At 69.4% G+C, this 56,919-nt stretch carries 51 protein-coding genes, 1 pseudogene and 3 riboswitches (1 of these 55 only partly in view); of the genes and pseudogenes, 17 read left to right on the top strand and 35 right to left on the bottom strand.

The window, feature by feature from the left end; translation table 11 throughout:
• The 17 genes and pseudogenes from BT264_RS23000 to BT264_RS22930 all read right to left on the bottom strand — a co-directional run.
• Nucleotides 1–805 carry the 5' end (the start) of a response regulator gene (locus BT264_RS23000; RefSeq protein ID WP_072441067.1) on the bottom strand. It extends 2,888 nt beyond the left edge of the window, so the window shows 805 of its 3,693 coding nt (coding positions 1–805); it begins with the start codon at nt 803–805; its stop codon lies beyond the left edge, outside the window.
• Nucleotides 806–850: 45 nt separating this feature from the next.
• Complete coding sequence (locus BT264_RS22995; RefSeq protein ID WP_256260696.1) at nt 851–1,927, bottom strand: ABC transporter substrate-binding protein; 1,077 nt, start codon at nt 1,925–1,927, stop codon at nt 851–853.
• Nucleotides 1,928–2,386: 459 nt separating this feature from the next.
• Nucleotides 2,387–2,572 (bottom strand): hypothetical protein, encoded by a 186-nt coding sequence (locus BT264_RS39625; protein ID WP_218173355.1) that lies wholly within the window; start codon nt 2,570–2,572, stop codon nt 2,387–2,389.
• An 81-nt stretch (nt 2,573–2,653) separates the two neighbouring features.
• Nucleotides 2,654–3,091: a hypothetical protein gene (locus BT264_RS22990; protein ID WP_034184197.1), complete on the bottom strand. Its 438-nt coding sequence runs from the start codon at nt 3,089–3,091 to the stop codon at nt 2,654–2,656.
• 150 nt (nt 3,092–3,241) lie between these two features.
• Nucleotides 3,242–4,165, bottom strand: a complete 924-nt coding sequence (locus BT264_RS22985) for an ABC transporter permease (protein WP_072441063.1) — start codon at nt 4,163–4,165, stop codon at nt 3,242–3,244.
• Nucleotides 4,165–5,034 carry an ABC transporter permease gene (locus BT264_RS22980; protein WP_072441054.1) on the bottom strand — a complete coding sequence of 290 codons (870 nt, stop codon included), beginning with the start codon at nt 5,032–5,034 and terminating at the stop codon, nt 4,165–4,167. Before BT264_RS22980 ends, BT264_RS22985 begins: the two co-directional genes overlap by 1 nt.
• 37 nt (nt 5,035–5,071) lie before the next feature.
• Nucleotides 5,072–6,151, bottom strand: coding sequence for an ABC transporter ATP-binding protein (locus BT264_RS22975; RefSeq protein ID WP_072441052.1), 1,080 nt, complete (start codon nt 6,149–6,151; stop codon nt 5,072–5,074).
• Between the two features lie 49 nt (nt 6,152–6,200).
• The gene (locus tag BT264_RS22970) at nt 6,201–7,376 is read right to left on the bottom strand and encodes an ABC transporter substrate-binding protein (protein ID WP_072441050.1); all 1,176 of its coding nucleotides are present in this window, start codon (nt 7,374–7,376) and stop codon (nt 6,201–6,203) included.
• A 374-nt stretch (nt 7,377–7,750) separates the two neighbouring features.
• Nucleotides 7,751–7,933: a hypothetical protein gene (locus BT264_RS40100; protein WP_256260700.1), complete on the bottom strand. Its 183-nt coding sequence runs from the start codon at nt 7,931–7,933 to the stop codon at nt 7,751–7,753.
• Nucleotides 7,934–7,979: 46 nt separating this feature from the next.
• Nucleotides 7,980–8,141 (bottom strand): annotated as a pseudogene (locus tag BT264_RS40095) (type II toxin-antitoxin system death-on-curing family toxin); the annotation flags it as partial.
• Between the two features lies 1 nt (nt 8,142).
• Entirely contained in the window at nt 8,143–8,316 is a 174-nt protein-coding gene (locus BT264_RS39300) for a hypothetical protein (RefSeq protein ID WP_167347848.1), read from the bottom strand.
• A gap of 133 nt (nt 8,317–8,449) precedes the next feature.
• A complete protein-coding gene (locus BT264_RS22955; RefSeq protein ID WP_072441046.1) occupies nt 8,450–9,043 on the bottom strand; it encodes an RBBP9/YdeN family alpha/beta hydrolase in 594 nt (197 codons plus the stop codon).
• Between the two features lie 17 nt (nt 9,044–9,060).
• On the bottom strand, nt 9,061–10,389 hold the full coding sequence (locus tag BT264_RS22950) for an MFS transporter (protein ID WP_072441044.1): 1,329 nt from the start codon (nt 10,387–10,389) through the stop codon (nt 9,061–9,063).
• Between the two features lie 156 nt (nt 10,390–10,545).
• Complete coding sequence (locus BT264_RS22945) at nt 10,546–11,601, bottom strand: beta-keto acid cleavage family enzyme (RefSeq protein ID WP_072441042.1); 1,056 nt, start codon at nt 11,599–11,601, stop codon at nt 10,546–10,548.
• Between the two features lie 128 nt (nt 11,602–11,729).
• The gene (locus BT264_RS22940; RefSeq protein ID WP_072441040.1) at nt 11,730–12,578 is read right to left on the bottom strand and encodes a TauD/TfdA dioxygenase family protein; all 849 of its coding nucleotides are present in this window, start codon (nt 12,576–12,578) and stop codon (nt 11,730–11,732) included.
• A gap of 10 nt (nt 12,579–12,588) precedes the next feature.
• The gene (locus BT264_RS22935) at nt 12,589–13,569 is read right to left on the bottom strand and encodes a quinone oxidoreductase family protein (protein ID WP_072441038.1); all 981 of its coding nucleotides are present in this window, start codon (nt 13,567–13,569) and stop codon (nt 12,589–12,591) included.
• A gap of 18 nt (nt 13,570–13,587) precedes the next feature.
• On the bottom strand, nt 13,588–14,505 hold the full coding sequence (locus BT264_RS22930) for a universal stress protein (protein ID WP_072441037.1): 918 nt from the start codon (nt 14,503–14,505) through the stop codon (nt 13,588–13,590).
• A 250-nt stretch (nt 14,506–14,755) separates the two neighbouring features.
• Between BT264_RS22930 and BT264_RS22925 the strand changes: the two genes are divergently transcribed.
• The 3 genes from BT264_RS22925 to BT264_RS22915 all read left to right on the top strand — a co-directional run bounded on the left by BT264_RS22925 (nt 14,756) and on the right by BT264_RS22915 (nt 19,831).
• On the top strand, nt 14,756–17,449 hold the full coding sequence (locus BT264_RS22925) for a winged helix-turn-helix domain-containing protein (protein WP_072441035.1): 2,694 nt from the start codon (nt 14,756–14,758) through the stop codon (nt 17,447–17,449).
• Nucleotides 17,450–17,803: 354 nt separating this feature from the next.
• On the top strand, nt 17,804–18,928 hold the full coding sequence (locus tag BT264_RS22920; RefSeq protein ID WP_072441033.1) for a porin: 1,125 nt from the start codon (nt 17,804–17,806) through the stop codon (nt 18,926–18,928).
• A 198-nt stretch (nt 18,929–19,126) separates the two neighbouring features.
• The gene (locus BT264_RS22915; protein WP_072441031.1) at nt 19,127–19,831 is read left to right on the top strand and encodes a glutathione S-transferase N-terminal domain-containing protein; all 705 of its coding nucleotides are present in this window, start codon (nt 19,127–19,129) and stop codon (nt 19,829–19,831) included.
• A gap of 121 nt (nt 19,832–19,952) precedes the next feature.
• Here BT264_RS22915 and BT264_RS22910 read toward each other — a convergent pair whose 3' ends face one another.
• A complete protein-coding gene (locus BT264_RS22910) occupies nt 19,953–20,477 on the bottom strand; it encodes a MarR family winged helix-turn-helix transcriptional regulator (protein WP_072441029.1) in 525 nt (174 codons plus the stop codon).
• 129 nt (nt 20,478–20,606) lie between these two features.
• Between BT264_RS22910 and BT264_RS22905 the strand changes: the two genes are divergently transcribed.
• Nucleotides 20,607–21,785 (top strand): MFS transporter, encoded by a 1,179-nt coding sequence (locus BT264_RS22905; protein WP_072441375.1) that lies wholly within the window; start codon nt 20,607–20,609, stop codon nt 21,783–21,785.
• Between the two features lie 286 nt (nt 21,786–22,071).
• Here the strand turns inward: BT264_RS22905 and cobM are convergent, their stop codons facing one another.
• The 4 genes from cobM to BT264_RS22885 are packed head-to-tail and all read right to left on the bottom strand — an operon-like array spanning nt 22,072 to nt 25,895.
• A complete protein-coding gene (cobM, locus tag BT264_RS22900) occupies nt 22,072–22,800 on the bottom strand; it encodes a precorrin-4 C(11)-methyltransferase (RefSeq protein ID WP_072441027.1) in 729 nt (242 codons plus the stop codon).
• Nucleotides 22,801–22,843: 43 nt separating this feature from the next.
• A complete protein-coding gene (locus BT264_RS22895; protein WP_072441025.1) occupies nt 22,844–23,575 on the bottom strand; it encodes a cobalt-precorrin-6A reductase in 732 nt (243 codons plus the stop codon).
• A complete protein-coding gene (locus BT264_RS22890; RefSeq protein ID WP_072441023.1) occupies nt 23,572–24,660 on the bottom strand; it encodes a cobalt-precorrin-5B (C(1))-methyltransferase in 1,089 nt (362 codons plus the stop codon). The genes BT264_RS22895 and BT264_RS22890 overlap by 4 nt, the downstream gene beginning before the upstream one ends.
• Nucleotides 24,660–25,895, bottom strand: coding sequence for a bifunctional cobalt-precorrin-7 (C(5))-methyltransferase/cobalt-precorrin-6B (C(15))-methyltransferase (locus tag BT264_RS22885; RefSeq protein WP_072441372.1), 1,236 nt, complete (start codon nt 25,893–25,895; stop codon nt 24,660–24,662). Before BT264_RS22885 ends, BT264_RS22890 begins: the two co-directional genes overlap by 1 nt.
• A gap of 202 nt (nt 25,896–26,097) precedes the next feature.
• Nucleotides 26,098–26,289: riboswitch (cobalamin riboswitch) on the top strand.
• A gap of 107 nt (nt 26,290–26,396) precedes the next feature.
• Here BT264_RS22885 and cobG point away from each other — a divergent pair.
• The 5 genes from cobG (at nt 26,397) to BT264_RS22860 (ending at nt 32,703) form a co-directional block, all read left to right on the top strand.
• On the top strand, nt 26,397–27,776 hold the full coding sequence (gene cobG, locus BT264_RS22880; RefSeq protein ID WP_256260699.1) for a precorrin-3B synthase: 1,380 nt from the start codon (nt 26,397–26,399) through the stop codon (nt 27,774–27,776).
• Nucleotides 27,769–28,395 carry a precorrin-8X methylmutase gene (locus BT264_RS22875; protein WP_072441020.1) on the top strand — a complete coding sequence of 209 codons (627 nt, stop codon included), beginning with the start codon at nt 27,769–27,771 and terminating at the stop codon, nt 28,393–28,395. The genes cobG and BT264_RS22875 overlap by 8 nt, the downstream gene beginning before the upstream one ends.
• Nucleotides 28,392–29,126: a precorrin-2 C(20)-methyltransferase gene (locus BT264_RS22870; RefSeq protein ID WP_072441018.1), complete on the top strand. Its 735-nt coding sequence runs from the start codon at nt 28,392–28,394 to the stop codon at nt 29,124–29,126. Before BT264_RS22875 ends, BT264_RS22870 begins: the two co-directional genes overlap by 4 nt.
• The gene (gene cobJ, locus BT264_RS22865) at nt 29,123–30,832 is read left to right on the top strand and encodes a precorrin-3B C(17)-methyltransferase (protein WP_072441016.1); all 1,710 of its coding nucleotides are present in this window, start codon (nt 29,123–29,125) and stop codon (nt 30,830–30,832) included. The genes BT264_RS22870 and cobJ overlap by 4 nt, the downstream gene beginning before the upstream one ends.
• 515 nt (nt 30,833–31,347) lie before the next feature.
• Complete coding sequence (locus tag BT264_RS22860) at nt 31,348–32,703, top strand: chitinase (RefSeq protein WP_072441014.1); 1,356 nt, start codon at nt 31,348–31,350, stop codon at nt 32,701–32,703.
• Between the two features lie 177 nt (nt 32,704–32,880).
• On the opposite strand, the gene BT264_RS22855 is transcribed toward BT264_RS22860, so the two are convergent.
• The 4 genes from BT264_RS22855 to BT264_RS22840 form a co-directional block, all read right to left on the bottom strand.
• A complete protein-coding gene (locus BT264_RS22855) occupies nt 32,881–33,624 on the bottom strand; it encodes an IclR family transcriptional regulator (RefSeq protein WP_072441012.1) in 744 nt (247 codons plus the stop codon).
• Nucleotides 33,625–33,677: 53 nt separating this feature from the next.
• Nucleotides 33,678–34,844, bottom strand: coding sequence for an acyl-CoA dehydrogenase family protein (locus BT264_RS22850; RefSeq protein WP_072441010.1), 1,167 nt, complete (start codon nt 34,842–34,844; stop codon nt 33,678–33,680).
• Nucleotides 34,845–34,956: 112 nt separating this feature from the next.
• A complete protein-coding gene (locus BT264_RS22845; RefSeq protein ID WP_072441008.1) occupies nt 34,957–36,258 on the bottom strand; it encodes a CitMHS family transporter in 1,302 nt (433 codons plus the stop codon).
• Between the two features lie 126 nt (nt 36,259–36,384).
• Nucleotides 36,385–37,548 carry a CaiB/BaiF CoA transferase family protein gene (locus BT264_RS22840; RefSeq protein ID WP_072441005.1) on the bottom strand — a complete coding sequence of 388 codons (1,164 nt, stop codon included), beginning with the start codon at nt 37,546–37,548 and terminating at the stop codon, nt 36,385–36,387.
• 276 nt (nt 37,549–37,824) lie between these two features.
• Between BT264_RS22840 and BT264_RS22835 the strand changes: the two genes are divergently transcribed.
• Both BT264_RS22835 and BT264_RS22830 read left to right on the top strand, forming a co-directional pair.
• Nucleotides 37,825–38,082 (top strand): hypothetical protein, encoded by a 258-nt coding sequence (locus BT264_RS22835; RefSeq protein WP_072441004.1) that lies wholly within the window; start codon nt 37,825–37,827, stop codon nt 38,080–38,082.
• A 149-nt stretch (nt 38,083–38,231) separates the two neighbouring features.
• A complete protein-coding gene (locus BT264_RS22830) occupies nt 38,232–38,654 on the top strand; it encodes an NUDIX hydrolase (protein WP_072441002.1) in 423 nt (140 codons plus the stop codon).
• 21 nt (nt 38,655–38,675) lie between these two features.
• On the opposite strand, the gene BT264_RS22825 is transcribed toward BT264_RS22830, so the two are convergent.
• The 8 genes from BT264_RS22825 to BT264_RS22790 form a co-directional block, all read right to left on the bottom strand.
• Nucleotides 38,676–39,002, bottom strand: a complete 327-nt coding sequence (locus BT264_RS22825; RefSeq protein ID WP_072440990.1) for a low molecular weight protein tyrosine phosphatase family protein — start codon at nt 39,000–39,002, stop codon at nt 38,676–38,678.
• Nucleotides 39,003–39,034: 32 nt separating this feature from the next.
• Nucleotides 39,035–39,607 carry a DUF1993 domain-containing protein gene (locus BT264_RS22820; RefSeq protein ID WP_072440988.1) on the bottom strand — a complete coding sequence of 191 codons (573 nt, stop codon included), beginning with the start codon at nt 39,605–39,607 and terminating at the stop codon, nt 39,035–39,037.
• 173 nt (nt 39,608–39,780) lie between these two features.
• On the bottom strand, nt 39,781–40,233 hold the full coding sequence (locus tag BT264_RS22815; RefSeq protein WP_072440986.1) for a YaiI/YqxD family protein: 453 nt from the start codon (nt 40,231–40,233) through the stop codon (nt 39,781–39,783).
• Between the two features lie 91 nt (nt 40,234–40,324).
• Nucleotides 40,325–40,933, bottom strand: a complete 609-nt coding sequence (locus tag BT264_RS22810; RefSeq protein WP_072440984.1) for a vWA domain-containing protein — start codon at nt 40,931–40,933, stop codon at nt 40,325–40,327.
• Nucleotides 40,934–41,001: 68 nt separating this feature from the next.
• Nucleotides 41,002–42,087: a magnesium chelatase ATPase subunit I gene (locus BT264_RS22805; RefSeq protein WP_072440982.1), complete on the bottom strand. Its 1,086-nt coding sequence runs from the start codon at nt 42,085–42,087 to the stop codon at nt 41,002–41,004.
• A complete protein-coding gene (gene cobN, locus BT264_RS22800; RefSeq protein ID WP_072440981.1) occupies nt 42,084–45,893 on the bottom strand; it encodes a cobaltochelatase subunit CobN in 3,810 nt (1,269 codons plus the stop codon). The genes BT264_RS22805 and cobN overlap by 4 nt, the downstream gene beginning before the upstream one ends.
• A gap of 6 nt (nt 45,894–45,899) precedes the next feature.
• Nucleotides 45,900–46,988, bottom strand: a complete 1,089-nt coding sequence (cobW, locus tag BT264_RS22795) for a cobalamin biosynthesis protein CobW (RefSeq protein ID WP_072440979.1) — start codon at nt 46,986–46,988, stop codon at nt 45,900–45,902.
• A 25-nt stretch (nt 46,989–47,013) separates the two neighbouring features.
• Nucleotides 47,014–48,072, bottom strand: coding sequence for a HoxN/HupN/NixA family nickel/cobalt transporter (locus tag BT264_RS22790; RefSeq protein ID WP_072440977.1), 1,059 nt, complete (start codon nt 48,070–48,072; stop codon nt 47,014–47,016).
• Between the two features lie 187 nt (nt 48,073–48,259).
• Nucleotides 48,260–48,524, bottom strand: a riboswitch (cobalamin riboswitch).
• 1,190 nt (nt 48,525–49,714) lie between these two features.
• On the opposite strand from BT264_RS22790, the gene BT264_RS22780 reads away from it, so the two are divergent.
• The 5 genes from BT264_RS22780 to BT264_RS22760 all read left to right on the top strand — a co-directional run bounded on the left by BT264_RS22780 (nt 49,715) and on the right by BT264_RS22760 (nt 55,112).
• Complete coding sequence (locus BT264_RS22780; protein ID WP_072440973.1) at nt 49,715–51,553, top strand: DUF3857 domain-containing transglutaminase family protein; 1,839 nt, start codon at nt 49,715–49,717, stop codon at nt 51,551–51,553.
• Between the two features lie 85 nt (nt 51,554–51,638).
• Nucleotides 51,639–51,875: riboswitch (cobalamin riboswitch) on the top strand.
• Between the two features lie 109 nt (nt 51,876–51,984).
• Nucleotides 51,985–52,794, top strand: coding sequence for a uroporphyrinogen-III C-methyltransferase (gene cobA, locus BT264_RS22775; protein WP_177318397.1), 810 nt, complete (start codon nt 51,985–51,987; stop codon nt 52,792–52,794).
• A complete protein-coding gene (locus BT264_RS22770) occupies nt 52,791–53,168 on the top strand; it encodes a cobalamin biosynthesis protein (protein ID WP_083534165.1) in 378 nt (125 codons plus the stop codon). Before cobA ends, BT264_RS22770 begins: the two co-directional genes overlap by 4 nt.
• 34 nt (nt 53,169–53,202) lie before the next feature.
• On the top strand, nt 53,203–53,805 hold the full coding sequence (gene cobO / locus BT264_RS22765; RefSeq protein WP_034184156.1) for a cob(I)yrinic acid a,c-diamide adenosyltransferase: 603 nt from the start codon (nt 53,203–53,205) through the stop codon (nt 53,803–53,805).
• Nucleotides 53,806–53,807: 2 nt separating this feature from the next.
• Complete coding sequence (locus BT264_RS22760; protein WP_072440963.1) at nt 53,808–55,112, top strand: cobyrinic acid a,c-diamide synthase CobB; 1,305 nt, start codon at nt 53,808–53,810, stop codon at nt 55,110–55,112.
• Nucleotides 55,113–55,148: 36 nt separating this feature from the next.
• Here the strand turns inward: BT264_RS22760 and bamE are convergent, their stop codons facing one another.
• Nucleotides 55,149–55,688, bottom strand: a complete 540-nt coding sequence (gene bamE, locus BT264_RS22755; protein WP_072441363.1) for an outer membrane protein assembly factor BamE domain-containing protein — start codon at nt 55,686–55,688, stop codon at nt 55,149–55,151.
• 211 nt (nt 55,689–55,899) lie between these two features.
• Here bamE and BT264_RS22750 point away from each other — a divergent pair.
• Nucleotides 55,900–56,919 (top strand): integrase catalytic domain-containing protein (locus tag BT264_RS22750; RefSeq protein ID WP_143155759.1); only part of this gene is annotated, 1,020 nt, incomplete at its 3' end.

The raw sequence follows: 56,919 nt of genomic DNA, 5'->3' as shown, positions 1-56,919 counted from the left end.
TGCCGCGCAGCGCGACAAGGCTGTCGTTGCCGTCGAGGATGTCGGCCGCCACGCGCCCGAGCGCATTCGCGACGTCCTGCGTCGTGGCGGCCTCGAGGCTCGGCGCCGCGATCGCCAGCGCATTGCGCGCACCGCCGATGGCCGCCTGCATGCGATCCCGCAGCGGAGCGAGCCGGTATCGGCTCGGCGCGGCGTCGACATGATCGGCAACGCTGACGATGTCCTTGACGTTCATGCGAACCTGGTCGAGCGCGTGAATCGTCCGGTTGTACGCTGTGTTGGCCGCCAGCGCGTCGCTCACTGCCGCGTTGGCCTGGCTGTCCAGCCGTTCGGTTTCGGCGCGGATCGTGCCCATCAATGCGTCGCCCCGTGCCTGGATGCGCTCGATCAGACGGGTTTCGGCGCCCAGCCGCGCCTCGTCCCGCAGACGCTGGCCGACGCCTTCGCTCATCGACCGCAGCATCGTGCGCAGGTCGGTGGACGGCGCGTCGACGCCGTGCCCGTCGATCGCGCGCACGGCGGCCATGAGAGCGGCAGTCCGCTGCAATTGCGTTTCGATCTCCGCCGTGGCCTGCTCCTGCTCGGACGCGTCCTGCGCCCGCTCGAGCCGGCCGAAATCCACCGCGAGCTCCGCGTACGCGCGCTGGAGTTCGTTGCTGCGCACCTGCAGCGGCAACGACTCGGTCGTCAGCGTGCGCACGCCGGACGCAATGCCGCGCACCGCGATCAGGCTGGTCGCGGAAATCGCCAGCGCGCCCAGCAGCATCAGGCTGGTGCCGGTGACAAGCTTGGCCTTGATGTCCATGCAGCCTCCGGGATCGGGACGGCCCGCGCGCGGCCATCCGGCTGGTTATCTGGCCGGCGCGTCCACGGGAGCGATGCGGCCGTGCGCGATTTTCGAGAGGAACACCGCATTCAGCGCCTGGTGATTGTCCGCGCCCAGATCGGCGACCAGACCGCCCAGGTCGAGATGCCGGATCGATTCGAGCGCCTGCTTCAGCGTCGCCCGGCTCGGCGACGGGCCGGCGCGTTCGAGGCCGATCAGCATGATCTTCGCGTCGATGCAGCCCTCGATGTGCACCACGCCCGCGTGTTCTCCCGGAAAGCGCCGCTCGATCAGCCGTACGCAGTCGCGGATCACGTCCCGGTCGTTCTGGGGAAGCGGCACGACCTGCGAGATCAGCGTGCCGTCCCCTTCGTCGCCGACCAGGCGCAGCAGGTCGTCGGTGCCGACGAACGATACCGATGCGAGCCGGGCCTTCAGGCCTTCGCGACGTGCCGCGCGGATGAACGCGGCAATCGGCGTATAGGGGCCGGCCATGACCACGACGTCAGGCTGGCTGTCCAGCAGCGACGCGAGGCCCGTGTCGACCGCGGTGGTTCCGCGACGGAACGTGCCGGTCGCGACGACCTCCAGGCCATGGCGCTGCAGCGCCAGCCGCGTGCCCGCCAGCACCGCGAGCCCGAAGCCGTCGTCCTGATAGAACACCGCGAACCGTTTCGCGCCGTCGTGCGCGATGAAATGGTCGACCAGCGCGCGGGTCTCGTCTTCATAGCTGGCGCGGATGTTGAATACCTCCGGCACGACCGGCTTGCGCAGCGCCATCGCGCCGGTGAACGGGCCGACGAGCGGAATGCCGGCCTCCCGGATGATCGGCAGCACCGCCGTGGTCGTCGGCGTGCCGACATAGCCGAACAGCGCGAACACGTTGCCCCGTTCGATCATCTCCAGCGTGCTGTCGACGGTCCTGTCGGGCTCGTAGCGATCGTCGCCGACCACGAGGTCGATCTTCCTGCCATGCACGCCGCCGCGCGCGTTCACGTCGTCGAACACGGCTTGCGCGCCCGCCAGCAGCCCGCGCCCGAGGCCTGCCGAATTGCCCGATTGCGCGTTGACCATCCCAAGGCGGATCGTGCCGTCGGTCACGCCGGGCTCTGCCGCAAGGCAGGCGCCGGGGCCTGTCATCGCGGCAACGCAGGCCATCAGCGTCACTGTCCGGTGCAACGTCGCGCTTCGAGCGTGCTGGCGGACCGCGAGGCCGTGTTCAGGCCCGACGGAAGGCGCCGTCCATCCCGGGCTGCGCCGGCCAAGGGATCGAACGATCGGCGCGAACGGCAGGCGGCCGGCACGAGCAAGCGCGCGCAATACATGCGGAAACCGGGTACCCGAACACATTCGTGCGACACACACGCCATTGCCCATGCTGGGTTCCCCTTCCGCACCCGGTTTCTTGATTCTTGATATCTGGTCATGCCCGCCGCATGCCGAACTACCGACGCGGCATGATGCGATTAGTCATATATATAGGTTGCATCAAATGCGACTGCAAGCCGGAGGCGATTAAACGCGGATTATCGACGGCATTGCACTTCCCGCACGGGAACGTCATCGCGCGAAGGCTGCATTTTGTTTTGCTTTCGGAATTTCGATTCGATTTTTAATGCGCCATTCTTTTGCTTGAATTCGCTCATTCGAATCGCGATGAATGCGCGCCGTGGTGGCGCGATCCGGTCCCGATTCTAAAACGGAACCGGCCGCCGATCTGCAACGCGGCGGGAAGCTCGCCTGCACGGCCCGAATGCCGTGATCTCTCGATGGAAAACTGGAGTTCGCGGCGCGCCGGAACAGACGGCGAACGACGTCGCGGCTGCGTCACTTCGGCGCCGACGCGCCGCTCGCCGCGTCGCCATGCCACGCCTTGCCGATCTGGTCGATCAGCGATTTCGCGGTGCCGGTCGCGAGCGCCGCGTCGACGCCCGAGGTCTGCCACGAGCCGTCGGCGGCCTTCACGAAGGTCAGGTTCGCGCGCGACGGCGAGTAATCGGCATTGCGCCACGTGACGACGACGTCGCACGAGTACGTGCGATCGCCGAGCTTCTTGCAGTCGCCGTCGGGCTTCGCCGACACGACATCGGCCGACACCGGCAGCGGCTGGCCGAACAGCGCGTTCAGGCCGCCGTGGTTTTCCGCTTCGAGCGCGCGGCGCACCGCGGCGTCGACGTCGTTCGATCCGGGGCCGTCGTGGAGCAGGTTGCAGGCGGCCAGCAGCGTCGAGGCACAGCCGAGTGTCAGCAGCGTTTGAAACTTCATGGATATCCGTTGTCGAGTAAACGTCGGGTGGCGCGCGGGAACACGTTCGCCGGACCGGTATGCCGCGTAGTCTGCAACGTCCTCGTGTCGTTCGCGGTATCCATTTGTAACCAATTGCACGGACGCGATCGCTCGCTGCCGCGCCCGCGCCTACTGCCGCTCCTGCTTCACGCGGCTGACGAGCTGCGTCGGGCTCACGAACTGCAGCGCGATCACGACCCACACGAGCGTGATGACCATGTAGATCATCGCCATCGCGTCGATCGACTGCGGCGCGCGCACGCCGGTCGAGAACACCGCGTAATACAGCGCGACGACCAGCGTCTGCGTGCTCGGGCCCGCGGTGAAGAACGTCAGCTCGAACATCCCGATCGTGCGCACCAGCACGAGCAGCCCCGCCGCAAGCATGCCCGGCACGAGCAGCGGCAGCAGCACGTAGCGGAAATAGCGCCACGTGTTCGCGCCGAAGATGCGCGCGGCGGCTTCGAGATTCGGGTCGATCTGTTCGATGAACGGCGTCATCACGAGGATCACGAACGGCAGCGCCGGCACGAGGTTCGCGAGGATCACGCCCGGCAGCGTGCCCGCGAGCCCGACCTTGTACATCACGGTCGCCATCGGAATCCCGTACGTGACGGGCGGCACCATCAGCGGCAGCAGGAACACCAGCAGCGCGAAGCGCTTGCCGCGAAACCGCACGCGCGCGAGCGCATAGGCGGCCGGCACGCCGAGCGCGATCGACAGCAGCACGACCGCGCCGACGACCTCGACCGTCACCCACAGCACGCTCGCGAGCTGGAAGTCCTCCCACGCCTTCGCATACCAGCGCAGCGTGAAGCCCTGCGGCAGCGGCGTGCCGAACCAGCGCGTCGCGACCGAGTTCACCGCGACGGTCGCGATCAGCAGCATCACGTTCAGCAGGAAGAACGCCATCAGCCCCCAGACGAGCGCCTTCCAGGCACGGCCGGCGAGGTTGCTTCTCATCTTTTGCGGCTGCCTCGCATCGACGGGCCGTGCATCGGGCGAACCCTGCTTCGGCGGCCAGGCCGGCGCGGCATGATTGTCGGTCGCCATCAGCCCTTGCCCCCCGCCACCGGCCCCGTGTAGAAGAAGCGGCGCGCGCCGAGCATCGATGCGACCACCAGCAACTGCACGAAGCCCATCACGATCGCGATCGCCGACGCGAGCGAATAGTCGTAGCTCTCGAACGCGGCCTCGGCCGCCGCGATCGAGATCACGCGCGTCGGCCCGGCCGGCGCGCCGAGCAGCACGGCCGACGGGAACACCGAGAACGCCTGCACGAACGACAGGCACGCGGCCATCGTGAGCCCCGGCACGAGCAGCGGCAGGTAGATCTGCCGGAACTGCTGCCACGGGTTCGCGCCGAGCGTCGCCGCCGCGCGCGCGAGCGTCGGGTCGATGCCGCTGATGTACGACAGCATCAGCAGGAATGCGAACGGAAAGCCCGACACGATCAGCGACAGCAGCACGCCCCAGTAGTTATGCGTGAGGCGTACTTCGTCGGTGTACAGGTGCAGCCCCTGCAGCGCTTGCGGAAACCAGCCGTTCGGCCCGAAGTACGTGAGCATCCCGTCGGCGACGAGCACCGTGCCGAGCGTGACGGGAATCACGAGCAGCGTCGTGACGAACTTCTGGTACGGCGAATGGCGGCGCAGCGCGAACGCGACGGGCACCGACACGCCGACGTTGAGCAGCGTGGCCGGCACCGCGAGCTTCAGCGTGACGAGCACGGTCGGCCACATCGCGGTATCGGTGAAGAACTGCACGTAGTTCGCGAGCGCGCCGCCGCCGTTCGTCGGCTGGAACGACAGCACGAGGCCGTACGCGAACGGATAGATGAACAGCGCGACGATGAACCCAAGCGCGGGCGTGACGAGCCAGGCCTTCGCGTCGCGCGGCGTGCCGGCCGCAAGCGTGCTCATGCAGCCTCCCGGCGGGACAGCGCCGCGGCCGGGCGGCTCATGCCGCGTCTCCCGCATAGACGAGCGTGCGCGACGGCGCGACGCGCAGCCGCAACCGTTCGCCTTCCGCGAATTCGCCGGCCACGCGCGCCCAGATCGAACCGAACGGCGCGATCGCGCGGATCAGCGAATCGCGGCCGCCGTACTCGACCGTTTCGACCGTCGCGTCGAACGCGTTGTCGCCGGCGTCGTCCGCCCGCTCGATGTCGTCGGGGCGTAGCGCGACCACGACGTCCTTCGCGTCGAAGCCGGCCATCGGCACGCCCGCGAGACGCACGCCGCCGGCCGCGACGTTCACGCAGTCGCCGGCCATCCCTTCGAGCGTGAACGGCAGCACGTTGCGATAGCCCATGAAGCGCGCGACATGCAGGTTGTGCGGGCGCGTGTAGACGTCCTTCGGCGACGCGACCTGCTGCACGACGCCCTCCTTCATCACGACGATGCGGTCGGCCATCGACAGCGCCTCGTCCTGGTCGTGCGTCACGTAGATCGTCGCGCGTTCGAGCTGCGTGTGGATACGGCGGATCTCCGCGCGCATCTCGATGCGCAGCTTCGTGTCGAGGTTCGACAGCGGCTCGTCCATCAGCACGAGCGGCGGCTCGATGACGATCGCGCGTGCGATCGCGACGCGCTGCTGCTGCCCGCCCGACAACTGCCCGGGCAGCTTGCCTTCATGGCCGACGAGCTGCACGAGTTCGAGCGCCTGCTGCGCGCGCCGCCGCGTTTCCTGCTTCGCCATGCCGCGCATCTTGAGGCCGAAGCCGACGTTGTCGAGCACCGACATGTGCGGAAACAGCGCGTAGTTCTGGAACACCATCCCGAAGCCGCGGCGCTCGGGCGGCAGCACGTCGATGCGCGTGTCGTCGAGCCAGATGCCGCCGCTCGTGAGCGGCTGCAGCCCCGCGATGCAGTTCAGCGCCGTCGACTTACCGCAGCCCGACGGGCCGAGCAGCGCGATGAACTCGCCGCGCCGGATCTCGAGGTCGAGCCCGTCCAGCGCGGCGACCTGCGCGCCCTCCGCATTGGTGAAGCTGCGGGACACGCCGTCGAGCCGCAGCCGTTCGAAACTGTGCTTCATTGCGCGAACTCCATGCACACGGGCGCCGCGGCGCCCGCCGGTTCAAGCGTCATTTCGATTTCTGCGAACCGATCTCGCGATCCCACTTCTGGAACGCGGCGACCATCGCCTGCGCGCTGAGCGGCTGTACGTGCGGACGATCGGCGAGCAGCTTCGCGTATTCGGGTCGGCCGAACTTGCGGATCACCTCCTGGCTGTGCGCGGGTGCCATCTCGAGCGTCACGCCCTTCACCGCCGGGCCCGGATAGAAGTAGCCGTCGTCGTAGGTCATCGCCTGCTGCGCCGGTTCGAGCAGGAAGTTCATCAGCTTGAACAGCACGTCGAGCTTTTCCTTCGGCACGCCCTTCGGGATCACCATGTAGTGCGCGTCGTTGACCCACGTCATGTTGTCGAACGCCTGGACCCTGAACTCGGCCGGCACGATGCCGAGCGCGCGCGGGTTGAGATCCCAGCCGGTGACGGTCACGGTCATGTCGCGCGTGCCTTCGCCGAGCTCCTTCATCACGGCCGACGTGCCGCCCGGGTAGTACGGGACGCAGTCGTTCAATGCCTTCAGGAACGCCCAGGTCTTGTCCCAGCCGTTGATCGGGTCCTGCGGATTCTTGTCGCCGAGCACGTACGGCAGCCCCATCAGGAACGTGCGGCCGGGGCCCGAGTTCGCCGGGCGCGCGTAGATCAGCTTGTTCGGGTGCGCCTTGCACCACGCGAGCAGCTGGTCGGGCGTCTTCGGCGGGTTGCTCACCTTCGCCGGGTTGTATTCGAGCAGCGGGCCGGCCGGCATGTAGGTGACGGCGAGGCCGAAGCCCTGCGCGAGATCCTGCATCTTGCGCGGGCCGGGCGCGTATTTGTCGAGCACGCCGGGGAACGCGGCCGCATCGTCGGGCAGCAGTTTCTGCCACAGGTTCTGTTCGATGCCGGCGGCCAGCGCGTCGGTGCCCGTCAGCACGAGGTCGATGTCGGAGCGCCCGGCCGCCTGCATCGCCTTGATCTTGCCCGGCAACTGCGGCGCCGGCGCGTTCGTGAACGTGACGTTCGATACGAGGTTCGGGTTCTTTTCCCTGAAGGCTTCGATGGCCTTCTGCGTGAGCTGTAGGTTGCCCGCGACGTCGACGATGTTCAGCGACACGGGCGCGGCAACGGCCGTCGCGGCCCCTGCCACCGTCAGCGTGAAGCCCAGCGCGACGGCAATCCGGCGGGCACGGCGCGCGATCGTGGTTGTGTTCATGTCTCCTCGCTTCGGTCGGTGGATGGGACCTTTCTTTCGGGAAATCATGACGGCGTTATACGATGTCGGTCAACAAAAAACCATGACGCGCGGGGCGGGACTTTCCCTGACAAAAACCCTTCTGCTATGTTGCAATTCAACAGGCCGAACAGATGCCAGGTGTGCTGCCGCAGTTTGAATGCAGCGTGTTAGGACATCGTATGTCGGCGTGAGGGGGCGGAATCAGGCCGGTGCGTCGGAACGCCCGGTCGGCGCGTTTCGTGGGAGGAATGCAACGTCGACCGGATATCCGGAAGAGGTATCGAGCCCGTGCAGGTTATCGGCGCGCGGTCATCAAGACAAGGCCGCAGAGAATGGCTGCGTGAGGCAGGGTTTCAACGGGACAGGGACAATTCCCAGACCGCACTGAAATACTCGGCCAGTTCCTCGCTCGTGACGCTGCCGTCGGCGACATCGACCATGAGGTCTTCGAGATCGGCAAGGCGAGGAATCGAGATACCTTGCCGCTCCATATACGTCAATGCGCAAGTGAGGCCGGTACGCTTGTTTGTTTGCATCATTAAACACATGGCCGCGCGCGATTGCGATGGCATAGGTCGCGGCAATACCGAACACGTCATCAAGGCCCGCGTAATGAACATGATTTTCGACGCGATGGAGAGCGGCCTCGACGCCGCCTCGGCCGGCATGAGCGAAACCGCTGAGGCCGCCGAGGTCCCGGATGATCTCGTCGTGAATGGTGATGACGTAATCGAGATCCAGCAAATCAGCGGTCCTTCAGCGCGATCAGAACGTCCCGGTGTTCGGTAATGACTTTTCGTGCTGCACGCAGCACGTCGCCTTTCTCGGTTTCGGTCGAAACCTTGACCTCCGTCGTGGGGCGAATGATCGTGCGAGGTTTCAGCTCGACTCCGTACAGCGTTTTCCTTTTGGGAGCCATGACAGATTTCCGATAAAAAATAATAGTAATCAGCCACTTATCCCGCATTGGCATGCGGCGGCGACACTTCGGCCAATCGTAGCACCCAACGAACCGCCTCAGAACGTCCGCGCAGGAAAACAATGCAGGCGTGTCAATCGATCAAATCGGCGCGGCTTTCGCCGAGCGCAACCACCTCGCCGATCAGCCGTTCCGCGTCATGCCACTCCCCATAGCCGGACGCCGGGTTCAAGTGCCCGACGTCGCCGAGATCGACGAGCTTGCTACCCCACCCGGCCGCCAGCGCCTCGACGCGTTCGAAGCGCGCGAGCGGATCGTTGCGGCTCGCGGCGACGAGGCTCGGGAACGGCAGCCGTGCGGTCGGCACGGGCGTCCAGCCGTGCGCATCGATCGCTTCGGGGGTTGGATAGCCGTCGGGCATCGGCGTATCGAGATCGGCCGGTGCAGCGAGCAGCGCGCCGTGGATCGCGCGCGTGGCCTGCCGCGCCCAGTGCACGGCGATCATCACGCCCGCGCTGTGCGCGACGAGGATCACGGGGCCGTCGATCTCGGCCAGCGCCGCGTCGAGCGCCCCGACGCGCGCGGCGCGGCTCAGTTTGTCGGCTTCCAGCGGCGCGACGGAGCGTGCGTTCGGCAGGCGCCGTTCGAGGTGCGTCTGCCAGTGGTCTTCGACGTGATCGCGCAAGCCGGGCACGATCAGGATGGTGGGCGTGGTCGCCAGGGTCATGCAGCCTCCGGGAGGGTTCAGGAAAGGTGTGTCGCGCGCCGTTCGCGTTCGACGCGCGCGAGATCGGCCGTGTAGCTCGCGCGTCCGATCGCGAACAGCACGGCGGCCGCGAGCGGCACGACGGGAATCCATTGCAGTGCGCCGACGAGCCCGGCGCGATCGGCGACCCACCCCGTCAGCAGCGGGCCCGGCGCCATGCCGAGCAGGTTGTTGGCGAGCGTGAGCGTCGCGAACGCCGATGCGTGGATCGCGGCCGGCGTCAGGTTCGCGACCATCGCGCCCGATGCGCCGGACGCGCCCGCGCCGACCAGCATGCCCGCGCAGATCAGCGCGAGCTGCAGCGGCCCGGGCGGCAGCCGGAACGCGACCGCGAGGCAGATGCCCGTCAGCACGCAATACGTGATCGCGGTCAGCCATTTGCGCGAACCGTCGGCGCGGCCGACGCGGTCGGTGACGATGCCGCAGCCGACCATCCCGACGCCCGCGAGCAGCACGAAGCCGGCCGCGAGCACGGCGGCACGGTCGGGCGCCATCGCGTAGTAGCGGTTCAGGTAGCTCGGCAGCCATGCGAACAGCGCGCCCGGCACGAACAGGTGCAGCCCGCTGCCGAGATACGCGCAGATCACCGAGCGCGACGCGAACAACCCGGACACCAGCGCACGCACGCTGCCGCGCAGGTCGCGCGGCGCATCGGCATCGCGCCGGCACGGCTCGACGCGGCAGGCAGCAAGCCTCCGTTCGGTCACCGCGCAGCGATACGCGGCGAGCAGCACGATGCCGAGCGCGGCCATCACGCCGAACGACCAGCGCCAGCCGAGATGCGCGCCGACCAGCCCGCCGAGCGCCATCCCGAACACGGAGCCGAACGCGCCGCCGGCCATGAACGCGCCGGTCAGCGTCGCGCGCAGGCGGGCCGGAAAGATGCTGAGGATCAGCGCAACGCCGACGCTGCCGTACGCGGCTTCGCCGAGCCCGACGAGGCCGCGCGCCACGAGCATTTCGGCGTAGTTGGTCGACAGCGCGCAGCCGAGCGTCGCGATGCTCCACAACGCGGCCATCAGCACGATGCTGCGCACGCGGCCGAAGCGATCGGCGAGCACCGACAGCGGAAACGTCAGCAGGCCGACCAGCAGCGCGACGACGCCGGACAGCGAACCGAGCTGCGTGTCCGACAGGTTCCACGCATGCTTGAGCAGCGGAAACACCGCGTTGAGCACCTGCCGCGACATGTAGTCCGACAGCAGCAGGCCGACGGTCAGCCCGAACACGAGCCACGCGTACGCAGGCGCGCGCCGCTCGGTGGCCGTCAGACTCTGCAGCGACGGCTCGACATGATGAATCAACATGCGTGTCTCCTCCGGCACCGGCGCGATAACGCGCCGGCGCGGCTTGCGCGGCCCCGCTCCGTTCGGCGGAGCTTGCCTCGCGCGCTGCGCGAGGGTGGGTGCCGCACCACATCGATCGGCGGGCGGCGCTCGCGGGCCGCCCGGATGCGCCGCGCGTCAGGCCGCGCGCAGCGGCACGCTCACCTGGCCCGGCCGGCGGTTCGGCGCCATCCCGAGCTGCGCGAGCGTTTCGTCGATACCGTCGTACTGCACGCCGATCCGGTAGATCGCCTTCGCTTCCTTGCCGGTCGCGATGTCGCGGCCGAGTTCGCGCGCGATGCGCGCGCACTGCTCGACCTGCTGCACCGACGTCATCCGGTTGCCCTTCTGGTCGATGATCGTGTCCTCGATCCCGCAGCGCGGATGCAGGCCCAGCGCCATCGCGATCGTGTTGATCGGCAGCACGTTCTTCATCAGCGATTCGAGCGTGATGCACGCACCGTCCGGGCAGCGCCGCACGAATTCCATGAAGTTGTACGGATTCGGGCCGTCGAAGCCGCCGCCGATGCCGACCCACGTGACGTTCAGCGGACCGCGATAGACGCCGCGGCGGATGATCCGTTCGAGCGTTTCTAGCGCGTGCATGCCGGTGAGCTGGAAATGCGGCTGGATGCCGGCCGCCTGCAGGCGCCGCAGGTGTTCGTCGACCCAGCCGGGGCCGGCCGGCACGGTCATCTCGCGGTACGCGTCCCAGTACGCGGTTTCGTTCAGCGACGTGCCGGCGATGTCGTTGCGGTTCATCAGCTCGGTGATGTTCATCTGCACGGTGTTGATCGCGACCGTCACCTGGTCGGGCTTCGGGCTCAGCTCGGCGAGCATGTGCCGCGTGTCGTCGGACAGCCATTTCGCTTCCGCGCCGTCGCCTTCCGGCGCGAACGAGATCGAGCCGCCCACCTGCAGGATCATGTCGGGCACGGCTTCGCGCAGCCGGCCGAGCAGTTCGTTGAACTTCGACAGCCGCTTGCTGCCCTTGCCGTCGAGCTCGCGCACATGCAGGTGCAGCACCGTCGCGCCCGCGTTGTAGCAGTCGACGGCCTTCTGCACGTGCTCGTCCATCGTCACCGGAATGTCTTCCGGAAAATCGGCGGGCATCCATTCGGGGCCGTACGGCGCGACCGTGATGACTACCTTGTCCTGGTTTTCCGGGTGCAGCGAATCGTCGAGAAATTGCATGTCGTCCTCCAGTGGAAATCGTTGTATTCGGGTTGTGTCCGAGCGTACGGGCGTGCGTATCCCGCCGCGTCGGGCGGCGGGCCCGGCGCGTTGCATGGGGTTGCGAATCGGTTAAGGTGCGGGCGCGCTCAGAACGGTACGTCGCCGACGATGCCCGCGCGCTCCATCCTGCGAACGCACGGCGGGTAGTCCATCACCGCGTAATGCTGGGTGCTGCGGTTGTCCCAGATCGCGACGCTGTTTTTCTTCCAGCGCCAGCGCACCTGGTATTCGGGGATAGTGGCCTGGCTGATCAGGTATTGCAGCAACTGGCCTGCGCCTGGGTTCGCGTCCTGCCCGAAACGCACGCGCTCCGGCGTGTGGAAATTCGTGAAGTGCGTCGCGAACGCATTCACGTACAGCACCTTCTCGCCGGTTTCGGGATGCGTGCGCACGACCGGATGCTCGGCGTCCGGATACTGCGCCTTCAGCGCGAGGCGCTTGTCGATCGGCATCGCCGCGCCGAAGCTCGCCTCGATGCTGTGGCGCGCGCGCAGCCCGTCGATCTGCTGCTTCACGTGTTCCGGCAGGCGCTCGTACGCGAGCACCATGTTCGCCCACATCGTGTCGCCGCCGACCGGCGGACCCTCGATGCAGCGCAGCACGCAGCCGAACGGCGGCGCCACGCGCCAGCTCGCATCGCTGTGCCACGCATTCTCGTAGCGGTCGTTCGGCTGGTCGGGCGACTTGTAGATCCGCACGAGCCCCGGGTGCTCGGGATCGCTGCCGGCGACCGGATGATCCTCGAGTTCGCCGAAGCGCCGCGCGAACGCGACGTGCTCGGCGCGCGTGATGTCCTGGTCGCGCAGGAACAGCACGCGATGCCGGAGCAACTGCGCGCGGATCTCCGCGAACAGGCCGTCGTCGTGCACGGCGTCGGCGAGGCTCACATCCAGCAGTTCCGCGCCGATCGCGCAGGTCAGGGGTTCGACTCGCATGCGCGCCTCCTCAGACGATGAACACCGACGAACCGGTCGTCTTGCGCGATTCGAGATCGCGGTGCGCCTGCGCGGCATCCTGCAGCGCATAGCGCTGGTTGATCTCGATCCGGATGCGGCCGGCCGCGACATGCGCGAACAGTTCGCCGGCCAGGTCGTTCTTCTCGGCCGGGTCGGCGATGTAGTCGGCCAGCGCCGGGCGCGTCAGGTACAGCGAGCCCTTCATCGCGAGGCGTTGCGGATCGAACGGCGGGATCGGGCCCGACGCGGTGCCGACGCACACCATCAGTCCGCGCCGCTTCAGCGAATCGAGCGAGCCTTCGAAGGTGTCCTTGCCGACGCTGTCGAACACGACGTCGACGCCCGCGCCATCCGTCAGTTCGCGCACGCGTTTCGCGACATCCTCGCGGCTGTAGTCGATCGTATGGTCGCAGCCGTGCGCGCGGGCGATATCGGCCTTGTGTTCGCTGGACACGGTGCCGATCACCGTGAGCCCGAGCAGCTTCGCCCATTGCGACACGATCAGCCCGACGCCGCCGGCGGCCGCGTGCAGCAGCAGCGTGTCGCCCGGCGCGAACGCGTGGATGCGGCGCAGCAGGTACGCCGACGTCAGCCCGCGCATCGTCATCGCCGCGGCGGTGTCGCACGCGATGCCGGCCGGCAGCCGGATCAGCGGCGCGGCCGGGATCAGCCGTTCGGTGCCGTACGCGCCGAGCGTGTTGATGAAGCCCGTATAGGTCACGCGATCGCCGGCGGCGACGTTCGTCACGCCGGGGCCGACGGCTTCGACCACGCCGGCCGCCTCGACGCCGATGCCGGACGGCAGCGGCACCGGATACAGGCCGCTGCGGAAATAGGTGTCGGCGAAGTTCAGGCCGACCGCCTCGTGCCGCAGGCGCACCTGGCCGGGGCCCGGATCGCCGACGTCGACTGCTTCCCAGCGCAGCACGTCGGGGCCGCCGGTTTCGTGGAATCGCACTGCATGTGCCATCTTGTTCTCCGTATGGTGTCAGTCGGATGCGCGTCGCGCATCGTCGGGTTCGTTCGTGCCCGGCGGCGTCGCGGCTGCGCCGGCCGCCTGCGGCTCGTCCAGTTCGGCCCAGTCGGCGTCGGCCAGGTAGCGCCGCGCGGCCGGAAAAATCACGCCTTCCATCCGCCCCATCTGCTCGAACGCGCCGTGTGCATAGCGCGCGAGCGCCGTGTCGAACGCGGCCGACGGCAGCCCGTCCACGGCGATTCGCGCCAGTGCGTCGAGCGCTTGCGCGTCGCGCTGCCGCTGGCGGTCGAGTTCGTCCAGCTCGGCCGCGACGCACTCCGCACGGGCGCGCAATGCCGCGAACAGCCGCGCTTCGGCAGCCGTGCCGAAACGTGCGTGCTGCAGCGCGGCGAGCGACGCCAGCACATCCTGCGCGTCGACTGCTTGCCGCCGCGGCCCGTTCGCGGCATCGCCGCACGCCATCAGCGCTTGCAGCAGCACGCCGACCGCGCGATGCGCATCGAGGCAGCGGGCCATCACGCGCGCCTCGGCCGGCGAACGCTGCGACGTGCATACGAGCACCGGCACGCCGCTCGTCGCGAGCAGATGCTGGCGCCGCGCGCAGGTTGCCGCATCGGCATCGTGCGGCAGCGCCGCGACACAGATCAGGTCGCAGCCGAGCTCGCCGGCAAGTGTGCCGGGCGACGTGTCGCCGGCCGCCGGGTGGCCGGCCCCCGCAATCGCATGGGACAAGCCCTGCGCCCGGGCGGCGGCTTCCACTTTCGCACCGTGTTCCGGCAGCCGCGCTCCGGATAAACGCGAGTCCGGCGCGGCACCGGGCAGCACGAACGTGACCCGCGCGCCGACCGCACGGGCCAGTTCGAGCGCATGGCCGATCGCGTCGATGCCGCCGGGCGCGCCGTCGACCGTCACGAGCAGATGGCGGTACATCGCGCCGCTCCGCTTATCCGGCGGTCGACGCACTGCACAGCGCGCCGGTCGATACGATCTTCATGGGTGCCCTCCTCGTGGTGTTCGTCATTCGTCATGCATCGGAACCCATGCTATCGGCACGGCGCCGGTGCGGCCCCACTCGTCGCGGGGGGGATTGACGCGCGAACGCGGTTCGGCCGATCCTTCCCCCCACGCCCACCCCGGACGCTGGCCCGCACGGCACCGCCGGATTCCGACTGCTGCCCCGATGGCCCACCCACCCGATCGCACCGACGCGCCCCCCACCGAACTGGTCCTGAAGACGACCGCGCCGCGCGTGCCGGCGCAGTTGCTCGCCCGCGCGCGGCTGAGCCTCGCCGCACCGGCGTTCGACGGCCGTCCGGTCACGCTCGTGCAGGCGCCGGCCGGCTACGGCAAGACGTCGCTGCTCGCGCAATGGCGCCGCGAATACCTCGCGCTCGGCCGCGCGGTCGTGTGGCTGTCGGCCGACGAGCGCGACGACGCGCCGCGGCTGCTGCAGGGGCTCGTGCAGGCGGTGCGCACCGGCTGCGCGCGGCCCGGCTTCGGGCGCCTGATCCCGGGCGGCGCGGCACGCGCGCTGGACGGCCTGACCGCGTGGCTGGCCGAGGTCGCGCAACTGTCGATCGACGCGCTGCTGATCGTCGACGACGCGGAGCGGCTGCCGGCCGCCGGCCTCGACGCGCTGACCTACGTGCTGCACAACGCGCCGCAAAACCTGCGTGTGGTCGTCGCGGCGCGGCGCGGGCTCGATCGCGCGGCCGGCGACCTGCTCGCCGGCGGGCAATGCACGCTCGCGGGCCCCGACTGGCTGCGCTTCACGCTCGACGAGACGATCGCGCTGGTCGGCGCGCGCTTCGCGCAGCGCGTCGACGCCGATGCGTGCGCGCGGCTGTTCGAACGCGTCGACGGCTGGCCGCTCGGGCTGCAACTCGCGATGGCCGCGATGGCGCGCTCGGCCGATCCGCGCCAGGCGGTCGACGCGCTCGCCGCACGTGTGGACGGCACGCGCGACCGGCTCGTGGAACTACTGCTCGCGAACCTGTCGGCCGACGACACCGCGTTCCTGACGCGCACGAGCGTCGCCGATCGCCTGCATCCGTCGCTGTGCGCCGCGCTGCTCGACGACGCAGGCGCGCCCGACCGGCTCGCGCGGCTCGCGCGCGACACGCCGCTGTTCATTGCATCGGACGATTCGGACTGGTGCCGGCTGCATCCGCTCGTGCGCGACACGCTGCGCGACCGCCTGGCCGCGGGCCCGGACGCGGAGCGCAGCGTGCTGCATGCGCGCGCGGCCGCGTGGCTCGACGCGCACGGGATGACCGAGGAAGCCGCGCGCCACGCGTATGCGGCCGGCCAGGTCGAGACCGCGTATGCGCTCGCGCAGCGCTGCCTCGAGGATGCGATCAAGCAGGGCCGCATCAACGACGTGCTCGACTGGCTCGCACTGCTGCCCGACGCGGAGCTCGACAAGCGCCCGACGCTGCGGATCGCGGTCGCATGGGCGCTGGCGCTCGGCGAGCGCCATGTCGAGGCGCAGCGCCAGATCGCGGGCATCCTGGCCGACTCCGGCACGCCGGCCGCGATGCGCTACGAATGCGCGCTGATCCTCAGCGCGGCCGCGTATTACGCCGATGAAATCGATCGCTTCGTCGAACTGTTCGAACCGTGGGCCGACTTCACGCCGCCGGCGGCGACGTGGCTCGCGCAGATGCATGCGAACCGGCTGTCGGCGCGCGCGATCATCGTCGGCGAACCGGCGCAGGCGCGCCGCTTCCAGCAGGCCGCGCCGCGCGGCGAGACGGCGGCCGGGTTCGGCTACGTCGCGCGCTGGGGCGAGCTGATCACGGGCCTGAGCTACCTGCGCGAAGGCCAGATCCGGCTCGCGGACGACGCGCTGTCGCCGGCGCTGGCGCGCGCGGAAGCCGATCTCGGCCGCCGCCATCCGCTGACCTGCATGCTCGCGGCCATGTGCGCGGCGATCGCCTACGAGGCCGACCGCGTCGACCAGGCCGCCGCGCTGCTCGCGAACCGGCTCGACGTGCTCGAACACGCGGGCACGCCCGACACCGTGCTGCTCGGCTATCGCACCGCCGCGCGCATCGCGCTGCTGCGCGGCGTCGAGCACCGCGCGATCGACCTGCTCGAGGCACTCGACGCAATGGGCGTTGCGCGCCGGCTGCCGCGCCTGTCGGTCGCGAGTCTCGCCGAGCAGGTGCGGATTCACGCGGCGCGCTATCGCGAGGCGACCTGCCATGCGCTCGTCGAGCGCATCGACGCGATCGCCGCGGCCGAGTTTCCGTCGCACGGGCCGCTGTGGCGGCGCCCCGTCGTGCTGCTGCAGGCGACCGCGCATGCCGGCGCGGCGCTCGCCGCGCGCCGCTGGGACGACGCAAGCGCCGCGCTCGACGAAGCGGCCGTGCTGGCCCGCGAAATGAGCATGGGGCGCGAGCGCATCGAGATCATGGCACTCGGCGCGTTCGCGCTCGAACAGTCGGGCGGCAGCGGCCGCGCACTGCTCGACGAGGCGATGAACCTCGCGGACATGTTCGGGCTCACGCGCACGCTTGCCGACGCGCATCCGGCCGTTGCCGACTGGGCCCGCCGCGTCGGAGACGAGGCGGCCGCCGGCGACGGCCCCGCGCGGCACGCGCTGCCGCAGCCGCGCATCGTGCCGCCCGCGCCGCGCGGCGCGGGCAGCCCGCGCGCGGTGCCGAGCGTCGTGCTGACGCCGAAGGAGCGCGCGATTCTCGAATTGCTCGCGCGCAACCTGTCGAACAAGGAGATCGCGGTCGCGCTCGCCGTCGGCGAGGAAACCGTGAAGTGGCACCTGAAGAACCTGTTCGGCAAGCTCGACGCCAGCTCGCGCAAGCATGCGGTGCGCCGCGCACTGGTGCTCGGGCTGCTCGAAAGCGCACCTTGACGCTGGCCTGAAACGGCCTGTTCCGCCCGCATTGCGGCGTCGTTCGTCGTTGCAATAGCTGCGGCCATTGCGCCTCCTCTCGCCTTGCACGCGCCCAAAGGAAGACCCGTTGAGGGACGGGCGGAAAGGCATGTTCGCCAGCCTGTTTTCAGCGTGAACAGGCCCTGACCGCCCTTCGATTCTCCGCAACCCTGCCCCCCGCGCATGGGGGGGAGCGGCCGCCCGCCGTTGCGTAGTCTTTCCGCACGGCTCGCGCCGGCGTCGCATGTGTCGCCTTCCCGCCTGCCCCGATGCTTCCCCGCTTCACCCGGCCGGGCTCGATCCCGGCCGGTCCAATACGACCCTGGAGACTTCATGAAGACGAAACTGGCCGCGCTCGCGGCGCTTGCCGGCTGTTCGGCGCTCGCTCACGCGCAATCCTCCGTCACGCTCTACGGCGTGGTCGACACGGGCCTGCTTTACCAGAGCACGTCGGCCGCGTCGTTCAGCCCGACCGCGCCGAATACCGGCAAGGTGTTCCGCATGAAGGGCGGCGGCATCTATTCGAGCTTCTGGGGCATCAAGGGAAGCGAGGACATCGGCGGCGGCTACAAGATCAACTTCAAGCTGCAGGGTTCGTTCGACAGCGGCACCGGCAAGCTGCAACTGAGCGACACGCCGGGCGCCGTCGCGATCTTCAACCAGGTCGCGTCGCTCGGCGTGTCGGGGCCGTTCGGCGCGTTCACGGCCGGCCGCCAGATCGTGCCGATGATCTACGCGATGGCCGACACCGACGTGCGCAACGCGCAGTTCTTCGGCAGCGTGCTGACCGCGTGGCTCGGCCTGAACACCGCGGCCGGCTGGCCGGGGACCAGCACCAACGGCGCGATCGGCGCGCTGTACGACAGCAATGCGCTCGTCTACCAGTCGCCGACGTTCGCGGGCGCGTCGATCGCGCTCGAATACGCGCCGGGCGGCGTCGCCGGGCAGTTCCAGGGAGGCACGCGCGAATCGGTCGTGCTCAAGTACTCGAATTACGGGCTGAACGCGTCCGCGCTCTACTACAACGGCCACGACACGAACCCCGCGCCGGGCGCCGCACCGACCGGCGTCGACAACAACCGCTTCGTCTACGTCGGCGCGAAATACACGATCCGCGATTTCTCGGTGTCGGCGTCGTACGGCAACGGCAGGAATCCCGCGCACGCGGACCGCGTGAACCTCGACATGCTGTCGGCAGGCGTCGGCTACCGCTTCACGCCCGCGCTGCAGGTCACCTCCGCCGTGTACTACCTGAAGGACCGCAACCGTTCCGAGAACCGCTCGACGGCGGTCGTGCTCGCGGCCGACTACAGCCTGTCGAAGCGGTCGATGGTGTATGCGCAGGTCGGCCGCGTGAACAACCGCGGCACGATGGGCCAGATGCTCGTGTACGGGCAGCCGGTCGCGCCGGGTGTCGGCACCACGGCCGCGATGGTCGGGCTGCGGCACAACTTCTGACGATGCGATGACCTGACGCGGAACGAACCAGGCGGCGCTCGGGTGCGATTCGCGGCCGCGGCCTGCATCGATTCCGGGGATCGGCTACAGTGGGCGTTTTTCGGCGCGCTCCGGCGCCGTCGCCGCACCGCGGACCGTGCGCGAGCGCGGCGGCACGGCGGAGCGCGGATCACCCACCTCGTCGACGAGCGAACTTCCATGCCCGACCTGTCCGCCTTCCCGATCACGCAAAAGTGGCCGGCCCAGCATCCCGACCGTCTCCAGCTCTACTCGCTGCCGACACCGAACGGCGTCAAGGTGTCGATCATGCTCGAGGAAACCGGCCTGCCGTACGAGCCGCACCTCGTGCGCTTCGACACGAACGACCAGTTGTCGCCCGCGTTCCTGTCGCTGAACCCGAACAACAAGATTCCGGCGATCATCGATCCGAACGGCCCCGACGGCAAGCCGCTGCCGCTGTTCGAATCGGGCGCGATCCTGATCTATCTCGCGGACAAGACCGGCCAGCTGATCCCGAAGGATCTCGCCGGCCGCTACGAGACGATCCAGTGGGTGATGTTCCAGATGGGCGGCATCGGCCCGATGTTCGGCCAGGTCGGCTTCTTCCACAAGTTCGCCGGCCGCGACTACGAGGACAAGCGCCCGCGCGACCGCTACGTCGACGAGTCGAAGCGCCTGCTCGCCGTACTCGACGCGCATCTCGCGAACCGCAAGTGGATGATGGGCGACACGTACACGATCGCCGACATCGCGATCTTCCCGTGGGTGCGCAACCTCGTCGGCTTCTACGAAGCGGGCGATCTGGTCGGCTTCAGCGAATTCCGGCACGTCGCGCGGGCACTCGACGCGTTCGTCGCGCGTCCGGCCGTCGCGCGCGGGCTCAATATCCCGGCACGCAGCTGACCGGCGACGCGGGCGCGCCGTGTGCGGCCCGCGATAATCCGCGCAGCCCGCCGCATTGCGCGGCGGGTGTCGCTTCCTTCCGTTCGGCGCGTTCGCGGCCGCCGTTCGCTGTTTGCCGATGCTACTTCCCGCCCGACCCTTCCGGTCGTTCCGGCGCCCCGTCGGCCAGCCCCGCCAGCAACTTTCCCAGCAATTGCGACAACTGCGCCTGTTCCGCGTCCGACAACGCGGCCAGCAGCGCACGCTGATTGTCGATATGCGCGACGACCGCTTCGTCGATCAGCGCGCGGCCGGTTTCCGTCAGCGCGACGAGCGTGCCGCGCCCGTCGGCGGGGTTCGGCCGGCGCTCGACCCAGCCGGCCTTCTGCAGCCGGTCGATGCGCGCGGTCATCCCGCCCGACGACATCATCAGCGCGTCGTACAGCGCCGTCGGTGTCAGCGCGAACGGCGCGCCACCGCGCCGCAGCGTGGCGAGCACGTCGAATTCGCCCGGCTGCATCCCGTAGCGCGCAAACAGCGGATTGAGACGGTCGCGCGCGATCACCAGCGCGGCTTCCTGCAATCGGCCCATCACGACCATCGACGAAGCGTCGAGATCCGGACGCTCCGCGCGCCATTGCGCGAGCGCATGCGCGGCTCGATCCATTAACCCTCCTCGGCTCACCAGTTATCTTGACGTCGAGATAAATCGGCGTTTATCTTGATATCGAGATACTTTACATGAAAACGCACGGCACCCGGACGGATGCCGTGCACCGATACCGAGGGCCTGTCGATGAATCGCTTCACTTCCCCCGGATGGCGGCTCGCCGCCATCGTGCTCGTCGGGCTGAACCTGCGGCCGGCGCTCGCCGCCGTCGGCCCGCTGCTCGACATGATCCAGCGCGAGACCGGCATCGGCGACGGCGCGGCCAGCCTGCTGACGACGATCCCGATTCTGCTGATGGGGCTCGGTGCGCTGAGTGCGCGGCGCCTGCAGCGCGTGACGGGCATCGCGGGCGGCGTATGGCTCGGCGTCGCGCTGATCGGGCTGGCCTGCGTATCGCGCATCGGTGCGCAGCACGCGTGGCTGCTGCTCGCGAGCGCCTGTTGCGCGGGCGTCGGGATCGCGATGGTGCAGGCGCTGCTGCCCGGTTTCGTAAAGGCGCATTTCGCGACGCGCGTCGGCGGCGCGATGGGCGTCTATTCGACGTCGATCATGGGCGGCGCGGTGCTCGCGAGCGTCGTCGCGCCGTTTGCCGCGGCGCGCTGGGGCTGGCTCGCCGCGCTCGCGGGCTGGGCGCTGCCGGCCGCGGTGGCAGCGCTCGCATGGCCGCTGGCCGGTCGCGGCGGCGATGCGCTCGCCGCCGGGCCGGCTTCGGCGTCGGCTGAGCAGCCGTCGCGTTCGCCGCGCGCATGGCGGCTCGCGCTGTTCTTCGGGATCGCGACGGGCGCGTACACGCTGGTGCTCGCGTGGCTGCCGCCGTACTACATGCGGCTCGGCTGGTCGCCGACGGCGGCCGGCAGCCTGCTCGGCGGCGTGACGCTCGCGGAAGTCGTCGCGGGGCTGACGATCTCGGCGGCGATCGACCGCCTGCCCGATCGCCGGCCCGCGCTGCATGCGGCGATCGCGTCGCTGTTCGTCGGGTTGCTGGCGGTGCTGGCCGCGCCCGAAGCGCTCGCCTTGCCGGCCGCGCTGCTGCTCGGCGCGGGAATCGGTGCGCTGTTTCCGCTGTCGCTGATCGTCACGGTCGACCATGCGGCGACGCCCGCCGACGCCGCAGCGCTGACGGGGTTCGTGCAGGGTGTCGGCTACCTCATCGCCGGGTTGTTTCCGTTCGCGGCCGGCGTCGTGCGCCAGCATCTCGCGGACCTGACGCCCGCGTGGGTGGCGATGGCGTGCCTGTGCGTCGTACTGTTCGCGCTGGCGGCGGGTTTTGCGCCGCGGCTCGCGCGGCGTGTTGCGAGTGCTTAGGCGGTCGGCCGCACGTCAGCCGCTCGTTTCCCGCTCCGACGGCAACCGTCGATAGGCACGCATCGCCGCAAATCGCACGCGTCTTCGTCGCACAGCCGGCACACCCGGATCGCGGGCTGCACGTCGTCGGCCAGTGCGCCGATCGGTTGTTCTCAGGTCGGCATGAGGCATGGGTTGCGAACACGGTTCGACCGTCATCGTGCGCGTGATGTCCGCGATCGCCGATCCGCGTGCGACGCGCACCTGCGCGAACGTCGTGCCGAACGCCGTCCGGCGCAATGTGCGATCAGCCCGCGCTCGCGTACAACGTCGAATCCGCGAACCCTTCGGCGTCGAGCACGCGCCCGATCAGGATCAGCGCGGTACGCTCGATCCGCGTGCCCTGCACCTTGCCGACGATGTCGGCGAGCGTGCCGGTCACGCGCTCTTCGTCGGGCCAGCTCGCGCGATAGATCACCGCGATCGGGCAATCGGCGCCGTAATGCGGCAGCACTTCGTCGACGATGCGCGCGAGATGGCGCACGCCGAGATGGATCGCGAGCGTCGCGCGGTGCGCGGCGAGCGAGCCGAGCGCTTCGCCTTCCGGCATCGTCGTCTTGCCCGCGAAGCGCGTGAGGATCACCGTCTGCGCCACGCCGGGCAACGTCAGTTCGATGCCGAGCGTCGCCGCGCATGCGGCCGTGGCCGTCACGCCCGGCACGATTTCGTACGGAATCCCGAGCGTCTTCAGCCGGCGGATCTGCTCGCCGATCGCACCGTACAGCGAAGGATCGCCCGAATGCACGCGCGCGACGTCCTGCCCTTTCGCATGCGCGGCGGCGAGCAGCGCGACGATCGCGTCGAGGTCGAGCTCGGCCGTATTGACGACCTGCTCCGCGCGATGGCCGTCGAGCACGGCCGCCGGCACCAGCGAGCCCGCATACAGGATCACCGGGCAGGTGCGCACGAGGCGTTGGCCCTTCACCGTGATCAGCTCCGGGTCGCCGGGGCCCGCGCCGATGAAATACACCGTCATCGAAAAATCTCCGTCAATTCGTTGGACGATCGGCCGCGCGACGTCACGCGCGTGCGGCCGGATCGAGTGCGTCGAGCAGCGCGGCGGCCGAGTCGAACGCGCGGTCGGCGTCGGGCAGCGGCGGCCGCCTCAGCATCACGACCGGCAGCCTGCGTTCGCGCGCGACGTCGAGCTTGGCCTCGGTGGCCGCACCGCCGCTGTTCTTGCTGACGACGACGTCGATCCCCATCAGCGCGAACAGCGCGCGCTCGCCGTCGAGCGTGAACGGCCCGCGCGCGGCGACGATCTGCGCGCGCGCGTTGCCGGGATGCGGATCGAGGCAGCGCACGAGCCAGAACTGGTGCGGCGGGATCGCGTCGAGATGCGCGAGCGGCTCGCGGCCGAGCGTGAACAGCGGCCGCTTGAACGGCGCGAGCGCGGCCTCGATGCCGGCCCAGTCGTCGACCATTCGCCAGTCGTCGCCGGGTTGCGGCACCCATGGCGCGCGGCGCAGCGCCCACAGCGGCACGCCCGCGTCGCGCGTCGCGGCAGCCGCGTTCGCGCTGATTCGTGCGGCATACGGATGCGTCGCGTCGATCACGAGGCCGATGCCGGCGCCGCGCAGATACGCAGTCAATCCGGCAGCGCCGCCGAAACCGCCGACGCGCACGTCGCAGCGCAGGTCGTCGGGCACCTTGCCGAGGCCGGCCAGGCTATACACGTGATGCGGGCCGAGCGCGCGCGCGATTTTCAGCGCGTCGCCGGTGCCGCCGAGCAGCAGGATGCGCGCGCTCATCGCGCCTGCCCGACGAAGCGGCCTTGCCGGTCGATCGCGAACATCTCGACGGCCACCGAAGGCGGCACGATATCGCGCGCGACGCGCAGCGCCTGCGCGCAGACGAGATCGCCGAGCGGCACGCCCGCGGCCAGCGCGAGCTTCAGCGCCTCCTGGCTCGTGTTCGCGGCGCGCATCGCGGCCTGCAGCGCATCGCTCGCACCGGCCTCGGCCGCCCACTGCGCGAGCAGCGGCAGGTCGATGCTCGAATGGCGGCTGTGCAGGTCGAGGTGACCGGCCGCGAGCTTGCTGAGCTTGCCGAAGCCGCCGCACATCGACAGCCGCGCGACCGGCGCGCGCCGCAGATGCTTGAGCACCGCGCCCGCGAAATCGCCCATCTCGACCAGCGCCATGTCGGGCAGGTGGTAGTGCGCGCGCATCGCGTCCTCGCTCGTGTTGCCCGTGCACGCGGCGATATGCTGGATGCCGTTCGCGCGCGCGACGTCGATGCCCTGGTGGATCGACGCGATATAGGCCGAGCACGAGAACGGCCGCACGATGCCGGTCGTGCCGAGGATCGACAGCCCGCCGACGATGCCGAGGCGCGGGTTCATCGTCTTCAGCGCGAGCGCTTCGCCGCCTTCGACGCCGATCGTCACGTCGAAGCCGCCCGTGTAGCCGTGCTCGGCCGCCAGCGCGTCGAGGTGCGTCGTCATCATCCGGCGCGGCACCGGGTTGATCGCCGGTTCGCCGACCGGCAGCGTCAGCCCCGCACGCGTGACCGTGCCGACGCCCGGCCCCGCGTGAAAACGCACGCCGGGCGCCGCCGCGAGCGCGACGCGCGCGAAGATCAGCGCGCCGTGCGTGACGTCCGGATCGTCGCCGGCATCCTTGATCGTGCCGGCTTCGGCGCCGTCGGCCGTGATCCGGCAGAACTCGAGCCGCATCATCACGCGCTGCCCCTTCGGCAGCACGATCTCGACCGCATCGTCCGCGTGGCCCGCGAGCAGCAGGCGCGCGGCCGCGAGCGACGTCGCGGTCGCGCAGCTGCCGGTCGTATAGCCGAAGCGCAGCGGCGCGTGCTGTTCGGGGGTTTCGTCGCGCATCACGCGTCCATCGGGTTCGACGGCCCGGCCGCGTCGGGCTTGCGCACGTCGTACAGCGTGACCGGCAACGGCTGCCGCCAGGTATCGAAGCGGCCGAGCGGTTCGGCATGCGCGAGCGACACCCGCGTGAGCGTGCCGCCGTGCACATCGCGCCACGCGGCGAGCGCCATCTCGCCCTGCAGCGTGACCGCGTTCGCGACCAGCCGGCCGCCGGGTTTCAGCGACGACCAGCACGCGTCGAGCACGCCGGGCGCCGTCGCACCACCGCCGATGAAGATCGCATCCGGCGCGGCGAGCCCGGCGAGCGCATCGGGCGCGCGCCCCGCGACGAGTTGCAGGCCCGGCACGCCGAGCGCGTCGCGGTTGTGCTCGATGTAGCGCTGCCGCTCCGCATGCGCTTCGATCGCAATCGCCTGGCATGACGGATGCGCACGCATCCATTCGATGCCGATCGAGCCGCTGCCGGCGCCGACGTCCCACAGCAGCTCGCCGGGCGCGGGCGCGAGGCGCCCGAGCGTCATCGCGCGCAGGTCGCGCTTGGTGAGCTGGCCGTCGTGGCGGTACGCATCGTCGGGCAGGCCGGGCGTGAGCGCGCGGCGCGGCGCGTCGGGGCCGGCCTGGCAGTCGAGCGCGACGAGATTGAGCGCGGCCGTTTCGTCGACGCTCCAGTCCTGCGCGAGGCCGTCGACACGCCGCTCGAGCGGGCCGCCCAGATGTTCGAACACGCTGATGCGCGTCGGCCCGAAGCCGCGTGCGGCGAGTTCGGCCGCGACGGCGGCCGGCGTGCGGCCGTCGGCGCTCAGCACGAACAGGCGCCGACCCGGCAGCAGGTGGCGCGCGAGCGTCGCGAGCGGACGCCCGACGAGCGACACCGCGCCGATATCCTGCAGCACCCAGCCGAGGCGCGCGGCCGCGAGCGACAGCGACGACGGCGCGGGCAGCACGCGCCATTCGTCGGGGGAAAGCTCGCGCGCGAGCGTGGCGCCGACACCGAACAGCATCGGGTCGCCGCTCGCGAGCACGCAGACGGGCGACGGGCGACGCGCCAGCACGCCCGCGACGTCGAACGGCGACGGCCACGTTTCGCGCGCGGCCGGCAGCCGTGCGGGCAGCATGTCGAGATGCCGCTGCGCGCCGACGACGAGCGTCGCGTCGAGCAGCGCGCGCCGCGCTCTGCGTCCGAGCCCCGCGTAACCGTCGTCGCCGATGCCCACTACCGTCAGCCACGCCGTCATGCACCCTTCCCCATCGTTCGATTCCATCGTGTCGCCGCGCGGCCGAAAAAAGGCCGGCGCAGCCGTCCGCATTGCGAAAGACGGCATGGTACCGTGTTCCATCCCGCGTTTCACCTGCCGGCCCGCCGGCGCCGGGCCAACCCCCGCTTCGTCCGCCGAGAACGGCTTTCCGGTCGCGAGTCGCGGTCGAAATCGGGTATCCTACGGCCGTTCGTTCGCCGGTGCCCTTCGGGGCCGAAGAGGGAACACAGGGCGCGCCGCGCGCCGCTGTGGCTGCCCCCGCAACTGTAGACAGCGAGCCGATCTCCCCCTCACGCCACTGGTTCGACCGGGAAGGCCGGGAGCCGGCGCCGACCTGTCAGCCAGGAGACCTGCCGGCCAGAAAGTGCGTGCGTGCCAGTCGGCGTCGGGCGGGGTGTACCGATGCGTTGGCCCGCGGCGCGACACTGTCCCGATACCCCGTTGAGTTCCGCCCCCGATTCGATTCCTGCGTCGCCCGTCGTGCGCCCGTCGGCCTGCCCGGGGCTCGTGCGCGTCGTCGCGGCCGCCGATGGCGGGCTGTGCCGGATCAAGCTGCCGGGCGGCCGGCTCGACGCGCGCCAGGCGCGCGCGATCGCCGCCGCCGCGCGCGCATACGGCTCCGGCGCGATCGACGCGACCAATCGTGCGAATCTCCAGCTACGCGGCATTCGCGACGGCGCGGCCGATGCGCTGACGCGCGCATTGCTCGACGCGGGGCTCGGCCCGCGCGCCGCTGCCACCGCAAAATCGACCGTAGACGCAACCGCCGATGCGGCTGCGCTCGCCGCGAGCGACGACGTCCGCAACGTGATGCTCAGCCCGCTCGCCGGGCATGACCCCGCCGCGCTCGTCGACAGCCGCGCGCTCGCCGTTCCACTGCTCGACATGCTGGCAAGCGAGCCGCGCCGCGGCGAGCTGTCGCCGAAATTCTCGATCCTGCTCGACGGCGGCGAATCGGTCGCGGCGCTCGATCATCCGCACGACATCTGGCTCGCCGCGTGGCGCCGCGGCGACGGCGCGGTGCGCATCGCGGCCGGGCTGGCCGGCTGCCCGCCGGTCGCACTCGATGACATGCCGGCTTCGGTCGATGTGTCGCTCGACCGGAGCGTCGCGCTCGTCCGCGCCCTGCTGCTCGCGTTCCTTGATCTCGCGCCGGCCGACGTCACGCGGATGCGTGCACTGCTCGCGACGCGCGGCGAACGCGCGTTGCTCGATCGCGCACGGCACTACCTGCCCTTCCCGCTCGCGGCCGATCCCGCGCTCGCCGGCTGGCGGCGCAGCCGTTCCGATTCCGCACTGCGTTTCGGCGCGCGTCCGTCGCTCGACGCGGCGCGCTGCAGCGTCGGCGCGCAATTCGTGCTCGGGCGGCTCGATGCAACGCAACTGGAACGGCTCGCCGCATTGGCCGAAGCCGACGGCGACGGCACGCTGTCGATGACGCCGTGGCAAGGCGTGTTCATCCACGGCGTGTCGCACGAACGCGCACCGGCCACGCTCGCCGCGCTCGCGTCGCTCGGCCTCGTCTGCGCATCGTCCGACCCGCTTGCAATGCTCGTCGCGTGCACCGGCAGCGCGGGCTGCGCAAAAGCGCACGCCGACACGAAACGCGACGCGCTCGCGCTCGCCGCGCGCATCGGCCATCCGGTCGACGTGCACCTGACCGGCTGCGGGCGCCACTGCGCGTTGCCGCATCCCGCTGCGCACACGCTGGTCGCGGTGGCGCCCGCGCACTACGACCTTTACCGGCGCGACGCCGCCGCGGGCCTCGGCGCCCCGCTCGCGCGCCATCTGACGATTGACCAGGCCGCGTCCCGACTGACGGGCGCACGGCATAGCCAGGACACCACCACCGATGCTTGACTACATTCGCGACGGGCAGGAAATCTACCGCCAGTCGTTCGCGACGATCCGCGCCGAGGCCGACCTGTCGCGCGTTCCGCCCGACCTCGAGAAACTCGCGGTGCGCGTGATTCACGCGTGCGGGATGGTCGATGTCGTCTACGACCTGCGCTTCTCGGCCGGCGCCGGCACCGCGGGCCGCACGGCGCTCGCGGCCGGCGCGCCGATCCTGTGCGACGCGAAGATGGTTGCCGAAGGCATCACGCGCGCGCGGCTGCCGGCCGGCAATCCCGTGATCTGCACGCTCGGCGAGCCGGAGGTGCCCGACCTCGCGCGCCATCTCGGCAACACGCGCTCGGCCGCCGCGCTCGAACTGTGGCGCCCGCATCTCGCGGGCAGCGTCGTCGTGATCGGCAATGCGCCGACCGCGCTGTTCCACCTGCTCGACATGATCGACGCCGGCGCGCCGCGCCCCGCGCTGATCCTCGGATTCCCGGTCGGCTTCATCGGCGCGGCCGAATCGAAGGCGATGCTCGACGCCGACAGCCGCGGCGTGCCGTACGTCGCGCTGCTCGGCCGGCGCGGCGGCAGCGCGATGGCGGCCGCCGCGGTCAACGCGCTCGCGACGGAGGTCGAATGACGACCGCACGCGGACGCCTGTTCGGGGTCGGCGTCGGCCCCGGCGACCCCGAACTGATGACGATCAAGGCGCTGCGCGTGCTGCAGGCCGCGCCCGTGGTCGCGTATTTCGTCGCGAAGGGCAAGAAAGGCAATGCTTACGGCATCGTCGAAGCGCACCTGCTCGACACGCAGACGCAGCTGCCGCTCGTCTATCCGGTGACGACCGAGGCATTGCCGCCGCCGCTCTGCTACGAGACGGTGATCGCCGACTTCTACGATACGGCCGCGGAAATCGTCGCGGCGCACCTCGACGCGGGCCGCGACGTCGCGGTGATCTGCGAAGGCGACCCGTTCTTCTACGGCTCGTACATGTACCTGCACGACCGCCTCGCACCGCGCTACGACACCGAGGTCGTGCCGGGCGTGTGCGCGATGCTCGGCGGCACGGCCGTGCTCGGCCAGCCGCTCGTCTATCGCAACCAGAGCCTGTCGGTGCTGTCGGGCGTGCTGCCCGAGCACGAACTGCGCGCGCGGCTCGCGCAAGCCGACGCGGCCGTCGTGATGAAGCTCGGCCGCAATTTCGACAAGGTGCGGCGCGTGCTCGACGAACTCGGGCTCGCGAAGCGCGCGCTGTACGTCGAGCGCGCGACGATGGCGAGCCAGCGCATCGTGCCGCTCGACGAAGTCGACCCGATGGCGTCGCCGTATTTCTCGCTGCTCGTCGTGCCGGGGGAAAAATGGCAAGGATGACGACTCCGCCCGCGATCGTGATTCTCGGCGCGGGTGCGCTCGACACCGCACGGCGGATCCAGGCGCGCTACCCGGGCGCCCGCGTGCACGGGCTCGCGTCGCGCGTCGATGCCGACGAGCCGTTCGACGAACTCGGTGCGCACCTGCGCGAACTCTATGCGCGCGGTTTGCCGATCGTCGCGCTGTGCGCGGCCGGCATCGTGATTCGCTGCCTTGCGCCCGCATTGGCCGACAAGGGCGTCGAGCCGCCGGTGCTCGCGGTCGCGGAGGACGGCTCGGCCGTCGTGCCGCTGCTCGGCGGGCTGACGGGCGTCAACGCGATCGCGCGCGAAATCGCCGATTGGCTCGGCGTCGCGCCGGCGATCACGACGAGCGGCGAACTGCGCTTCGGCGCATGCGTGCTCAATCCGCCCGAAGGCTATGCGCTCGCCGATCTCGCGCAGGGCAAGCGTTTCGTGTCCGACCTGCTCGCGGGCGCGTCGACGCGCATCGACGGCGCGGCGCCGTGGCTCGATGACGTCGCGCTGCCGCGCGACGACGCAGCCGCGCATGCGATCCGCGTAACGCCCGATGCATGGCGCGGCACGCACGACGAACTCGTGATCCATCCGCGCAGCGTGGTGGTCGGCGTCGATGCGCAAACCGTGCACGCGGACGAAGCGCTCGCCGCGCGCATCGAAGCCGCGCTCGACGCACAAGACCTCGCGCGGCTGGCGCTCGCGGCCATCGTCGCGCCGGCGTCGGTGATCGGCGAAGCCGTGCTGGAGGAAGCGGCGCAAACGCTCGGCGTGCCGCTGCGCTTCATCGATGTCGACCATCACGCGCAAGCCGATGCGGCCACGCTGCTCGGCCGCGCATTGCGCGTCGCGCACACGCTGCGCGCAGCGTCGAACGGGCTCGCATGCGCGGTCGCGTCGCATCCGGTCGATCCCGCCGCGCTCGGCCGTGCGCGCGGCCGCCTGACGGTGCTCGGCCTCGGCCCTGGCGGCGCCGCGTGGCTCACGCCGGCCGCGCGCGCCGCGCTCGCGGACGCGACCGACATCCTCGGCTACACGACCTACGTGAACATGGCCGGCCCGTTCCGTGCGGACCAGCGCGTGCACGGCACCGACAATCGCGAGGAAATGCAGCGTGCGCGTCATGCGTTCGAACTCGCGGCCGAAGGCCGGCGCGTCGTGGTCGTGTCGTCGGGCGACCCCGGCGTGTTCGCGATGGCCGCGGCCGTGCTCGAAGCGCTCGACGAGTCTCGCGATCCGCAATGGGCCGCGGTCGACCTGCGCGTGGAACCCGGCGTATCGGCGTCGCTCGCGACCGCCGCACAGGCCGGCGCGCCGCTCGGCCACGACTTCTGCGCGATCTCGCTGTCGGACAACCTGAAGCCGTGGGACGTGATCGAGATGCGCCTGCGGCATGCGGCGCAAGCCGATCTCGTGATGGCGTTCTACAACCCGATTTCGCTTGCGCGGCCGTGGCAGCTCGACCGCGCGCTCGATGTCGTGCGCGCGCATCGTGCGGCCGATACGGTGGTCGTGCTCGGGCGCGACATCGGCCGGCCGGGCGCGACGCTCGCGACGACGACGCTCGGCGCGCTGCGCAGCGACCAGGTCGACATGCGCACGATGGTGATCGTCGGCTCGTCGACCACACGGCGTTTCGCGATCGACGGCGGACGCGAGTGGGTCTATACGCCGCGCTGGTATCGCTGAACGCGGTCGGCGCGTGAACCGCCGCGCACGTCGGCATGCCCGGTGCCGGCCGCGCTGTCGGTTCGCCAGAAGCGGTACGCGAGCACGCCGACGATGGCCCGCGCAACGACGACGAACGCGACGCTGCCGGCCCATCCCCACCGATGCCAGCCGGGACCGGCAGGATCGCCCCGAAACTGCCGCCGAAGTAATAGCAGGACAGGTAGATGCCGAGCGCCGTCGCGCTTGCGTGCTCGCTGGTGCAACCTGCATCGGCGTAATGCGACGTGAGCGACGTAAGCGCCGCGCATCGGGCTTCATGCGATCGGGAAAATCGCCCGCGCGATGCATTGCGGAACGGTGTCGAATCGGCAAGATCGTTACGTATCGGGAATCAAATAACAAAAAGAACTCCTGACCATTCACTATTCGGCGCGAATCCTCCAAGATGAGCACGCCGCCGCTCGGGCATGCCCGATCGTCCGCCCGGCGGCGATACGCGGGCCAGCGTATCCCTCTTCCACTTGGAGAACACAATGAACAACAACGTGTTGCAGCGTTTCATCCCGCGTGCGCTTGCCGCGGGCTGTCTGCTCGCCGCCGCGAGCGTGTCCCACGGCGCCGGCGTCTATGCGCCGTTTGTCGACGTGACGCTCTATCCGACGCCGCTCGTCGACCAGATCGGCGTCCGGCAAGGCATCCAGCAGTTCACGCTCGCGTTCGTGGTCGCGGGCAGCGGCTGCGCGCCGTCGTGGGGCGGCGTGCAGCCGATCGGCAACGGCGCGAGCGGCGGCCTGCTCACCGCGCTGTCGACGTCGATCGCGAGCTACCGCGCGAAAGGCGGCGAAGTCGCCGTGTCGTTCGGCGGCGCGAACGGCACGCCGCTGATGCAGGCCTGCTCGACGGTTCCCGCGCTGAAGACTGCCTACCAGACGGTGATCGACACATACGGCCTCACGCATATCGACTTCGACATCGAAGGTGCGTCGCAGCAGGACAGCGCCGCGGTCGCGCGCAACTTCCAGGCCGTCGCGCAACTGCAGTCCGACTATGCGACGAAGGGCAAGCCGCTGCACGTCACGCTGACGCTGCCGACGATGCCGACCGGGCTCACACAGGACGGCGTGAACGTCGTCAACGCGGCGATCGCGAACAAGACGACGTTCGATGCCGTGAACCTGATGACGATGGACTACGGCCCCGCGAACATCGACATGGGCGCGGCCGCGATCAGCGCCGCACAGGCGCTGTATTCGCAGCTCGACACCGCGTTCAAGTCGGCCGGCCAGCCGAAGACCGGCGCGCAACTGTGGCAGATGGTGGGGGTGACGCCGATGATCGGCGTGAACGACGTGCAGGGCGAGATCTTCACGCTTGCGAACGCGCAAAGCGTGCTGAACGCGGCGGTCGACAACGGCTACGGGTTCTTCGGCAACTGGTCGGTCGGCCGCGACCAGCCGTGCCCGAACAACGGCGGGTATGCGTCGCCGACCTGCTCAGGCGTCGCGCAGCAGCCGTACGCGTTCGCGGCGATCTTCCGCAAGCTCGACGGCAAGTGGGGCGCGGGCGTCACGCAGGACCCGAACTACGGCGGCGGCTCGGATGGCGGCACGCCGCAGCCGGGCGCGCCCTGGGCGGCCGGCCAGGTCTATACGGCCGGAGCGACGGTCACCTACCAGGGCACGACGTACCAGGCGCAATGGTGGACGCAGGGCGACGTGCCCGGCCAGGCGGCCGTATGGAAGCCGGTTGGCGGCGGCTCGCCCGTGTGGTCGGCGACGACCGCCTACCAGGGCGGCACGTGCGTGATGTACCAGGGCGCGAAGTACTGCGCGAAATGGTGGACCCAGGGCGACAACCCGAGTGCCGGCGGCGTGTGGGTGAAGTCGTGATGACGCACCGCACCGGCGCATGATGCGCGGCGGGCCGTTTCCGGCGCGGCAGGATCGAATGCCGGAACGGCTCGTCACGCTTCGCCATGAAAAACACCCCAAAGGCTGGATCGGTGCTCGACCCTTGGGGTGCAGTTCAGACTGCTGGCCCGCTACTGGCCCTCGCGTGCCGCTACCCTACCCGCGCGCGTTTTCGGCCAGCAGCCGCGCCTTCACGTCGACGAGCAGCGCCGCATGCGCGTCGCGATGCTGACGGATCCGCTCGGTCGGCCCGACGACCGACAGCCCGTACCAGTCGCCGTCGAGTGTCAGCGCGACCGCGATCGCCGACAGCTCGGGCGCGCTTTCGCCGAAGTTCTCGGCCCAGCCGAGTTCGCGAAACCGTGCGGTTTGCGCGACGAGCGCCGGCAGGTCCGCGACCGTCGTGTCGGTGAAGCGCTCGAACGGCAACTGCGCGCCGAGCGCCTGCTGCGCATCGCCGGCGAGTTCCGCGAAGATCGCCTTGCCGATCGAGTTCGCGTGCAGCGGGCGCAGCTCGCCCGGCCGGCGTGTATAGCGGATCGCCTGCTCCGATTCGACGACGTCGAGGTACGTGACCGACGAACCCTGGATCTTGCCGAGCACGGCTGTCTCGCGGCTCGCGTCGCGCAGCGCGACGAGATGCGGATGCACGATGTCGACGACGGGATCGGTCGCGTCGATCGCGGCGGCGATCGTCTGCAGGCGCCGCGTCGGGTAGTAGCCGCCGCGCTTGCGCACTTCGTACAGGTAGCCGCGGCTCACGAGCGTGCGCGCCATCGCGAGGCAGCTCGACGCCGGCACGTTGAGCAGGCGCGCGAGTTCGGTCAGCGGCAGCGGCCGCCGTTCGGCGGCGAACAGCTCGAACAGGTCGAGCGTGCGGGCAACGAGTTTGACGTCCATGACGAGCGCTTGATTCGGAACGGGAAACCGCGCGCCGGGCTGGCCGCCGCGCGTCAGTACGACTTCGGCAGCCCGAGCACCTTCTCCGCGATATAGCACAGGATCAGTTGCGGGCTCACGGGCGCGAGCCTCGGAATCATACACTCGCGCAGGTAGCGCTCGACATGGTATTCCTTCGCGTAGCCCATTCCGCCGTGCGTCGCGATCGCCGTCTGGCACGCGTGGAACGCGGCTTCCGCGCCGAGGTATTTCGCCGCGTTCGCCTCCGCGCCGCACGACTGCCCCGCGTCGTAGCGTGTCGCGGCCTTCATTACCATCAACCACGCGGCCTCGAGCTGCATCCACGCCAGCGCGAGCGGATGCTGGATCGACTGGTTCTGCCCGATCGGCCGGCCGAACACGACGCGCTCGCATGCATATTGCGTCGCGCGGCGCAGCGCGGCCTGCCCGAGCCCGATCGCCTCCGCGGCGATCAGGATCCGTTCGGGATTCAGCCCGTGCAGCAGATAGCGGAAGCCGTCGCCTTCGCTGCCGATCAGGTCGTCGCGCGACACGCGCAGGTTGTCGATGAACAGCATGTTCGAATCGACGGCCTTGCGGCCCATCTTCTCGATCTCGCGCACCTCGACGCGCGAGCGATCGAGGTCGGTATAGAACAGGCTCAGCCCGTCGGTCGGCTTCGCGACCTGGTCGAGCGGCGTCGTGCGCGCGATGATCAGCATCTTGTTCGCGACCTGCGCGGTCGAGATCCAGATCTTGCGCCCGCTCAGCACGTAGTGATCGCCGTCGCGGCGCGCCTGCGTGGTCAGGTGCGTGGTGTCGAGGCCCGCGTCGGGTTCCGTCACCGCGAAGCACGCCTTGTCGCGCCCGGCGATCAGCGGCGGCAGGAAGCGCGCCTTCTGCGCGTCGTTGCCGAACACCTGCACCGGATTCAGCCCGAAGATGTTCATGTGGACGGCCGACGCGCCGGACAGGCCCGCGCCCGACGCGCTGATCGTGCGCATCATCAGCGCGGCCTCGGTCATCCCGAGCCCGGCGCCGCCGTAAGACGGGTCCATCGCGATGCCGAGCCAGCCGGCCTCGGCGAGCGCCGCGTGGAAATCGGCCGGAAACCCGCCCGCGCGGTCGCGTTCGAGCCAGTAGTCGTCGCCGAAGCGCGCGCAGATTTTCTCGATCGCGCTTTCGATCGCGCGCTGGTCGTCGGTCAGGTCGAATTGCATGGTCTGCTCTCCCGGAAAACGTGAACGGCCGCGCCGTTCTCAAGAAAACGCCGGGCCGCCCGAAGGAAGTCCCGTCGGGGGACCTGGCGCGAAGCGACAGGTCTGGGGGCGCTCATAACGGAAACACGCCCGTCGCGACCGCGGCGAAGACCATCAGCACGGTGGCGGCGAACAGGAACGGAATCGTGAATTTCTGGTGCTCGGCGAGCTCGACGCCGGTCAGCCCGACGATCAGGAACGTCGCGGGCGTGAGCGGGCTCACCGGAAAGCCCGTCGTCATCTGGCCGAGCAGCGCGGCCTGCGCCATCTGGATCGGCGGCACGCCGAGCAGTTTGCCGCTTTCCGCGAGCACCGGCAGCACGCCGAAATAAAACGAATCGGGGTCGAACAGCAGGCTGAGCGGCATCGACAGCAGCCCGAGCACGAACGGCATGTGGCGCGCATGCTCGACCGGCACGTGCGCGACGACGACTTCCGCCATTGCCTTCAGCATCCCGGTGCCGGACATGATGCCGGTGAACGCGCCGGCCGCGAGCAGCACGCTCGCCATCATCAGCGCGGCCTTCGCATGCGCGTCGATCCGTTCGCGCTGGGCCTGCACGTCCGGGTAGTTGATCACGAGCGCGGCAACCGTGCCGAGCATGAACATCACCATCGGGTCGACGATGCCCGACACCAGCGTGACGAGCACGACGAGCGTCAGCGCGAGATTGATGCGAAAGCGCCCAGGCCGGCGCAGCGCGCGTTCGGCGTCGGTCAGCTCGCGCGGCGCAATCGCGAGCGACGCCGCGCCGGCGCGATCGAGCCCGAGCCGTTTCGCCTCGCGCACGCCGAGCACGTACGCGGTGCCGAACACGAACGCGAGCCCGACGATCTGCACCGGAATCATCGGCATGAAGATCGTCGAGCCGGGAATGTGCAGCGCCGCCGACGCGCGCAGCATCGGCCCGACCCACGGCAGGAAGTTGACGCCGGCCGCCATCGACGCGACGCACGCGAGGATGCGGCGATCCATCCCGAGCCGCGTATAGAGCGGCATCATCGCGGGCAGCGTGACGAGAAACGTGACGGCGCCCGAGCCGTCGAGATGGATCAGCAGCGCGAGCAGCGCCGAGCCCATCACGATGCGCGGCGGATGGCAGCCGATCACGCGCAGCACGCCCGCGATGATCGGGTCGAGCATCCCCGCATCGGTGAGGATGCCGAAAAATAGAATCGCAAAAACGAACATCCCGGCGATCGGGCCGATGTTCTGTACGCCGTGCACGATGAATTTGCCGGTGGTCAGCCCGAAACCGGCCGCGAGCGACGCGGCCACCGGCACGACGATCAGCGCCACGAGCGGCGACAGCCGCTTCGTGATGATCAGGCCGAACAGTGCGACGATGGCGATCGCGCCGATCCATGCGAGCATGATGCGTCTCCTCTTCAGCCGGTGCGTCCGTGCGCGGGCCGGCGTGGTGTCCGAATTGGGGGCGTATGGCCCGCTCGGCCGTGCGCCGCCGTCGGGCGCGCGGCACGGCCGGCGGCCCGCTGCCGGTCAGTCCCGGCGGTTGGCGCGATCGTTATCGGCGTCGGCAAAAACCTGCGCCGCGTGTTCGTTCAGCGCGGGCGGCGGCCGCCGGTACGTGGCCGGCGTGCGGCCGAGCTTGATCGGCGACGCGATGCCGCGATGCCGGCCCAGCTCGACCTTCATCTGCCGATGCGCGACATGCGGATGGTCGAGCGCCGCATCGAGCCCCAGCACGGGCGCGCATGGCACGCCGCGGCGCATCAGTTGCTCGGCGAGCGCCGCGCCGTCGTGTCCGGCCAGCGCCGTTTCGACGAGCGCGCGCAGCGCGGCGCGGTTCGCGCTGCGCGCGCGGTTGTCCGCGAAACGCGGATCGTCGGGCCAGTCGCGCGTGCCGAGCACGTCGCACAGCGCCGCGAACTGCCCGTTGTTGCCGACCGCGAGAAAGATGTCGACGGTGGCCGTCGGAAAGCTGTCGTACGGCGTGATGTTCGGATGCGCGTTGCCGGTGCGCACGGGCGCGTTGCCCGAATGGAAGAAGTTCGGCGTATGCGGATGCAGGATCGACAGCGCGCAGTCGAACAGCGTCGATTCGACGAACTGGCCGCGGCCGCTCGCGTCGCGCTCGCGCAGCGCCATCAGCACGCCGAGCGCCGCGTTCAGTCCGGTCACGAGATCGACGATCGGAACACCGACGCGCAACGGCGCGCCGCCTGCTTCTCCGTTCACGCTCATCAGCCCCGCAAGCGCCTGCACGGCCGCATCGTAGCCGGGTAGCCCGCCGAGCGGGCCGTCCGCGCCGAAACCCGATACGCGGCAATAAACGAGCCGCGGAAACCGCGCATGCAGCGTGTCGAAGCCGAGCCCCCAGCGCTCCATCGTGCCGATCTTGAAGTTCTCGACGATGGCGTCCGCGTGTTCGAGCAGGCCGAGCAGCCGCTCGCGGTCGTCCGGTTGTGTCAGGTCGAGCGCGACGCCGAGCTTGTTGCGGTTCACGCCGAGGAAGTACGACGCGGTGTCGCCGTCGAACGGCGGGCCCCACGTGCGCGTCTCGTCGCCGGACGGCGGTTCGACCTTGATCACCTCCGCGCCGTGGTCGGCGAGGATCTGCGTCGCGTACGGGCCGCCCAGCACCCGCGACAGATCGACGATGCGCAATCCCGCCAGCGCGCCCTGCTGCTCCCGTTCCGCCATGTGTCCCGCTCCTGGTTCCGGTTGATCGGACTGCCGGTTCCGGCGGCCGGCGCCTGCGGCGCGACTTTCCGGATTCGGCGAATAATTCTTGTATGTGAATTTATATTCACACTCAGGAATTATGTTGTCAAGCCCGGATGCATCCGGCCGAAGCGCGGATAACGCAGCCGGGCGCAACGGGAGACGACACCGAATCCGCGCCGGTTGCGGCACCACCCAGCCCTTCGTTAAGCTGGCGGGCAACGTTCATCTCGAAAAAAGCAAGGCGGAATATTCATGAAACGGATCCTGCTGGCAGCCTTCATGCTGGCGTCGACGCTCGGTGTCGGACACGCGCAAACCCGGACTTTCCATTTCGGCGAAGGACAGACGCAGATGCCGGGCGCGGCGCCGCAGGCCGCCGCGCCAGCCGCACGGCCCGCGCCCGCGCGCCGGCACGTGACGGTGCCGCCCCATCACCGGCGCGCCGTTCACACGCGCCGCCATTCGCGCCACGTGAAGCCGACGCGCAGCGGGATCTACACGCACGCGTAACCTGGCGCAGGCGGCGCGATGCCGTGCACGGAACTGTCACGAACGGCCGGTATGATCGCTGCGGCTGCCTGCATGCCCGTCGCGGCCCGCTGCCGGATAACGAACCGCCGACGCATTTTCTCCACGATTCAGCACCTGTTTTGCCGAACATGAGTACCGGGCCGGACACCCTCGCCGTCATCAAGGAACGCGCCACCATCGTGTGCTGCCAGCGCAGCAGCGTGCTGCTGGTCGCCCGCACCGCGTCGCGCTGGTCGCTGCCGGGCGGCACGATCCGGCGCGGCGAGACGCCGCTCGAGGCCGCGCAGCGGGAGCTCGCCGAGGAAACGCGACTGGAGGGGCTTGCGCTCGACTACGCGGTGCAATTCGGCGGACTGACGAAGCTGCATCACGTGTTCGTGGCCGACGTGCCGGCGCACCTGACGCCGCGCGCGAGCAACGAGATCGCCCGCTGCAAGTGGTTCGCCGTCGACCGGCTCGAATCGCTCCGGGCGAGCGTGCCGACGCGCAAGATCATCGAGCTGCTGCGCCTCGACTGCTTCTCGGAAATCGCGAACGGCCCGCCGCGCTGACGTCGATGTCGCCCGCGCCGGTCACGCGCGCAGGAACGGGCCGGCCTTGCGTTCGAGCAGCACGACGAGTTCGGGCTGCATGAACGCATAACGGTCGGGGATATCGAGGCAGACGATCTTCTTGTGCTTCAGGTGAGCGCCGAATTGTGCCGACAGCCTCGCCTTGTGCGCGCGCTCCATCACGAAGACGATGTCCGCCCAATCGAGCTGCTCGGCGGACAGGCGCGTATCCGCATCGGGCGCGAGGCCCGCGGAGTCGGTCTCGACATCCGGCCACGCGGCGAATACCGCTTCGGCCGTCGGGCTGCGCAGCCGGTTGCGGCTGCAGATGAACAGTGCCCGTGTCATGCCGCTTCGCTGCCTGCCGGCCCGCTCGCCAATCACCCTTGCGGAATCGTGCCGGGCCGCACGTACGCGAGCATGTGCGGCACGTAGTCGGCCTTGCCGAGTTCGACGCCGTGATGGCGCAGGATCGCGTACGCGGCGATCGCGTGGAAGTAGAACTGCGGCAGCGCCCAGTCGCGCGCGTACTGTTCGCCCGTCATGTCGAATGCGATCCCGTTCGGCATTTCGAGCGCGATCGGCCGCGCGGCGCCGCCATCGAGCGCATCCGGCGCGAGTTCGCCGAGAAACGCGAGCGTGCCCGCGATGATCGCCTGCGCGTCGCTCAGCGAGCCGGGCTGCGCATCCGCGTTCCATCCGGCTTCGCGCAATGCCAGCAGCGCGGCCGGCAGCGGCTCGCCGCGCAGCCGGTAGACCGGCTCCATCGCCTGGAAGCACGAGAAGCGCACCTGTGCGGCGAGCGGATACATGTCGGCCGCCAGCTTCAGCGTCATCGCCGCATCGGGCTCGTCGCCCGCCGCCTGCCGGCGTGCGACAGCCTTGTCGAGCCACGCGGACTGCGCGCGCAGCATCTGGGTAAACGTCGGAACGAGAAGTTGGGTCGGCGACACGCGTGCGCTCCTGTGCAGTGGTTCGCGCCACGATAGCAGCGTCGGCGAAAACCTGCATCCGGACCAGGGCGAAGCACACGTTCCGATGCGGATCCTGCGCATGGCACGCGTGGCGCGTGCGAGCGTTTCCGTATGCGGAACGATCGATTGCGCCACGCGGCCGAAACGCGGCCTTACGGCTTGCCGTATCGCGCCAGGAACCGGTCGAGTTGCGATGCAAACGTCTTGCCGTCGCGCGCGCTGAACGGCGCCGGCCCGCCCGTGTCGATGCCCGTGCTGCGCAACTGATCCATCATCGCGCGCGTCGACAGGCGTTCCTCGATGTTCTCGCGGCTGAACCAGTTGCCGCGCGGGTCGAGCGCATGCGCGCCCTTGTCGAGCACGGCGGCGGCCAGCGGGATGTCGGCGGTGATCACGAGGTCGCCGGCCTCGGCCAGCTCGACGATGCGCGCGTCAGCCACGTCGAAGCCGGCCGGCACCTGCACCGCCTTGATGAACGGCGACGGCGGCGTGCGCAGAAACTGGTTCGCGACCAGCGTCACGCGGATTTCGGCACGACGCGCGGCGCGAAACAGCATGTCCTTGATGACGGCGGGACACGCGTCGGCATCGACCAGTACTTGCATGGCGGGTTTTCCAATGGGCTGAAGCAGAAGCGGCGATGATAGCGCACCACCGGCCGCGGCCCTGGGCCGACATACCGCCCGCTCAGCCCGATCAACCCGCGAGGCCCACGCAAAGCGCATCGGCCGTCACCCACTGCGCGCCCCACGCATCGGCCAGCCGTGCGCCCTGCCCGATCCGCACGGCCGCATCGTCGAAGTCGACGAACACGACGTGATCGGCCGCCGCGGGTTTCGCCGGCATCTCGCGCGTGCGCCCGTCGGACAGCACCCACAGCCAGCGCTGCTTGCCGGGCTCGCGCCGCGCTTCGCGCGCGAGCAACTGCGCGGCGGCCGCGATGCCGTCCGCGAGCGGCGTGCCGCCGCCGCCGTCGACCGGTTCGAGCCAGCGCGCGTTCCACCAGCGCGGCACGGCCGGGCCGAAGCGCCGCGCGGCGCCGTTGCCGCCGAAGCAGATCAGCGCGGTTTCGACGCGGTCGCGCGCGGCGCGATCGAAATACGCGACGATCAGCCCCTTCGCCAGCGCGAGCCGGTCGTGCGACAGCATCGACGCCGAACAGTCGAGCACGAAGCAATGCAGCGCGTGCGGCGTGCCGGCCCGTTTCCGGAAGCGCAGATGGCCGAGGTGGAGCGAATCGCCGCGTTTCGCGGCGAGCGTCGCCGGCCACGCAACGGCCGTACCGGCGCGCGCGGTGCCCGGCACGCGCGCGGCTGCGCCTGATTGCCATCGAGGACCGCGAACGGCGTTCGCGGCGGCACTTGCTCGATGGCTCAGCGTTTTTTTAGCGGCAGCGGCACGACGCTTTTCACGTCGCGCAGCCCGGCCGGTTCGGGCGGCAGGTAGCCCCAGTCGCCCTGCGATGCGGCGGTGTCGTTCTTCGTCGCTCCCGGTTGGTTCTCCGGCCGCTGGCGCGCATCCGGCGGAGAGCGATCGTCACGTTCATCACGTTCGCGGTCCGGCTGCGACGCGCCGGAAGATGGCGGCGCACCCGCATGGCGCCGGTGCCGCAGCACCGCTTCGGCCACGCGCTCCACATGCGACACCATCACCGCATCGGCCCGTTCCAGCGCGGCGAGTGCACGCGCGGCGCGCAGCATCACGAGATCGGCGCGCAGCCCGTCGACGGCCGCGTCGATGCACAGCGCGCTGACACGCGCATGCACCGCGTCGTCGAAATCGAGCATCGCCAGCCGCGCTCGCGCCGCATGAATCCGGTCGCCGAGTTCGCGCTGCGCGGTTGCATGACGGGCGCGGAACGCATCCGGATCGAGATCGAATGCAAGCCGCGCCTTCACGATCCGCTCGCGCTGCGCGGCATCGAAGCAGTTCTCGAGTTCGACCATCAGCCCGAAGCGGTCGAGCAACTGCGGGCGTAGCTCGCCTTCCTCCGGATTCATCGTGCCGACCAGCACGAAGCGCGCGTCGTGCGCATGCGATACGCCATCGCGCTCGACGATATTCACGCCGCTCGCGGCGACGTCGAGCAGCGTATCGACGAGGCCGTCGGCGAGCAGGTTCACTTCGTCGACATACAGCACGCCGAGATGCGCGCGCGCCAGCAGGCCAGGCCGGAAGCGCACGCCGTTTTCAGCCAGCGCATGTGCGAGATCGAGCGTGCCGGTCACCTGTTCGTCGCTCGCCGACAGCGGCAGCGTGACGAACTGCCCTTCGGGCAGCAGCTCCGCGAGGCCGCGCGCGGCGGTCGATTTCGCGGTGCCGCGCGGCCCGCTCACCAGCACGCCGCCGAGCGACGGGTCGATCGCGGCGAGCAGCAGCGCCTGCTGCAACGCGTCCTGCGCGACGAGCGCCGCAAACGGAAAGACCGCGCGCGCGCGGTGCAGCGTCGGATCGGTCATCGCCGTCCTCCTTCCTGGAGTTGTTCGCTTTCGAGCCAGACCGCTTCGATCCGCTCGCGATAATCGCCCGGCTGCTGCCACAGGCCACGCTGCATCGCCTCGACGAAGCGTTCGCAGATGCCGTGCAGCGCCTTCGGGTTGTGCCGTTCGAGGAACGCGCGCGTGTCGTCGTCGAACAGGTACGCGTCGGCGACGAGTGCGTACTGGTGGTCGGACAGCACGCGCGCGGTCGCGTCATAGCCGTACAGGTAGTCGACGGTCGCGGCCAGCTCGGCCGCGCCCTTGTAGCCGTGGCGCTTCACGCCGTCGAGCCATTTCGGGTTGACGACGCGCGAGCGGATCACGCGCGCGATCTCCTCGCGCAGCGTGCGCATCTTCGGCGCGACCGGGTTCGCATGGTCGCCGTGGTAGATGCTCGGCTGCTGCCCGGACAAGTGCCGCACGGCCGCCGTCATCCCGCCCTGGAACTGGTAGTAGTCGTTCGAATCGAGGATGTCGTGCTCGCGGCTGTCCTGGTTCTGCACGACGACGTCGATCGTCGCCAGCCGCTCGCCGAACACGTCGGGCGCGGCGTCGCCCGCGCTGTTCTGCGCGTACGCATGGCCGCCCCATTGGCGGTACGCATCGGCGAGATCGGCGTCGGTCTGCCAGCGGCGCTGGTCGATCAGGTCCTGCAGGCCCGCGCCGTAGCTGCCCGGCTGCGCGCCGAACACACGCCAGCCGGCGCGGCGCCGCGCTTCGTCGGGCGGCACGCCCTGCGCGATCCATTTCGCGCGTTCGCGCTCGATGCGCGCGCGGATCGGGTTCAGTTCCTCGGGCTCGTCGAGCGCGGCGACGGCCTGCACGGCCGCGTCGAACAGGTGCATCAGGTTCGGGAATGCGTCGCGGAAGAAGCCCGACACGCGCAGCGTTACGTCGATGCGCGGCCGGTCGAAGATCTCGATCGGCAGGATTTCGAAATCGGTCACGCGATGGCTGCCGTGCGCCCATTTCGGCCGCACGCCGAGCAGCGCGAACGCCTGCGCGATGTCGTCGCCGCCGGTGCGCATCGTCGCCGTGCCCCACACGGACAGGCCGATCGCGCGCGGATAGTCGCCGTGATCCTGCAGATGCCGCTCGATCAGTTGCTGCGCGGATTTCAGGCCGAGCGACCACGCGGCCTGCGTCGGCACCGCGCGCGTGTCGACCGAGTAGAAGTTGCGCCCGGTCGGCAGCACGTCGGGGCGGCCACGCGACGGCGAGCCGCTCGGCCCCGGCGGCACGAAGCGGCCGTCGAGCCCGCGCAGCAGCTGGCGCATTTCCTCGCCGCCGCATGCGTCGAGCGCGGGCATCAGCGTCGCGCGGACACGCTCGATCACCGCGAGCGTATGCGGCCATTCGCCGGGCGGCGTCGCATCGGCGCCGGGGTTGCCGCCGGTGGCCGCGCACAGCCCGTCCAGCCATTGCTGCGCGAGCCGTTCGAGCCGCTCGCGCGTATCGCCCGCATGACGCCACGGCGACGCGTCGAGCGCCTGCAGGATCGCCGGCCGCGGGCCGGCCCACGGCGCGGCCCAGTCGGCCGACAGCGGATCGAAATCGTCGCCGAGCTTCAGGTCGCGTGCGAGCGCACCGATCAGCCCGGCGCGCTCGCCCTTGCCGTCGCCGACCGGAAAGCGCGCGAGTGCGAGCAGCGTGTCGCGCCGCTGGCGATCGGCCGGCGACGCGCCGAACACATGCAGCCCGTCGCGAATCTGCGCTTCCTTCAATTCGCACAGCCACGCGTCGACGCGCGTCAGCAGCGCATCCTCGTCGCCCGCATCGCGCGGCGGCGATACGCTCAGTTCGTCGTGCAGCCGGTGCTCGGCGATCGTCGCGAGAATCGTCTTCCTCAGCAGCTTCGCGCGCCGCGCATCGACCATCAGCGCTTCGTAGTATTCGTCGACCTGTCGCTCGAGATCCTGCAGCGGGCCGTAATTTTCCGCGCGCGTGAGCGGCGGCATCAGATGATCGACGATCACGGCCTGCGCGCGCCGCTTCGCCTGGCTGCCCTCGCCCGGATCGTTGACGATGAACGGATACAGGTGCGGCAGCGGCCCGAGCGTCAGGTCGGGCCAGCACGCATCGGACAGCGCGACGCTCTTGCCCGGCAGCCATTCGAGGTTGCCGTGCTTGCCGAGATGGATGATCGCGTCGATGCGATACGCATCGCGCAGCCAGAAATAGAACGCGAGATACGCATGCGGCGGCACGAGATCCGCGTCGTGGTAGCTCGCGTAGTCGTTCTCGCCGCGCGAGCGCGACGGCTGGATGCCGACGAACACGTTACCCGCGCGCCAGCCCGCGATCGTGAAACGCCCGTGGCGCAGCGTCGGGTCGGCTTCGGGCGGGCCCCAGCGCTCATTCAGCGCATCGCGCACGGCCGCAGGCAGCCGCGCGAAATGCGCGACGTAGTCGGCCAGCGCGAAACTCTGGAACGCCGGACGCAGCGCATGCACGGCCGCGTCGTTGGTCACGCCTTCGGTGAGCCGCGCGATCAGCGCGTCGCCGTCGGGCGGCAGGTCGGCCAGCGCGTAGCCCGCATCGCGCAGCGCAGCGAGCACGCGCAGCGCGGACGCCGGCGTGTCGAGCCCGACGCCGTTGCCGATCCGCCCTTCGCTTTGCGGATAGTTCGCGAGGATCAGCGCGATGCGCTTGCTCGCGTTGTCGAGCGTGCGCAGCCGGCACCAGCCGCGCGCGAGCGCCGCGACGAACGCGATCCGCTCCGCATCCGGCTGGTAGCGCACGACGTCGACCTCGGTGTGCGGGCAGCGATACGCGAGCCCCTTGAAGCTCACCGCGCGCGTGACGATGCGCCCGTCGACCTCGGGCAGCGCGATGTGCATCGCGATGTCGCGCGCATGCAAGCCCTGGTTGTCGGCGACCCACGCGTCGCGATTGCCGCCGGACAGGATCACCTGCAGCACCGGCGCGTCGCCGGCGAGCACCTCCGGCTCGGCGGCATCGATCGCGCCGGCCGCGAACGCGGTCGTGTTCAGCACGAGCGCGACGTCGTGCGTGTCGCAGAGCTGCGTGATGACCTCGCGGCTCACCGCGTCCTTCAGCGACGTCACCGCGATCGGCAGCGGATTCAGCCCTTCCCGAACGAGCGCGTCGGCCAGCGCGTCGAACACGGCCGTGTTCGCGGCCTGCCAGTGCGCGCGATAGAACAGGATCGCGACGACCGGCGCGCCGGGCGTCCAGCGCGGCCGCCAGTCGTCGACGCTCGCGCGGTCGCGCGCCGGGTAATACAGCGCGGCCGCCGGCAGCGGGCGCGGCAGCTCGGGTTCGTCGCCGAAGCCCAGCGTATGGAACGCGATGCTGCGCAGCAGCGCTTCGGCGTTGTGCACACCGCCTTCGCGCAGGTAGCGCCACCACAGCCGGCACAGGTCCGGCGCGACCGTGCTTTTCGCAACGAGGTTCGGGTCTTCCTGCAGGTCGCCCGAGAACATCGCGAGCTGCTGCCCACGCTTCGACGCAAGCGACACGGCCTGCTCGATCCCGTACGGCCAGTACGCTTCGCCGCCGAGATGATCGATCACGACCGTCTTCGCGTGGCGCAGCACGTCATCGACATAGAAATCGACGGACGCCGGCTGCCGAAGGAACGTCACGTTCGCGAGCCGCACGCTCGGGAAGCCGGCCGGCAATTGCGGCACGACGCTCGCGAGCAGCGACAGCGTCGTGTCGGCCGAACTCAGGATCACGATGTCGGCCGGCTGCTGGTCGATCCGGACCACGCCCTGCGTATCGTCGACGAAGCCGCCCGGCGTGGTGCGCAGCAGATGCATCGTGCGTTACGCCTGTTGCGGTTCGGCCGCGCACGCGGCGTCGAACGCGCGTTGCAGCGCGGCCGCGTCGAGATCCTCGCCGATCAGCACGAAGCGGCTCGCGCGCGTTTCGCCGTCCTGCCAGCGACGGTCGAAATAGCTGTCGAAGCGGCGGCCGACGCCCTGGATCACGAGTCGCATCGGCGCGCCGGGCAGCGCGGCGAAGCCTTTCGCGCGGTAGATCGTGTACGCTTCGACGACGCGCTGCAGCGCCGCGATCGTCGCTTCGCGCGTGCCCGCGTCGCCCGATACGACCACCGAGTCGAAGTCGTCGTGATGGTGGTCGTGATCGCCGTCGTCGGCCGAGCCGTGATGGTCGTGGCGCAGGTGGATCGTTTCCTCCGACGCCGATTCGAGCCCGAGCAGCATCGCGAGGTCGAGCTCGCCGCGCGTCGCGCGCACGATCTTCACCTGCGGCGGGATCTCGTCGCGGATCGCGGTTTCGATCCGCGCGAACTGCGCGTCGCCGACGAGATCGGCCTTGTTCACGATCACGAGATCGGCGGACGAGAGTTGATCGGCGAACAGCTCGTGCAGCGGCGATTCGTGGTCGAGGTTCGGGTCCGCACGGCGCTGCGCGTCGACGGCCTGCGGGTTTTCCGCGAACTGGCCGCTCGCGGCGGCCGGCCCGTCGACGACGGTCACGACCGCGTCGACCGTGAAGCTGTTGCGGATCGTCGGCCAGTTGAACGCCTGCACGAGCGGCTTCGGCAGCGCGAGGCCCGACGTCTCGATCAGCACGTGGTCGATGTCCGCACGGCGCTCGACGAGCGCTTCCATCACCGGATAGAACTCTTCCTGCACGGTGCAGCACAGGCAGCCGTTCGCGAGCTCGTAAAGCTGGCCCGACGCTTCGTCCTGCGCGCCTTCGGCATCCTCGCAGCCGATGCCGCAGCCCTTGAGGATTTCGCCGTCGATGCCGAGCTCGCCGAACTCGTTGACGATCACCGCGATGCGGCGGCCTTCGGCATGCTGCAGGATGTGGCGCATCAGCGTCGTCTTGCCGCTGCCGAGAAAGCCCGTGACGATCGTGACGGGCAGCTTGCGTAGGGTCATGGAATATCCAGGGTCGTAAGGGGAGTCAGGCCGAGATCGTCACGTCGATCTCGTCGTAGCGCTTTAACCGGTAGATCAGGGCCGACACGAGCCAGCACGCGAGGAACAGGCCGATCACGACGTAGCCGAGCATGCCGAAGTGCGACGCCACCATCGACGCGAAGTCCCACACCGGGCCTTGCAGCGACAGCTTGTCCGCGAGCAGCGCGAGCACCTCGATGCCGCCGATCAGCGCGGCGACCAGCACCGACACGAAGGTGATCGTCATGTTGTAGTAGATCTTGCGGATCGGCCGCACGTACGCCCAGCGATACGCGCCCATCATCAGGATGCCGTCGGTCGTGTCGACCAGCGTCATGCCGGCGGTGAACAGCATCGGCAGCGCCATCACCGACCAGAACGACAGACCGCCCTGCACCTGCGCCGCCGAGATGCCGAACAGCGCGATCTCGGTCGCCGTATCGAAGCCGAAGCCGAACAGGAACCCGACCGGATACAGGTGCCAGCTGCGCGACACGAGCCGGAACAGCGGACGGAACAGGCGCGCGAGCACGCCGCGCTGGTTCAGCAGCAGGTCGAGATCGGCGTCGACGATCGGCTCGCCGCGCCGCGCGGCGCGGAACGTCCGGTAGACGGAAATCAGGATCAGCAGGTTCGCGATCGCGAGCACCAGCAGGAAGAACGCCGACACGCTCGTGCTGATCACGCCGCCCCACGCTTTCATGCTCTCGAAGCGCGCGAGCGACGCGGCCGTGAACGCGACCACGACCGACATCACGATCACGACCGTCGAGTGGCCGAGCGAGAAGAACAGGCCCGCGCCGAGCGGGCTGCGACCCTCCTGCATCAGCTTGCGCGTGACGTTGTCGATGGCCGCGATGTGGTCGGCGTCGACCGCATGGCGCAGCCCGAACACGTACGCGAGCAGCGCGGTGCCGAGCAGCACGGGCTGGCCGTGGAAGGCGGCGAACGCCCAGATCCACGCGCCGGCGTTGAAGGCGATCAGCAGCGCGTAGATCGCGACGATCTTGCCGCGCAGCCCGGACGGACTGTCGTTGAACAGGCGAAACAGCGAATCGAGCATGACGCTCCTTTGCGAACGGTCGACATGAAGAATGCCAACACGGCCGTCGCTGCGCGGCCCCGCGCGGTCCGGCCCTTCATCGGGCCGGATCATGCGCGCTCGCGCGGGCGGTCGGACGACGGGAATCGGGAAACGCTCGGGTGTCGGGCACGCTGCGGCCGTGGACGATGCGCCGCCTCCCCGCGGCGCTGAACCCCAACGTTTAGGCCGGTATCCGGGCTGACGAACACGCCGCTTCGCCTTCCCGGATGCGCAGGGCATCCAGTGGCGGTCGTCCGCATGCGCGCGGCATGCGGCGAAGCGGCGCTGCATCGCGGCGGGCACGATGCGTTCGCTTACCGTTGCGGGGGCAGCACAGGTTGGCTCGACTGCGACGCAGGCAGGCTCCCTGTTTCCCGTTTAACTGCGCGCACCGGAGGGCGCGCGCGAGCACCAAAACGCGTGCGAGTGTAGGCGCCGGGGGCGGGAGCGTCAAGGCGGCGAGTGGCAAGGTCGGCCGGATGAACCGGCGGGCACCGGATCCGGCGCGGGTATTCCGGGGGCATCGTCCGACTGTCTGACGCGCCCGGCAACCCGTGCGGGATCGAACGCGAAGTAGTACGGCTCGCCATCCGAAGCGGTTTTTCAGGATTGACGGTTGTTTACGTTGTCCGCAATAGCAAGGCTAGCGCCGCCGCAAGTGCAGGGTGGGGTTGCGCGCAGAAACGTTCATTCTCTCCGGAGATTCGGTTGATTGACGTTGCGCGGTCGATATTCGATTGTCCGATCCAGACAGTTTTCGATGATCGAGATAAACCACTGCGACACATTCGTTCAGACCATGAATATTGCCCGGTTGTATGTTGCCATCGTCGTATGGCTGTCGATGGCGCTCTTGTTTCCGTTTGCCCTGAAGGGGATGGATTCCCCCGTCGCAACGGTCGCGAAAGTACTGATGTGGTCGTACTGCATTCTGCAAACGCTACGGGAATCGAAGCGGTGCTTGTGAAGTAGCCTGCTGCGACAAAGAGCCGATCGCATATATCGCACATGTTTCGCAATCGGCATCGGTAATCGTCAATCCAAGGAGGTTCAACATGCGAAAACTCACTGTGAGTGAAATGAATCGGGTAAGTGGCGGAGACGGGGCCGTCCACGTCGCGAGCATTGGCGCACAGGCCAATCGAGGCAGCATCATGGCCGGTGGGTTCGTCGGAGCGATTTCGGGAGCGGCCAGCGGTGCGCTAAATGGAATGGGGGGCGCTACCGCAGCTGGCGGTACTGCCGGTTGCGGGCTTGCAATAGGCGGCCTGTTTGGCGCCGGTGTTGGCGCACTCGGGTTCGGAAACGGAGCTGCATCGGCCGTCGGCGCACTGGCCGGTGCGGCGGTCTGTGGCCCGAATCGCGGCGGCATCGGCGGCAATTCCGGCTCGTCCGGAGGTTCAGGCGGCGGTGGATCCTGCGGCGCGGGCGGTTGCTGAAGCCTTGCTTGAAACACCCGGCGACCGTGCGCCGCCGCGCTTCGCGGGATCCGGGCATGGCCCTCATTTGCTCGGCGACATGTTCGCCGAGCGTCGCAAAGACCGACGACGGGCGCCCTACGCCGATCGTCGTCTCGCTTCCAGGCGTCAGTAAATCAATGACACAACATCACGTTCGTTACTTGCGCATAATCCGCTCCGGTATCGCAGTACTGCTGGCGCTCAGGCTCTCCACTTCTTTTGCCGCCGACTACCAGGTCGAACGACTCGACAACACGATCAAGGTCGACGCATCCGGCAGGCGCACCGCGCAGGTCGATCTGTCGATCAAGCTGCTGACGGACGCCGCGATCGCCCGCTTCGGCCAGTACGTGCTGCCGTACAACGCGCAGCTCCAGAAGCTCGACATCGACACTGCACAGACCGTGCACGCCGACGGCTCGGCCGTACCGGTCGATATCCGGCACGGCATCTTCGACCGGCCGGCGCCGGTCGCGGCTGCGGCGCCGCAATTCAGCACCGAACACCTGCGCATCGTCGCGTTTCCCGCGCTCGCGAAAGGCGACTCGATCCGGCTTTCGTATACGCTGACCGACACGAATACGCTGTTCCCCGGCAAATTCAGCGTGCAACTCGCGTTTCCGCCGACCGAAGACTACCGCGCCGCGAACGTCACGCTCGATACGCCGGCCGGCATGGCCGTCGCGATCGAAGCGAGGGCCATGCGCGCGACTTCCGATACGACGCGCAACGGGCGCCGGATCCGCGCTTACCACTACGAAACGCCCGCGCCAGGCCCGATCGAAGAACAGGCGAACACGGTCGCGTGGACGGACGTCGGCCCCGTCTTCATCGCGAGCAATTTCTCCGGCTATGCGGACATCGCACGTGCGTATCAGGCACGCGCCGCCGACAAACAGGCGCCCGCGGACGCGATCCGCGCGCTCGCGAACCAGATCACCGCGGATGTCGACGACCGTCGCGAGCAGGCGATGCGGCTGTACGCGTGGGTTGCCCGCAACATCCGCTATGTCGGCGTGTATTTCGGCGCCGGGCCCGTCGTCCCGCATCGAGCCGACGCCGTGCTTGCGAACCGCTACGGCGACTGCAAGGACCAGGTGACGCTGTTGTCCGCGCTGCTCGCGGCAAAGGGCATCGAGAGCCGCACGATACTGGTCAACCTCGGCGATCGCTACCGCCTGCCCGACGCGCCGGACGTGCTGACGTTCAATCACGCGATCGCGTGGCTGCCCGAATTCGACGCGTTTGCCGATACGACGGCCGGGGTGCTGCCATTCGGCGCGCTGCCGTTCGAGGCGAGCGGCAAGCCCGCGCTCGACACCGCGACGGGCAACGTGATCCGCACGCCGCCGCAAAACGGCCGCAACAGCCGTTCGCTGCTCGCCTACGCGCTCGATCTCGACCGCGACGGCAACGCGACGATGACGGGCGACATCGCGCTCGACGGCCAGGCCGTCCAGCATGCGCGGCAGATGTTCGTCTACGTTCAGCCGAAACGGCTGGCCGACGAGATGCTGCGCCGTTCCGGCCTCTCCGGCGAACTGAAGATGACCCCGCATCATCTTGACGCACTCGACCAGCCCTTCTCGATCGCGCTGCGCGGCACGCTGAACCAGTTGTCGCTGATGCCGGGCCCTGCGGCGTTCGCGGTGCCGTCGCTGCCGAATTTCGGCAGGATTCGCGAGTTCGCCGACTTCGTCCTTCGGCAAAAGGACAAGCGCTTCGAAGGCGTCTGTGCCGGGACGCGGCTCGAGGAACGCTACCGGATCACGCTGCCGGCCGACGTCGAGATACTCGCGATACCGCCCGACGTCGACGTCCGCGCGGGCGAAATCGCGTACCGTTCGACCTATCTCCGCGACGGCCGGACGGTCAACGTGACGCGCGTGCTCGATCGCGACCTCGGCGGCAACGTATGCAGCGGCGCGAAGCTCGCCGAATGGGCGGACGCCGCGCGCAGCATCTCGAAGGATCTGAAGCGCCAAATCCTGTATCGGTAACCGAAGCCGCGACGGCCTGCGCATCACGCACCGTCGCCGGCCGTCGGGTGCCGGCCCCGCATGCGTTTGCGCCGGCGCGCTGTGCTATCGTAGCGCCGCGTTCGGTGCTCGCATGCGCATTCCGCGCATGCAGTTAAACGGGAAACAGGAGGCGGACGACCGCCCGGCCTGTGCTGTCCCCGCAACGGTACGCCGCCCGCGCGACGCGCTTCCCCGCGCACGCGCCCATGCCGCCCACGATGCCACTGCCCTCAGCCGGGCGGGAAGGCCGCGGCCTGGCAAGCGGCCAGCCCGGATACCGGCCGACGCAAGGGGCGAGCCCGACGCTCGCCGAACGCCCGATCCGCGGGGGACGGATGGGGTGCGCATTCCACCCGCGTTCGCGCGGGCTTCGTCCGATCCGTCATGCATTGCCTGTTCGCCGGCCGCCGATGTGCCGCCCGCCTTCCCCATTCCACTGTCTCGACACGGTGCGCGCCGTGCCGCACGCGATGAGCCGCGCCTGGCTCATCGGCGCCGGCCCCGGCGACGCCGAGTTGCTGACGCTCAAGGCCGTGCGCGCGATCGGCGCGGCGGACGTGCTGCTCGTCGACGATCTCGTGAACCCAGACGTGCTGCGCCATGCGCGCGCCGGCGCGCACATCGAGCATGTCGGCAAGCGCGGCGGCCATGCGTCGACGCCGCAGGAGGCGATCGTCGCCGCGATGCTCGCGCACCTGCGCGCGGGTCGCAGCGTCGCGCGGCTCAAGGGCGGCGATCCGTTCGTGTTCGGCCGCGGCGGCGAGGAACTGGCCGCGCTCGGCGCGGCCGGTTTTCCGGTCGAGGTCGTGAACGGCATCACCGCGGGCATCGCCGCGCCGGCCGCGCTCGGCATTCCGGTCACGCAGCGCGGCGACGCGCAGGGCGTGATCTTTGTCACGGGCCACGGCGCGGGCGCCGACGAGCCCGACTGGCGCGCGCTGGCGGCCACGCGCATGACGATCGTGATCTACATGGGCATCCGCCGGCTCGACGCGATCGCGGCGGCGCTGTGCGACGGCGGCCTGCCCGGCGATACGCCGTGCGCGGCGATCGAGAACGCGACCCGCCCCGAACAGCGGCACGTGCTCGCGACGCTCGACACCGTCGTCGAACGCGTCGGCGCGACCGGCATCGGTTCGCCGGCGATCGTCGTGATCGGCCGCGTCGCGGCGCTTGCCGACGATCCGTCGGTGCGTGCGGCGCTCGGCGGCGGCGCATGATGCGCGTCGCACTCGGCGTCGGGTTCCGCGCGGGCGTGACGGCCGCGCAACTCGATGCCGCGATCCGCGCGGCGCTGGCGCTCTACCCGGCCGCCGAACCGGCGCTCGTCGCGACGCTCGCCGACAAGGCGCGTGCCCGCGCGCTGCGCACGCTGTGCGCGCGACGCGGCTGGCCGCTCGTCGCGTTCGACGCGGCGCAACTCGCGAGCCGTCCCGAACTGGCCGCGAGCAGCCCGTCGGACGCCGCGCTCGCACGCTTCGGCGTCGCGGGCGTGGCCGAGCCGTGCGCGCGGCTCGCGGCGCCGCACGGCCGGCTGCTGGGCCCCAAATCCATCCGGAACGGCGTGACGGTCGCACTCGCCGGCCCGCTCTGAACCCTTTGTTTCGCTTTCGACAGGACGATTCCCGATGAAGACCGATTCCGAATCCCATCAGCGGATGGCCGAACGCCGCCGTGCCGGCCACGAGAAGAAGCAGGCCGCCGCCACCCATGAAAAAGGCCTGCTGATCGTCCACACCGGCAACGGCAAGGGCAAGAGCACCGCTGCGTTCGGCATGGCCGTGCGCGTGCTCGGCCACGGCATGCGGCTCGGCGTCGTGCAGTTCATCAAGGGCGCGCTGCACACGTCCGAGCGCGATTTCCTCGGCGCGGTCGCGGAATGCGACTTCGTGACGATGGGCGACGGCTATACGTGGAACACGCAGAATCGCGATGCAGACATCGCGACCGCGCGCAAGGGCTGGGACGAGGCGCGCCGGATGATCGAAAGCGGCGACTACCGGATGGTGATCCTCGACGAGCTGAACACCGTGCTGAAGTACGAATACCTGCCGCTCGACGAAGTGCTCGCGACGCTCGTCGCGCGTCCGGAGTCGGTGCATGTCGTCGTCACCGGGCGGCACGCGCCCGACGCGCTGATCGACGCGGCCGATCTCGTCACCGAAATGCGGCTCGTCAAGCATCCGTACAAGGAGCAAGGCGTGAAGGCGCAACGCGGCGTGGAGTTCTGAGCGTGCCGGCCTGCCCCGCGCTGTTCGTCAGCGCGCCCGCGTCCGGCCAGGGCAAGACGTCGGTGACGGCCGGCCTCGCGCGGCTGCACCGCCGGCTCGGCCGCCGCGTGCGCGTGTTCAAGACCGGGCCCGATTTTCTCGATCCGATGCTGCTCGAACGCGCGAGCGGCGCGAGCGTGCATGCGCTCGACCTCGGGATGGTCGGCGAGGCCGGCTGCCGCGCGCTGCTGGCCGATGCCGCGCGCGATGCGGACCTGATCCTGATCGAAGGTGTGATGGGGCTGTTCGACGGCACGCCGAGCAGTGCCGACCTCGCGGCCGCGTTCGGCGTGCCGGTGGTCGCGGTGATTTCCGCGAAGGCGATGGCGCAGACCTTCGCGGCGATCGCGTTCGGGCTCGCGCGGTTCCGGCCTGGGCTGCCGTTTCACGGCGTGCTGGCGAACCGCGTCGGCTCGGCCCGGCATGCGGAGCTGCTGCAACAGGCACTGCCCGGCGACCTGCGCTGGCTCGGCCACGTGCCGGCCGATGCGGGCATCGCGCTGCCGGAGCGGCATCTCGGCCTGCACCAGCCTGCCGACATCGACGATCTCGAGGCGCGGCTCGAACGCGCGGCCGACGTGCTCGCGCAGACGGCGCTCGCCGAATTGCCGCCTGCCGTCGCGTTCGCGGAACCGGACATCGCGGCGCCGCTGCCGCGTGCGCTCGCCGGCAAACGGATCGCGGTTGCGCGCGATGCGGCGTTCTCGTTCATCTATCCGGCGAATCTCGCGCTTCTCGATGCGCTCGGTGCGCAGCTGCGGTTCTTCTCGCCGCTCGCCAGCGAACCGGTGCCGGACGATTGCGACGCGCTGTTCCTGCCGGGCGGCTATCCGGAACTGCATGCGGCGACGCTCGCGGCGAATGCCGAAACCGCGCGGACGATTCGCGCGCATGCGGCTGCAGGCAGGCCGATCGTCGCGGAATGCGGCGGGATGGTGTATCTGTGTGAATCGCTGACCGACGTGGACGGCGCAACGACGCCGATGCTCGGCCTGCTGCCGGGCCAGGCGACGATGCAGCGCCGGTTTGCGGCGCTCGGCATGCAGCATCTCGATACGCGCACCGGGCCGATGCGCGGCCATACGTTTCATTATTCGCGGCTCGCGACGCCGCTGGAACCGGTCGCGAACGCCGCGCGCCCCGACGGCGCGCCGGGCAGCGGCGAAGCCGTCTATCGCCGCGGCGCGATCGTCGCGACGTACATGCATATGTACTGGCCGTCGAATCCGGAGATGGCAGCGGCGCTGTTCGGCGGCACGGCGTTCTGACGGCAAAACCCAGTGAAGCGCCGCGACGCCGCGATGTCAGGGTTTTTCGCGGCCCGGCGCTTCCGAACGCGAAGTCCGGATCACGGTACCGTCGGGCGAGAAATGCGCGTTGAACATCGCATCGCCCGATACGCCGCCCTCGGCCCAGTGCCAGCTCCACACCTCTTCATGGCTCAACGCGTATTGCGCGACCTCGGTCGGCTTGCCCAGCAGTTGACGCACGTCGTCCTTCGACATCCCGGGCACGACCTTCGCGATGTTCGCCGCCGTCAGCGCCTGCGTGATCGACACGAGCCGGCCGTCGGGCCCGAAATCGAGCATGTAGGTGCTCGTGCCGTACGGGCCGCGCGGATACTCGAACCGCTGCGAGCCGTCGTCACCCTGCCTGACCATCTCGGGCTTGCCCGCCTGACGGAGCACGTCCTCGGTCGTCGAGACGCCCGGCTGCAGGTTACCGAACGCCATCGGATCGGGCTTGATCGCATTGACCGCATCGGCGATCTTCTGGTCGTCGCACCCGGCCGCCAGAACGCCGACCGCACAGGCCGTCAGCACGGCCAGAAGCTGTTTTCGCATTTCGTCCACACCTGTATTCATCGAGCCGATCCGGCGTCGCGCGCAGCGTAGCACGCGGCCTGTCGCGCCGATGTCAAGGAGCGTCAAATCAACGTGCAGAGCGCTTTCCAATGGAACAGGAGCCTGGGCGAGGGTCTTCGCTGGTTCTTGTGTAGCGCCTTTGGCGCGTTTCCAATGCAAATGAGCCTGTTGTTGGCCCGACACGCACGAGTTGACCGACATCGGAGCACCGGGGTGGATGATCATTTACCGGATGATCATCAACTTGAACGAATCGCAAATCCGCGCCCTGGACCAAGTGCGCGCCGTCCTCGACGGTACACAGACGCTCGACTTCGCACCCGCCGCGTGCCCTCACGAACGGCGCGAATGGGTCGCCTCTGTTCTGCGGCGCTTTCGCTACGACCAGCTCAAGCGACCTCACCGGGGGCTCGTGCTGCGCTATCTGCGACGCTTTAGCGGCTTCGGCCGAGCTCACATGACACGGCTGGTACAACGCTGGGTGCAAGGGCAAAGGCTCGCGTGGCTGAAGGGCACGCCCGCGAATGCCTTCGCCCGCCGCTACACCGATGAGGACATCTTCACGCTCGCCCAGACCGAGCGCGAGTACGGCAGGCTTTCCGGCCCGGCGATGGTCGTCGTGCTGCGTCGCATGTATCAGGTCTACCACGATGAGCGCTACGTGCGCCTGCAGCACCTTTCAGCCTCTCACCTGTACAACCTGCGACGTTCGCAGGCTTATCGTCTGCATCACACGGTCTACACGAAGACTCAGGCCAATCCCAGAGGCGCGGCAATCGCCGTGCGCCGGGCTCCCGCGCCAGAGAACCGCCCCGGCTTCATCCGCATCGACAGCGTTCATCAGGGCAACATCGACGAACAGCGCGGCGTGTATCACATCAACGCCGTCGACTGCGTAACCCAGTGGGAAGTCGTCGCGACCGTGCCATCGTTGGAGCGGGAACACATGCTGCCGGTACTGCGCGACATGATTGACCAGTTTCCATTCCGTATTCTTGGCTTTCACAGCGATGGCGGTTCGGAGTACATCAATCACGAGGTCGCGAAGATGCTCAAGGAACAACTCATCGAGTTCACCCGCTCACGTCCACGACGCTGTAACGACAACGCCCTGGCCGAATCCAAGAACGGCAATGTCGTGCGCAAGCAATTCGGCTACGCGCATATACCGGCCGAGTGGGCGAAGCAGTTCAACGCCTTTTGCGTAGAT

It is taken from the genome of Burkholderia sp. NFPP32, from assembly GCF_900119325.1.
Lineage (GTDB): Bacteria > Pseudomonadota > Gammaproteobacteria > Burkholderiales > Burkholderiaceae > Burkholderia > Burkholderia pyrrocinia_C.
The sequence above is the reverse complement of the archived record's forward strand: the minus strand, read 5'-3'. Positions and strand labels throughout refer to the sequence as shown.

Excerpts from the sequence above, each read along its gene's own strand:
- BT264_RS22910 (WP_072441029.1), bottom strand. The coding sequence starts at position 20,477 with ATGGATCGAGCCGCGCATGCGCTCGCGCAATGGCGCGCGGAGCGTCCG.
- BT264_RS40100 (WP_256260700.1), bottom strand. The coding sequence starts at position 7,933 with ATGCAAACAAACAAGCGTACCGGCCTCACTTGCGCATTGACGTATATG.
- BT264_RS22870 (WP_072441018.1), top strand. The coding sequence starts at position 28,392 with ATGACGACCGCACGCGGACGCCTGTTCGGGGTCGGCGTCGGCCCCGGC.
- cobM (WP_072441027.1), bottom strand. The coding sequence starts at position 22,800 with ATGACGGTGTATTTCATCGGCGCGGGCCCCGGCGACCCGGAGCTGATC.
- BT264_RS22945 (WP_072441042.1), bottom strand. The coding sequence starts at position 11,601 with ATGCAATTTCTCGACGATTCGCTGCACCCGGAAAACCAGGACAAGGTA.
- BT264_RS22855 (WP_072441012.1), bottom strand. The coding sequence starts at position 33,624 with ATGGACGTCAAACTCGTTGCCCGCACGCTCGACCTGTTCGAGCTGTTC.
- BT264_RS22905 (WP_072441375.1), top strand. The coding sequence starts at position 20,607 with ATGAATCGCTTCACTTCCCCCGGATGGCGGCTCGCCGCCATCGTGCTC.
- BT264_RS22925 (WP_072441035.1), top strand. The coding sequence starts at position 14,756 with ATGGCCCACCCACCCGATCGCACCGACGCGCCCCCCACCGAACTGGTC.
- bamE (WP_072441363.1), bottom strand. The coding sequence starts at position 55,688 with ATGCGAAAACAGCTTCTGGCCGTGCTGACGGCCTGTGCGGTCGGCGTT.
- BT264_RS22840 (WP_072441005.1), bottom strand. The coding sequence starts at position 37,548 with ATGGCGGAACGGGAGCAGCAGGGCGCGCTGGCGGGATTGCGCATCGTC.
- cobO (WP_034184156.1), top strand. The coding sequence starts at position 53,203 with ATGAAGACCGATTCCGAATCCCATCAGCGGATGGCCGAACGCCGCCGT.
- BT264_RS22825 (WP_072440990.1), bottom strand. The coding sequence starts at position 39,002 with ATGACACGGGCACTGTTCATCTGCAGCCGCAACCGGCTGCGCAGCCCG.
- cobW (WP_072440979.1), bottom strand. The coding sequence starts at position 46,988 with ATGACCCTACGCAAGCTGCCCGTCACGATCGTCACGGGCTTTCTCGGC.
- cobN (WP_072440981.1), bottom strand. The coding sequence starts at position 45,893 with ATGCATCTGCTGCGCACCACGCCGGGCGGCTTCGTCGACGATACGCAG.
- BT264_RS22915 (WP_072441031.1), top strand. The coding sequence starts at position 19,127 with ATGCCCGACCTGTCCGCCTTCCCGATCACGCAAAAGTGGCCGGCCCAG.
- BT264_RS22815 (WP_072440986.1), bottom strand. The coding sequence starts at position 40,233 with ATGCAAGTACTGGTCGATGCCGACGCGTGTCCCGCCGTCATCAAGGAC.
- BT264_RS22950 (WP_072441044.1), bottom strand. The coding sequence starts at position 10,389 with ATGTTGATTCATCATGTCGAGCCGTCGCTGCAGAGTCTGACGGCCACC.
- BT264_RS22895 (WP_072441025.1), bottom strand. The coding sequence starts at position 23,575 with ATGAGCGCGCGCATCCTGCTGCTCGGCGGCACCGGCGACGCGCTGAAA.
- BT264_RS22805 (WP_072440982.1), bottom strand. The coding sequence starts at position 42,087 with ATGACCGATCCGACGCTGCACCGCGCGCGCGCGGTCTTTCCGTTTGCG.
- cobA (WP_177318397.1), top strand. The coding sequence starts at position 51,985 with ATGTGCCGCCCGCCTTCCCCATTCCACTGTCTCGACACGGTGCGCGCC.
- BT264_RS22975 (WP_072441052.1), bottom strand. The coding sequence starts at position 6,151 with ATGAAGCACAGTTTCGAACGGCTGCGGCTCGACGGCGTGTCCCGCAGC.
- BT264_RS22835 (WP_072441004.1), top strand. The coding sequence starts at position 37,825 with ATGAAACGGATCCTGCTGGCAGCCTTCATGCTGGCGTCGACGCTCGGT.
- BT264_RS22885 (WP_072441372.1), bottom strand. The coding sequence starts at position 25,895 with ATGACGGCGTGGCTGACGGTAGTGGGCATCGGCGACGACGGTTACGCG.
- BT264_RS22980 (WP_072441054.1), bottom strand. The coding sequence starts at position 5,034 with ATGAGCACGCTTGCGGCCGGCACGCCGCGCGACGCGAAGGCCTGGCTC.
- BT264_RS39300 (WP_167347848.1), bottom strand. The coding sequence starts at position 8,316 with ATGGCTCCCAAAAGGAAAACGCTGTACGGAGTCGAGCTGAAACCTCGC.
- BT264_RS22955 (WP_072441046.1), bottom strand. The coding sequence starts at position 9,043 with ATGACCCTGGCGACCACGCCCACCATCCTGATCGTGCCCGGCTTGCGC.
- BT264_RS22920 (WP_072441033.1), top strand. The coding sequence starts at position 17,804 with ATGAAGACGAAACTGGCCGCGCTCGCGGCGCTTGCCGGCTGTTCGGCG.
- BT264_RS22850 (WP_072441010.1), bottom strand. The coding sequence starts at position 34,844 with ATGCAATTCGACCTGACCGACGACCAGCGCGCGATCGAAAGCGCGATC.
- BT264_RS22930 (WP_072441037.1), bottom strand. The coding sequence starts at position 14,505 with ATGTACCGCCATCTGCTCGTGACGGTCGACGGCGCGCCCGGCGGCATC.
- BT264_RS22940 (WP_072441040.1), bottom strand. The coding sequence starts at position 12,578 with ATGCGAGTCGAACCCCTGACCTGCGCGATCGGCGCGGAACTGCTGGAT.
- BT264_RS22845 (WP_072441008.1), bottom strand. The coding sequence starts at position 36,258 with ATGCTCGCATGGATCGGCGCGATCGCCATCGTCGCACTGTTCGGCCTG.
- BT264_RS22875 (WP_072441020.1), top strand. The coding sequence starts at position 27,769 with ATGCTTGACTACATTCGCGACGGGCAGGAAATCTACCGCCAGTCGTTC.
- BT264_RS22790 (WP_072440977.1), bottom strand. The coding sequence starts at position 48,072 with ATGCTCGATTCGCTGTTTCGCCTGTTCAACGACAGTCCGTCCGGGCTG.
- BT264_RS22890 (WP_072441023.1), bottom strand. The coding sequence starts at position 24,660 with ATGCGCGACGAAACCCCCGAACAGCACGCGCCGCTGCGCTTCGGCTAT.
- BT264_RS22970 (WP_072441050.1), bottom strand. The coding sequence starts at position 7,376 with ATGAACACAACCACGATCGCGCGCCGTGCCCGCCGGATTGCCGTCGCG.
- cobJ (WP_072441016.1), top strand. The coding sequence starts at position 29,123 with ATGACGACTCCGCCCGCGATCGTGATTCTCGGCGCGGGTGCGCTCGAC.
- BT264_RS22935 (WP_072441038.1), bottom strand. The coding sequence starts at position 13,569 with ATGGCACATGCAGTGCGATTCCACGAAACCGGCGGCCCCGACGTGCTG.
- BT264_RS22860 (WP_072441014.1), top strand. The coding sequence starts at position 31,348 with ATGAACAACAACGTGTTGCAGCGTTTCATCCCGCGTGCGCTTGCCGCG.
- BT264_RS22830 (WP_072441002.1), top strand. The coding sequence starts at position 38,232 with ATGAGTACCGGGCCGGACACCCTCGCCGTCATCAAGGAACGCGCCACC.
- BT264_RS22770 (WP_083534165.1), top strand. The coding sequence starts at position 52,791 with ATGATGCGCGTCGCACTCGGCGTCGGGTTCCGCGCGGGCGTGACGGCC.
- BT264_RS22990 (WP_034184197.1), bottom strand. The coding sequence starts at position 3,091 with ATGAAGTTTCAAACGCTGCTGACACTCGGCTGTGCCTCGACGCTGCTG.
- BT264_RS22985 (WP_072441063.1), bottom strand. The coding sequence starts at position 4,165 with ATGGCGACCGACAATCATGCCGCGCCGGCCTGGCCGCCGAAGCAGGGT.